Genomic DNA, 56,361 nt, shown 5'->3' on the forward strand with positions numbered 1-56,361 from the left:
CGGGAGATCTGCCTGTCCGGTTCGACGAGCGGGATGTGGAAACGGAGTCACGGCTACACCACTAAGGCACCGCCAGACGAAAGAGGCGGAAACAGATATGTGCAGCCTAAATCCACCGCGCCACATCTCGACTCCACCAAATTAGCAGGTCTCTGACCACTGTGGCTCAGTCCGCCGCTCGTTCAACAGCCGACGTGCTGATCGACGCAGCTGGCGGGCAGCTGACGCGATCGAGCCTCCCGCAGCGGAACCTGCTCGTCAGGCGGGGAAGCACGCCTGTGCGGTGAGCGTGAGCGGACCGATGTTCATGATGTCGGGAAACTGGAACGTATAACTCGCGCTCACCTGATTTCCGCACGCCGGCGTGCTGTAGGTGAACGTTGAGGCCGGCAGGCTCAAGCCATAGGCCTGTTGCGTCGCATAGCCGGTGATGGCGCCGGGATTGTTGCTGGGGCAAAGCGTGGTGTTGATCGTCGCGCATCGGGCCGCCATCTCGGCGCCGTGCTGCAAGCCGATCTGCGTCCAGAACATCAGGCCAAGTTCGATGATACCGAAGAGAAAAAGGAAAAAGACGGGCGCGGTCAGCGCGAATTCCAGCGCGGACGCGCCCTGCTCATCGCGCCATAGTCCGGGACGCTTCACTTCAGCCTCGCCGTCGACTGTGCGGTGAAGTTGTAACTGCTCGGCAGGGCCGGGTAGTTCAGGGTCGTGTTGTACGTCATCTGGGCCGAAACGGTCACATATGTTGCGGCCAGGGCTCCCCCCGGACATGTCGTTCCGCAGGTCGCGCTGGTGATGGAGGAGCCGGTTGCGCACCCGCAAAACTGGACCGGAGCAGGCGATGCACTGATCTCTGAACTGCTGGTCGCGCTGGTCACGGCGCTCACGATCGCGTTGGGATCGAAGCCGTTCCTGATCGCCCACTCCGTGCCGGCCTGTGCGGCGTCCTCGACCTGCATTTTGTGATACACACCCAAACCGAGGTCGATCACGGCAGTCACCATGAGCGCCAGCATCGGGACGGCTATGCCAAATTCGATCGCGGCGGCGCCGCTCGTATCGCCGGCAGTACGAGCGAGAAAGCGGCGAAACCTGCCGCGGGATCGGGCAGCGCGATGTGCGCGAAGGCGAGCCGTTGTCATCTCGGGCGATCCTTTATTCGACGAGCTGAGCGGTCTGAACACCGATCGCGTTGGTGCCAAGCGCAGCGCAGTTGACCTGAACGTTCGAGCTGCCGGTGAAGGTGATCGTGTCAGCGATGATTTGCGTGCACGAGGTCGTCGTGCCGTTGCCGCCAGAGAACTTCAGCGCGGCGTTCTGCAAATCAATCGCGCCGCCGAAATTCTGCGTGCCTCCGCCCTCCAGCGAAAAGGCCGTGCCGACCGGCATGTTGCGGTCGGAATACATTACGATGCCCTGCGTCGTTCCGGAGGTCGGCGCCGTCAGGGTGACGTTCGCATTGCTGCCGATTGTGGCGGAGCCCCAATTGTTGCCGGAGCCGGTAAAGATGAGGGTTACACCGTTGCCGGTGATCGACGCGTTGCCCGCCACCGACAGGTTCGCCCCGTTGAAATAGTAGATGCCGGGATCCAGCGTCAGGGTCGCTCCGGCGTTGACGCTGACGTCACCACAATAGACGCCGGGACTGAGCGTCGTCGTTCCCTTCACCTGGATCTTGTTGTTCGTGTCACACCAGGTGGGCATCGTGGGGACGACGTTCTGGTAGGGATCGGTGACCGCCCGCATGCCGGTCTTGATGCCATTCTGCGCCGTGATGTTGCTCGTGCCGGAGACGGTGCCGACCACTCCGACCTGATTGGCGGACACCGCTGCGCTGCCGCTGACGTTCAGCGAGGGAGCGGCGTTGGAGTCGCTGTAGAGATTGCAGTTGACCAGATTGAGGTTGTTGCTGCCGCTCACCGCGACGGCCGAGCTGGCCGTGGGATCGAGCGCGAGCACGCAGCCTGTTCCGGAATTCGGCACCGCCACGGCGCGCGCCGTGACGAGAACAGTACCGCTGCCGAACAGTGCTGACAGAAGCCGCGGCTGCGGCTGGCTGACGATGACCTCAACCGCCTGCGGCGTGGAGACGTAGTTGCCGGTGGATGGCGGTTGATTGACAGTGACCGCGACGTTGTTCACGCCATTCGCGTAGCCGTAGGACGCGGTGACCGAGTTGGCCTCGACATCCAGATTCGTTCCGGCAGTTGCGGCGCTGACGGCTCCCGAATCGGCGGCACTCTGCATGCTCTTGTGGAGATACAACCACCATGCGACCTCGGTGCCGAGCCCCGCTGTGCCGACCAGGACCGGCATCAACAGGCCGAGGATGATCGCGTAACTGCCCGACTCATCGCGCAGGAAACGCTCGAGCAAGCTCCCACCTTGAGTCCGGATCCCCGGACGAATGCGCGCCACAGCATAGGGTGCCTTCCAAGACCAGATGCGGCGGGCATCCCAACGGTTCATAGCTGCATCCTGCTGCACGAAATTCGGAGAGCAGTTATGTTGCAAACGATGCGTTAAGTGTTCGTGCAATCGGCCTTATAAGTCGCGCGAGCCGCGTAACCCTTTGTATACCCAATTTTCGGATTTCGACCCCAATCCCGGCCGCGTCAAGCATGCGCGAGAGCGGCCCTTCGAAGCGAGCTTCGTTGCCAACCGGGGCTTTTCCGTGCAGCGGCTGCTGGCAGAGGACATCCAGATCAAAAGCAAAAGACCGCCAATTGGGGCGGTCTTTCAGGTTCCCGATTGCGATTGTTGATTATTTGAATCTGTTGCCCGGAGCAAAACCCGATGCGCCGGGACTGCCTCCGATCGTGGTGCGCCCACTGTTGATGTATTGCCGTCCCGGCGCGTAGCCCGACGCTCCGGGGCCGCCGACAGAGCCCGGTGCGCCTGTTTTGAATTCGTGTCCCGGAGCGAAGGGGGAAGCGCCGATCCCCGGCATCCCGCCGAGGCCATGTCCCCCTGCAAATGCCGATGATGATGCGATCAGCAATCCCAGCGCTGCGGTACATGACAAGATTTTGGTCATCAGTGGTGTCTCTCTCCGTTTGTCGGGTGCGCCCAGCTTTCCCGATCAAACCAAAGAGATGTCGAATCTTGTCCTAAGTGGGGACACGCCCGAATGCGCGGTAAACAGTCCAACGATGTTGCAACGAGATCACAATAATCCGTCCGGAACCCGGGATGATCCGCGTATGGAACATCCTCCGGCGCGCGCTTGTTCGCAGTTGGCCGCGTTCGCCGTGCGCAACGCCTCTAGCGCTTCACCGCCCATTGGCCGAAATCGGTGGCCCGCGGATTCAAATAGTCGAAATCAAACCCCGGTTGCTGTTGACGAGAACCAGACGTCCAACTGGAACAAGACGTTGGAAGTTGTTGCACCAGATTCCAACGGTTCTCGCGATTCAAGAATTGTTTGTACTCCGGATCATTCCGCCCTTCCGGGCTAACCCAGAAATAGTCGGCCAGCTTTCCAGCGTCCCCGAGCAGGCACATCGCTCCGGTGCAATACATTCCGACCTTGTAGCCGCTGCCGTGATGTTGCCGGGCGTAGAGCCGAAAGGCGTCGCGTATCGCGGTGAAGTAACGTTGAATCACCGGTTCCATTTTCGCCGGCGTCACTTCATCCAGCTTGTCGAGCTGGAATGCTGCTTTGCCGAAGCGAATAAAGTCGGCGTAGCTCGCGATGAGATGAAATTTTCCTTCCGCCCTCAACGCCGCTTTGCGTTCTTCGGACATCGGGCTTCCGCCGTTCAGTCTGTACTCCTGAATAAGCGGACCGAGATGCCGCTCGGGTCCATCAACCCCGAAGTAGATGGCACTTCCATACGGCTGTCGGATCTCGTCAGCCAATTCCAGAGCGCGGTCGGCGTCCTTTGTCCCGGACGCCGGGTCCAGGAATTTCGCGGGATCGTCGTTGTGATGCTGAAAGACGACCCCGATCTTGAGGCCCGCAGCGATTATCGCGTCCGCTTCAGTTGCCGACAATGTCTTTCCGGGAAGCGTTTCGTCCTTGTGGTCATAGTACCGGAAGACGGTATCTATCCTGAACGCAGGCCTCAGTTGATTGAGAACCGGCTCACCCGCATCCGTGCGCAGGTCGGTGAGTGGGAGTGAGAAATCCGCGACCTTGAAGAGGTTGTTCGCCATGCACTCCGGTCTACCGGTCGGTATTGGAATGTTCCCGGCAGCCGAAGCCCGAAAGCAGAAGAGTATCGCTACCATCCAATATGCGAGCTTCCTGCAAATCATTTTCTCCACCTGAAGACTTGGCAAGTATTTCCTCGTGCTATTCGAAGAACCACACTGCGGTTGCGCCGAAAGTCTCACGCAATTCGCGAATCGGAACCGTTCTGGCTCGATGCGCTATTTGTGCTTCACGTACTGAAGCTGGATCGCAGTGTCGAATATCTCCTTTTTGTATCGATATTCAAAATCGGCGTTTATCGAAAATCGATCATCTCCGTTCTTTTTCGTGTAGCCGGACCTTTCAAAAGAATAGTCATCGAAGACACCGCCAAGCGTATCAAATTCCCAGCCTCCCTGATCATGAATGCATCCATCAATAGCTTCTTTCAGTTTCTCATATTCACCCGATGCAGCATCGTAGTCTGGATTTCCGGGAGTGGTACAAGAAATCCTGTGCGTCTCGGTTCGGCTGCTGCTCGCCTCGCGGACGGTACAGCTCAATCCAAAATAGCGATCCTTGCTTTCCCATGATCGCCCAACTGAGATTGTCTCCCCCCGCGCGCTAAGGAAGGGAGCAGACGATCCAGTATGAAATTGAGACAGCATGCTGCAAACGTCAGTCGATCGAAATGCAACTGAATGGACCAACTGTCCCTCACGATTTCGAGGCGCCGTTGGCGCTATCAGGGCTGCGGAGCGCGGGAGCGGCTGTTCCTGAAACGAGCGATCAGGCTCAACATAGAGGCCAGCATCCCAAATCTGGACCAACTGAGAAAACGGCAGCGTCAACGAGCCAAAGAAAGGGTCATTGATTTCGACAGCCGGAGAGCCGGAACTCCAATTTATCCCGCGGATCACGACAAAGTGGCCCCCGGTCGGTAGTGCCAAGTGTGCGATGACCGGAGCCCCTTGCTTCAAAACAGAATATAGCTGGCTTGGATCTGCAGGTCTGTTCAGTTGAGTGAAGCCGCCTCCAAAATAGCTGATGATACGTTGAACTTGGTAGATCGTGCCCGGGATGGCGCATCGGTTCGGATTCGAGCAGCACGCGCCTGGAGGAGTGTGGTAACCCATCTCCATGATTTGGCATTGATTGGGAGGATCAACGCCCCTGAATCGCAGCACCATTTGTGCCGATGCCACCCAACACCATTCCAGTGTGTCCTGCGCCACCAGTGGTACAGGCAAATCGACCGCTTCTTGAGCCAGGCCTTGTGCGGCAAACGATTGGACCAAGGCTACGCAAAGAGCGCATCGCTTCAAGTATTGCTTGAAGCCCATCAGTTGCACCCGCTGCTTCGCATTTTTTCTTGAAGGTTTGATTTCATTTTGTTGAATTGAGCTTGTGCCTGGGGGAGTGACCACTGGCATTGCAGCCCTTGTTGCTTCAATAAACTCTTGTGGCTTGATACTTCCTGATCGTAAGTCGATTGCAGTTTTGCCATTTGAGTTTCTGATGCGTCGCACTCGCTTGCGTGGTCGAGTAGCATCGAAATGATTTCGGACGAATTGACGCCACACATCTCGTACTGAACTATCGCCTGCGCGGCTGCTCGTACTGCATCGGTGGCCCCTGCCATGTCCCTTACCGACATGTCAGCCCGCGCCGGCAGCACGGGCGCGGCGAGCGCGAACACAATGCACAAGCGAAGATAAGAACCCATGGACATTTTTTCCCCAACCCGGCTTCGATAGCTCCTATCCTGATACAACTCAGGGTTAGCTGCAAGGATATTAGAGGTCGGGGGCGTTTACAGTGAGGTTGAGTTCGCGTGTCGGGTGGATCGCACGACCCAGCCGGGTCAGAGCAGTGAGATCGCTGCAGCCGGCCTTGAACGTGAGCGGCTGCTCGATGGCGCGATACTTCGGCGCTTGACGTCCCGGAAGAAAGCTCCGACGGAATTCACCGCGGCAGGTCCGTCGCCCCCATCAGGAACCGGTCGATCGATTGCGCGCAGAGGCGGCCTTCCCGGATCGCCCAGACCACCAGCGATTGGCCGCGGCGCATGTCGCCGGCGGTGAACACGTTCGGCCGCGAGGTCTGATAGTCGACCATGTTGGCGCGAACGTTGCCGCGCTGGTCGAGATCGACGCCAAGCAGCTTCAGGAGGCCCTCGTGCACGGGATGCACGAAGCCCATGGCGAGCAGCACGAGCTCCGCGTCAAGCTCGAACTCGGTGCCGGGCAGCGGCTTGAACTTCTCGTCGACCTTGACGCAATGGAGTTTTGCGACCTTGCCGTCGGCTCCGGAGAATTTCTGCGTCAGCACGGCGTATTCGCGCGCCGCGCCCTCGGCCTGGCTCGACGAGGTCCGCATCTTCAGGGGCCAGTCCGGCCAGGTCAGGCCCTTGTTCTCGCGCTCGGGCGGCGCCGGCATGATCTCGAGCTGCGTCACCGATTTCGCGCCCTGCCGGAACGAGGTGCCGATGCAGTCAGATCCGGTGTCGCCGCCGCCGATCACGACGACATGTCTGCCGCCGGCCAGGATGTCGGCGGCGCCGTTGAGCGATTCATTGCCGACGCGGCGGTTCTGCTGCGGCAGGAAATCCATCGCGAAATGGATGCCGGCGAGATCGCGGCCGGGGATCGGCAAATCGCGCGGCGCCTCTGCGCCTCCGGTCAGCGCAATCGCATCATAGTCGTTGAGCATCGTGCGCGGGTCGAGCGCGCCGCCTGCTCCGACATGGACGCCATAATGGAAGGTGACGCCCTCGGCCTCCATCTGCTTGACGCGCCGGTCGATGATGTCCTTCTCCATCTTGAAGTCGGGAATGCCGTAGCGCAGGAGGCCGCCGGCCTTGGCGTATTTCTCGAATACGTGCACGTCGTGGCCGGCGCGCGCGAGCTGCTGCGCGCAAGCCAGGCCCGCGGGTCCGGAGCCGATGACTGCAACCTTCTTGCCGGTCTTGTGCGGCGCGATCTCCGGCTTGATCCAGCCGTTCTCCCAGGCGCGGTCGACGATCGCGCATTCGATGGTTTTGATCGTGACCGGGTTGTCGTCGATGTTGAGCGTGCAGGACGCCTCGCACGGCGCGGGGCAGATGCGGCCCGTGAATTCGGGGAAATTATTGGTCGAGTGCAGGTTGCGCGAGGCTTCTTCCCAGTTGCCCTGATAGACCAGATCGTTGAAGTCGGGGATCTGGTTGTTGACCGGGCAGCCCGGCGTGCCCGGCGCGACCGAGCCGGTGCCGTGGCAGTAGGGGATGCCGCAGTTCATGCAGCGCGCGGCCTGGTCGCGCGTCTCTTTCTCCGAGAGCGGGACGACGAATTCGTTGAAATGCTTCACCCTCTCGGCAACCGGCGTGTACTTTCGGTCATGCCGTTCGATTTCCAGAAAACCTGTGACCTTACCCATTAAGCCCGACGTCCCTGCGCTTGTCCTTTGGTCATTCCGGGATGCGCCTCAAGGCGCAGACCCGGAATCTCGATGTAGCCTTTGCGAGATTCCGGGTTCGCGCTGGCGCGCCCCGGAATGACGCGTGACGATGTTACGCCCCGATTGCGATTTTCGGTTCGGCGTCGGCGTTCGCCTGCAATTCGCGCAAAGCGCGCCGATACTCGACTGGCATCACCTTGCGGAATTTCGGCAGCCATTTCTTCCAGTTCGCCAGGATCTCGGCGGCGCGCCTGGAGTCCGTCGCCTTGGCGTGACGCGTGATCAGGACATGGAGCCGCTCGATGTCGGCATCGAGCAGGTTGTTGAACACGTCGACCCGACCATGCGACTCGAGATCGCCGGCGTGATGATAGGTGCCCGCGTTGATCATCTCTTCGGAGAGCAGCGGCTCGAGCTCGACCATCGAGAGGTTGCAGAGCCGGTCGAAGTCGCCGGTCTCGTCCAGCACATAGGCGATGCCGCCGGACATGCCGGCCGCGAAGTTGCGCCCGGTCTTGCCGAGCACGACCACGATGCCGCCGGTCATGTATTCGCAGCAATGGTCGCCCGCGCCCTCGACGACGGCGACCGCACCCGAGTTGCGCACGGCAAAACGCTCGCCGGCGATGCCGCGGAAGTAGCATTCGCCCTCGATCGCGCCGTACATCACGGTGTTGCCGACGATGATGCTCTCCTCCGGCACGATGCCGCCGTTCTTCGGCGGCTTGACGATGAGCTTGCCGCCGGACAGGCCCTTGCCGACATAGTCGTTGGCTTCGCCTTCGAGCTCGAAGGTGACGCCCTTGGCGAGCCAGGCGCCGAACGACTGGCCGGCGGTGCCCTTCAGGCTCACGTGGATCGTGTCGTCGGGTAGCCCCGCATGACCGTAGATATTCGCCACGCTGCCTGACAGCATGGCGCCCGCCGAGCGGTCGGTATTGTGGATCTCGGCTTCGATCCTGACCGGCGCGCCGCGATCGAGCGCGGCCTGCGAGCGCTCGATCAGCTTGCGGTCGAGCACGGCTTCCAGATGATGGTTCTGGGCCTCGGAGTGATAGATCTTCTGGCCCTTCTCCTCCTTCTGCCGCACGAACAGTTTCGAGAAGTCGAGACCCTTGGCCTTCCAGTGCGCGACAAGCCGCGTCTGGTCGAGCATCTGGGTCTGGCCGATCATCTCGTTGAAGGTGCGGAAGCCGAGGCTCGCCATGATCTCCCGCACTTCCTCGGCGACGAAGAAGAAGTAGTTGATGACGTGCTCCGGCTGGCCGGTGAAGCGCTTGCGCAGCACGGGGTCTTGCGTCGCGACGCCGACCGGGCAGGTGTTGAGGTGGCACTTGCGCATCATGATGCAGCCTGCCGCGATCAAAGGCGCGGTGGCGAAGCCGAACTCGTCGGCGCCGAGCAGCGCGCCGATCACGACGTCGCGTCCGGTGCGGAAGCCGCCGTCGACCTGGACCGAGATGCGGCTGCGCAGCCGCTCGCGCACCAGCGTCTGGTGGGTTTCGGCCAAGCCGATTTCCCAGGGCGAGCCCGCATGCTTGATCGAGGTGAGCGGTGAAGCACCAGTGCCGCCCTCGAAGCCCGCGATGGTGACATGGTCCGCGCGCGCTTTCGCAACACCCGCGGCCACGGTGCCGACGCCGACCTCGGAGACCAGCTTCACCGACACCTGGCCCTCGGGATTGACGTTCTTCAGGTCGTAGATGAGCTGGGCGAGATCCTCGATCGAATAGATGTCGTGATGCGGCGGCGGCGAGATCAGGCCGACGCCCGGTGTCGAATGCCGCACTTTGGCGATTGTGGCATCGACCTTGTGGCCGGGCAATTGTCCGCCTTCGCCGGGCTTTGCGCCCTGCGCCATCTTGATCTGCATCATGTCGGAGTTGACGAGATATTCCGTCGTCACCCCGAAGCGGCCGGACGCAACCTGCTTGATCGCCGAGCGCATGGAATCGCCGTTCGGCAGCGGCTTGAAGCGGTCGGATTCCTCGCCGCCTTCGCCGGTGTTGGACTTGCCGCCGATGCGGTTCATCGCGATCGCCAAGGTCGTATGCGCCTCGCGCGAGATCGAGCCAAAGCTCATCGCACCGGTGGCGAAGCGCTTGACGATCTCCTTGGCCGGCTCGACCTGGGCGAGCGGCACGGCCCTGCGCTTGTCGTCCTCGGCGCTCCTGATCCGGAACAGGCCGCGCAGCGTCAACAGCCGCTCGGATTGCTCGTTGAGGATTTTTGCGAAGGCCTGATAGCGCTCCCTGGAATTGCCGCGCACCGCGTGCTGCAGGTTGGAGACCGACTCCGCGGTCCACGCATGGTCCTCGCCGCGGGTGCGGTAGGCATATTCGCCGCCGACGTCGAGCGCGGTCTTGTAGACCAGCGCGTCGCCGAACGCGTCGGTATGGCGGCGGGTGGTCTCTTCCGCGATCTCGGAGAGCCCCACGCCCTCGATCCGGGTGTGCGTGCCGGCAAAATACTTCGCGACGAAATCGGCCTTCAGCCCGACGGCGTCGAAGATCTGCGCGCCGCAATAGGACTGGTAGGTCGAGATGCCCATCTTCGACATCACCTTGAGCAGGCCCTTGCCGATCGACTTGATGTAGCGCTTGACGACCTCATAGTCGTCGAGCGAGCCGGGCAGGCGGTCCTTCAGCGCGATGATGGTCTCGAACGCCAGATACGGGTTGATCGCTTCCGCGCCGTAGCCGGCCAGGCACGCGAAATGATGCACCTCGCGCGGCTCGCCGGATTCGACGACGATGCCGACCGAGGTGCGAAGGCCGGTGCGGATCAGGTGATGATGCACGGCGGCGCAGGCGAGCAGCGAGGGGATCGGAATCCGGTCGGAGCCGACCATGCGGTCGGACAGGATGATGATGTTGACGCCCTCGCGCACCGCGCCTTCGGCGCGCGCGCAAAGCTCATCCAGCACCTGGTCCATGCCGGAGGCGCCGAGCCCCGCATGGAAGGTGGTGTCGAGCGTGCGCGACTTGAAATGGCTTTCGGCGATGTCGCCGATCGAGCGGATCTTCTCCAGGTCCGCATCGGTCAGGATCGGCTGGCGCACCTCGAGCCGCTTGGTGTCGGCAAGGCCCTTGAGGTCGAACAGGTTCGGCCGCGGCCCGATGATCGAGACGAGGCTCATGACCAATTCTTCGCGGATCGGGTCGATCGGCGGGTTGGTCACCTGCGCGAAGTTCTGCTTGAAATAGGTGAAGAGCTGCTTTGGCCGGTCCGACAGCGCCGAGATCGGCGTGTCGTTGCCCATCGATCCCGTGGCTTCCTCGCCGGTCGAGGCCATCGGCGTCATCAGGATGTTAATGTCTTCCTGCGAATAGCCGAAGGCCTGCTGTCGGTCGAGCAGCGGCAGGTTGGAGCGCACGCCCTTGGTCGGTGCATCGGGCAGTTCCTCCAGCACGACCTGGGTGCGGTCGAGCCACCCGCGATAGGGATGGCTCTTGGCGAGCGTAGCCTTGATCTCGTCGTCGGGAATGAGGCGGCCCTGCTCGAGGTCGACGAGCAGCATCTTGCCCGGCTGCAGCCGCCACTTGGTGACGATCTGATCCTCGGGAATCTTGAGCACGCCCATTTCGGACGCCATCACGATGCGGTCGTCGCTGGTGACGAGATAGCGCGCCGGGCGCAAGCCATTGCGGTCGAGCGTGGCGCCGATCTGGCGGCCGTCGGTGAAGGCGATCGCGGCCGGGCCGTCCCACGGCTCCATCAGGGCTGCATGATATTCGTAGAAGGCGCGGCGCTCTTCGCCCATCAGCGGGTTGCCCGCCCAGGCTTCCGGAATCATCATCATCACCGCGTGCGGCAGCGAGTAGCCGCCCTGCACCAGGAATTCGAGCGCGTTGTCGAAACAGGCGGTGTCGCTCTGGCCTTCATAGGAGATCGGCCACAGCCGGTTGATGTCCTTGCCGTAGAGCTCGGACGACACGGAGGCCTGCCGCGCCGCCATCCAGTTGACGTTGCCGCGCAGCGTGTTGATCTCGCCGTTATGGGCGATCATCCGGTAGGGATGCGCCAGCGACCAGGTCGGGAAGGTGTTGGTCGAGAAGCGCTGATGCACCAGCGCGAGCGCGCTCTCGAAATCCGGCTCATGCAGGTCGGCGTAGTACTTGCCGAGCTGGTCGGCGAGGAACATGCCCTTGTAGATCACGGTGCGGCACGACATCGAGCACGGATAATAGCCGGCCATGCCGCGGTCGCGGCGCTGATAGATCGCCTGCGAGATCGACTTGCGCAGGATGTAGAGCTTGCGCTCGAACTCGTCCTCGGTCTTCGCGACGCCGTTGCGGCCGATGAAGACCTGCATGTGATAAGGCTCGGTCGGCTTGACGGAAGGGCCGAGCGAGGCGTTGTCGCTGGGCACATCGCGCCAGCCGAGCAGCAGCATGCCTTCGGCCTTGATCTGATCGGCGATGATGCTCTGGATCACCTTCCGCCACGCCGTGTCCTTTGGCATGAACAGCGCGCCGATCGCGTACTCGCCGGGCTCGGGCAAGAGAAAGCCGATCTCGGCAGCCTTGCGCTTGAAGAAGGCGTGCGGGATCTGCACCAGGATGCCGGCGCCGTCGCCGAAGCGCGGGTCGGCGCCGACGGCGCCGCGGTGCTCGAGATTGCAGAGGATGCTCAGCGCATCGGAAATGATCTGACGCGACTTCTTGCCCTTGATGTTGGCGATGAAGCCGACGCCGCAAGCGTCCTTCTCCAGCGAAGGATCATAGAGACCTTCGGCTGCGGGGCGAAAACTATGCAGCTCGCGATCGGCCGGTTTCGAATCGGCGCGCGCCTGCAGTGCTTCTGCCACGATGTGTTCGCGCTCGATGTCCGACCCGCTCATGTCACGTCTCCCGGTCAAGGGCCTCGTCGTTGTCTTCGGCGCACCTTGGGCGTCCCGCGGCACCCGGAGAGGGTCGCCGCTCGTCCTCAAGCGAGCCGTATTTTCAGAGTTCAGGCTCAGCGTTCAACGTCCCTGGAGAACGGCTTTGCCTGGGTACCTATGCAGCGCTTGGCGCCGAACTTTCGTTGCAAGACCGATGCCGGTTTCGCAACGAAATTTGAGACAGCTTTGCTGTCCTAACTGCCACCATGCCTTATTTTTCTCTATCACACAAGCGGGCGAAAGTCCTCTCGGGCCCAATCCACTGCATTGCTGGTCTCCGGCGCCCCCGATTTGAAGCAAACGTGCCGCGTTCCGGCCCAAGCGGCGCCGAAATCTGCGCCGAGATTTGCCCTCGGGTTTAACGCGGGGCTTGCTGGAGCAACAAAGCGATGACGCGTTTCGTAAGCTGGGCCGTGTCGGCCGGATTGGTGTTCGCGGCGACGGCCGCCAATGCCCAGATGCTGGCGCCCTACCGGGCGGCTTCCGATTTCGACGGGCCGTATGGGGCGCCCTACGGCGCGCCGCCGCCGCCGGCTCCTCCCCCCGTTTACAATTATGGCGGCTACGCCCCGCCGCTGCTGCCGCCCACGGAGGTCTATGCGGTCTTGCGTGACAACGGTTTCTCGCCGCTTGGGATCCCGCACCAGCGTGGCCTCGTCTACACAATCGCCGTGATCGACCGCAACGGCGAGGACGGGCGGCTCGTGATCGACGCCCGCAATGGACGGATCATCCGCTTCGTGCCGGCCTGGGGCGGCAATGGCCCCTATGGGCGGAGTTTCGGGCCTGAGCGGATGGGTTACCAACCCGATGCCGCGCTGCCGCCGCCAACGGTGATCCGCGGCGTGCCGCGGCCGCCGGCGTCGGTGCCGCATGTCGCAAGCCGCGCCGTGCCGCTGCCCGCACCGAGGCGGTCGATCGCCGCCAGGCGGCCGGCGTCAGCACAGCAAACGGCAGCGATCGAGACCAAGCCCGCGACGCCGCCTCCGGCGCCGGCCAGCGCTCCGCCGGCCGCCAACGCGCAGGCGCATCCCGTGCCCCTCCCGTCGGCCCAGGCCAATGCCGCCCCGCCTCCAAACACGATCGGCGAAGCCAAGGCCGCGGCGACGATCCGGCCGACCCAACCAATGCCGCCGGCGGAGGGGCTGGAGTAGTCACTCGTCATTGCGAGGAGCCAACGGGTCCGCGCAAACGCGCGGCCCGATGACAGGCTCCGCGACGAAGCAATCCAGACTGTTTCCGCGGAGACAATATGGATTGCTTCGCTTCGCTCGCAATGACGAAGAAACGCCCCGGTTTCCCGGGGCGTTTCGTTACTCAACGCTACGCGACGATCGGTCCGCTCAGGCGGCGGCCTTCTCGGCCGTGCCGTCGACCACCTGCGGAGCAGGGCTGGTCGTGCCGATCGGGATGTTGCGCGGCTTCTTGGCCTCGGGGATCTCGCGGACGAGGTCGACATGGAGCAGGCCGTTCTCAAGCGAGGCGTTCTTCACGAGCACGAAGTCGGCGAGCTGGAACACCCGCTCGAAGGCGCGCGCGGCAATGCCGCGATAGAGCACTTCGGACGTGTCCTTGCTGTTCTCGTTGGCGACTTTCTCGCCCTTGATCGTCAGCGTGTTTTCCTTCGCGACGATGGACAGCTCTTCCTTGGCAAAGCCCGAGACGGCGACCGAGATGCGATAGGCATTCTCGCCGGTTCGCTCGATGTTGTAGGGGGGATAGCCAGTGCCGCCGTCAGAATTGACCTGGTCGAGCAGGGAGAAAAGACGGTCGAAGCCGACCGTGGAACGATAAAACGGAGTGAGGTCGTAAGTACGCATAGGGTAGTCCTCCATTGAGCGACTGTTTCGATGACCCGCCCGCCATCGGGCCGGGCTTTAGTCCTGTGCAGCCTTCATGTTTCGGTTCCGAAACACTGGTAGCGGCCTGCACGAAGGTGATATGGGAGATGCAAGACGGCGATCAAGAGGGCGGGAGTTTGGCCTTTTTTGAGCCTCCAACCCTTGTTTTTCAGCGCTTTCCTCCTAGCCCACCACGCCTCAATCCCTTGCCATGACGCTCGTCTCGATTCCCGCCAATCCCGTACCTGAAAGCGTCGTCACCGGCACGATCCGTACCCCCGACGGTGCGGAATTGCGTTTTGCGCGTTGGGCGCCGCCCGCGGGACGCAAGGGCACGGTTTGCGTCTTCCAGGGCCGCGGCGAGCAGATCGAAAAATATTTCGAGACCGTGCGGGACCTGCGCGATCGCGGCTTTGCGGTCGCCATGATCGACTTCCGCGGGCAGGGTCATTCCTCGCGGCGCCTGCGCGATCCGCGCAAGGGCTATGTCCGCGACTTCGCCGACTATGAGGTCGACGTCGAAACTTTTGTGCAGCAGGTGGTGCTGCCGGACTGCCCGCCGCCGCATTTCGCGCTGGCCCATTCCATGGGCGGTGCGGTGATGCTGCGCCTGGCGCATGCCGGAAAACGCTGGTTCGACCGCATGGTGCTGTCGGCGCCGATGATCGACCTGCCCGGCCGCACCACCGCGCTGCCGGTGCGGCTGTTGCTGCGCGTGATGCGCTTTTCGGGGCAGGGCGGGCGCTACGTGCCGGGCGGCGACGACGTGCTCACCGGCGCGCGTCCCTTCATCAACAATCCCGTCACTTCCGATCCCGTGCGCTACGCCCGCAACGCCGCGATCCTGGAGGAGGATCCCACGCTCGGCATCGCCTCGCCGACGGTGGCCTGGGCCGACACCGCCTTCCGCGCCATGAACACGTTCCGCCAGACCTATTATCCCTCGCAGATCCGCCAGCCGATCCTGATGTTGGCTGCCTCCAATGACACCGTGGTGTCGACTCCGGCGATCGAGGAGTTCGCCTATCATTTGCGCGCCGGCTCGCATCTCGTCATCGCCGGCTCCAAGCACGAGATCCTGCAGGAGCAGGACCGCTACCGCGCGCAGTTCTGGGCCGCGTTCGACGCCTTCGTGCCCGGCACGCCACTGTTCGGCTAGGGCGTGTACTTTTTAAATGCGGGATATCCGTTTTTGGCGGTGAAGCAGGCTTGCGCGAGCCGCTCCGCCATGCCGTGTTTTGATCCGAACCGGGCAGTGGGCGCGTGCGCGCCGCGATGATATCGTCTTTGATTGTGAACAACGCCATCCAATGAGGTCCCGATGATAGTCCACATCGGCAGACGGACATTCCTCGGCGGGTTGGTCAGCGCAGCTGTCGCATGGCCGGTCGCGGCGCGGTCGCAAGTCGCGGCAACGGGCGCAGGACGGTCGGCTGGCTGTCAGGATCGGCAAGCAAGATGGCCAAATTCTTTGCCGACGATTTCCTGAACGGCATGCGAGCCTTCGGCTACGTCGACGGCCGCGACTTTGATCTGGTACCGCGCTATGCCGAGGGCTTTCCCGACCGCCTGCCGGCGCTCGCGCAGGAACTCGTCGCTCTCAAGCCCGCCGTTATCCTGGCAGCGGCCGTCAATGCGGCGGTTCCGCTACGCGCTGCCACCTCGGTAATCCCGATCGTCTGCCCGGCGCTGGCTGACGCCGTCCATCTCGGCTTGATCGCGAGCGAAGCGCGGCCGGGCGGCAATGTTACGGGGATCGAACGGGCGATGGAGACGCTCGCGACCTCGCAGGTTGACATCGTCATCGTCCTGCAGACCGGGCTATTGTTGAGCGTGGGACCGCAAATTGCCGAATTCGCGGCGGCGAAGCGACTGCCGACGGTCTACGGTTATCGCGAACACGTGCTGGACGGCGGGTTGATCAGCTACGGCGTCGACTTGCGCTGGTGCTATCGCCGCGCCGCCTATTTCGTGGACAAGATTCTGCACGGCACTCCGCCCGGCGAGCTTCCGGTGGAATTTCCGACCAAGATGATGCTGTCAATCAATCTCAAAACGGCAAAGGCGCTCAACATCACGGTTCCGCCAGCGTTGTTGGGCGTCGCCGATGAGGTGATCGAATAGAAAGGCCCCCGGTGCGGGGCCTCATCCTTCGAGACGCGGCATTTGCGCGCCGGCTCGCATCTCGTCATCGCCGGCTCCAAGCACGAGATCCTGCAGGAGCAGGGCCGCTACCGCGCGCAGTTCCGGGCCGCGTTCGACGCGCCGTCATCACCGTTGCTGCGGCAGATTGAACTGGCTCTTTTGCGGGTGATGGCGGGCTTCCCGCCTGATCGAGAAAGCGCGACGATCGCGATGATCGCGGCCGCAAAGCCGGCAGCCGCGCCGACGCCGAGCGCCCAGCGCGGGCCAAGGTGGTCGGCAACCCATCCGACGATCGGTGCGCCGATCGGCGTGCCGCCCAGCGCAACGCCGAGCCGCAGCGCCATCACGCGTCCTCGCATCGCCGGCTCGGTCGAGAGCTGCATCAGCGCGTTCGAGGTGTTGGTGAGGGTCAGTGCGGCGACGCCGATCACGACCAGCGCCGCCGCGAACAGCCAGTAATCCGGCGCCAGCGCGGCCAGCGTGCAGCCGAGGCCAAAGATCGCAGCACCCAGCAGCAGCGAATTGAAGCGCGGCCGCTCGCGGCTTGCGGCCAAGAGCGCCCCCGACATCGTCCCGACCGCCATCATCGAGGACAGCAGGCCAAAGCCGCGCGCATCGGTATGGAAGACGCCAACCGCCATGGTCGAGATGAAGATGGGGAAGTTCAGCCCGAAGGTCCCGATCAGGAACAGCATGATCAGGGTCGCCCTGAGATCAGGGCGGGACCAGACATAGTGAAATCCCTGCAGGACGCTGCCCTTGACGGGATGAGCCCGCGCATTTGGACGAAGCTCGGACCTGCGCAGCAAGGACAGCGACGTCAGCACCGCCATGAACGATGCGCCATTGAACAGGAACGCCCAGCCGGTACCGACGGAGGCGATGACGAGGCCGGCGATCGCGGGTCCGATCATGCGTGCGGCATTGAACGAAGTGGAGTTCAGCGCGATCGCGTTCGACAGATCGGCATCGCCCACCAGCTCGGCCACGAAGGTCTGGCGTACCGGGGCATCGAGCGCCGCGCTGCAGCCGAACAGGAAGGCGAACATATAGACGTGCCAGAGCTGCACCAGGCCGGTGACGGTGAGAAGCCCGAGGCTGAGCGCGAGCGCGCCCATCGTCGCCTGGGTGGCCATCAGAAGCTTGCGCTGGTTGAAATGATCGGCGGCAAAGCCGGACCATGGCATCAGCAGGAGTTGCGGTCCGAACTGCAGCGCCATCACGACGCCGACAGCAGACGCACTATGCTGCGTGAGCTGGGTGAGAACGAGCCAATCCTGGGCGGCGCGCTGCATCCATGTGCCGATGTTGGACACCAGCGCGCCGGCCGCCCAGACCCGATAGTTGAAGTTCCGTAACGATCGAAAAACGCGTCTCATGTTCGCTGCGGTTCGTTGCCGGCATCAATCGTCGACGAGCCGCTTCAACAAACCGACCGCGGCGGTCAGTTCCTGCTGCTCTCGCGGAGACAGCCGCGCCGCGATGGTGCGCGACAGCCAATCCTGCCGCGCGGCCCGGCCGGTGCGCAGCCGCTCGCGGCAGGTGTCGGTGAGGGACATGATGGTTTGCCGGCCGTCGTCGGGATCGGGCGCGCCGCGGACCAAGCCAGCAGACTCCAGCGCCGCGATTGCCGCGCTCATCGACTGCGGTCGCATTCCCTCCGATCGCGCCAGGCTGGACACGGTCGCTGGACCATCCTTTTCGAGGCGAAGCAGGACCGCGACCTGCGAAGGCGGGAGGTCCTGCCCTTGGCCCTGCTCGCGAAGCCGGCGCTTCAGCGTTCCAATCAGCAAACGAAGATCTTCGGCGAGCACTGATGTGCGCGCCGACCCGGTGCCGCCTGGTGACTTGCTCATGCCGGGCTTGAATAGCTTATATGAAGGTAATCTGTAAAGATTATCTTCGCAGCTTACCTGCGGAACGCGCGGTCTAATCCGCGGCGCGCTTGGCGACGAGCGCGATGGTGCCGTAAGGCGCACCGGCCTTCACCAGGCCCTCGCGGTAATCGGCGATGTCATCCGGATTCTTCCAGCGGAAATTCCGCAAATGCCGCTCGACGGTGAAGTCCGGATAATTGTCGAGCAGGATGTCGCGGGCCTTTGCTGCCTCTTCAGGCCTTCCCAGGCGCGCCAACGCTGCCGCCCGCATCGCCAGCACCTGCAAATGATTGGGGTTGAGGTACAAGGCTTCGCGCGCCCAGGAGAGAGCCGCATCGTATTGTCCGAGCAGGTAATGGCTGAACGCGGTCGAGGCCGCCCACTGATAGCGCGGGTCGCTGTTGCCGCGCTGGACCGCCATCGACAACAGCTCGATCGCCTTGCGGTGTTCGCCGACCACGAGATGGCAGATGCCCTGCACGCCGCGTGCGCCCATGTCATACGGGTTCAGCTCGATGGCGCGCCTGATCGCTTCAAGCGCATCCTCGTAGCGCCCCTGCATCACCTGCAGGTAGGCGAGAATCGAAAAGGCAAAGGACGAGCGCGGGTCGAGCCGCACGCTGCTTTCCGCAAGCTCCATCGCCGTCGTCCACAGCTCGCGGCTGGAGGGGATCCATCCATAGTGGACGCCCTGGACCATGATCGTTGCAAGATAGGCGCGCGCGATCGACAGCTTTGGATCGAGCGCAATCGCCTGTTTGAACAAATCGATGGAAGCCTCGAAATCCTCCTTGGTCTCCCGGTAATAATGCGACACGGCTTTCAGGAATCGGTCCCACGCGGTCAAATCGGATTGTCGCGGCCGCGAGACGGCTTCCGCGCGAAAAATCTCGGGCGCGATCGCCGCCGACAGGCTGGTCGTGAGCTCGTCCTGCAGCGCGAACAGGTCGTCCATGTCGCGGTCATAGCGGCCGGTCCAGAGCTGCTCGCCGGTTTCGGGGGCGATCAGTTCGGCGGTGACACGAATTTTCGAGCCCGAGCGTCGCACCGAGCCCTGGATCAGATAGGTGGCGTCGATCTCGCGCGCGATCAGCCGCGTGCTAAGGTTCTTGCCGCGGAATGCAAACGTCGAGCTGCGGCTGAGCACGCGATAGAATGATTGCAGCGACAGCGCGTGGATCAGGTCCTCCGTCAACCCGTCGGCAAAATATTCGTCGGCGCTGCCGGAGAGATTGTCGAAGGGCAGCACGCCGACGATCGCAGTCCGGTATTGCGCGGGCAGGTGAGAGCTGTCTTCGCCGGTCGTCTCGCGCCGCGGCACCGATTCGGGCGTCCAGGTCCAGACATGAATGGGATCGGCGATGTTCTTGAAGCGATGTGATCCTTTGTCCGTGAGTGCGACGCTCAGCCTTTTTCCCGCTTCGGTCGCGGCCTTCCCGGAGACCGCGACCCCACCGGGCGGCGCCACCGTCTGCAGGCGGACCGCGACGTTGACATCGTCGCCGAACACCTCGTCCTCGTCGGCCATCACATCGCCCATGTGGATGCCCATGCGGAAGTGCATCGCTCGGTCGATGGGGAGGTGATTGTTGCGCTCGGCCATCACCGTCTGCATCGCGACGGCAGCCTCGATCGCCCCCACGATGCTCGGAAATTCGAGGAGGAAGCCGTCGCCGGTATTTTTCACCAGCCGGCCGCCATGGTTGAGGATGATCGGATAGATGGCGCTGCGATGGGCCTTGAACGAGGCATGCGTCCCCGCCTCGTCTACCCCCATCATGCGGGAATATCCGGCGATGTCAGCACAGACAATGGCGGCGAGACGTCGTTCCATCGGCCCTTTGCGCGGCAAACCGCTCGCGGCGGCGGTGCCCGACTGTATTTGCACAAGAACTTGCACAAACTATGCCGTATCTGAAGGAAGTGCCGATGCGACGCAATAGCCCAGCGGGCCGGGCCGGTATCCGGTAAGGGATGAACCATGCGGCGTCCGGCCGCAGCACTTTGAGAATGGCTTCGATGCTCGGCATTCACGATCTCTGGCTTTTCGTCATTTCCGGCCTCGTGCTCAACGTCGCGCCCGGCCCGGATACCGCCTATATCGTCGGGCGCAGCGCGCAATTCGGCTGGCGCGGCGGTGCGGCCGCCGCGCTCGGCATCAGCACCGGCTGCCTGGTCCATGTGTTTGGCTGCGCCATCGGGCTTTCGGCTCTGCTCGCGGCCTCGGCAACGGCATTCAGCGTGGTGAAATGGGTCGGCGCGGCCTATCTCTGCTGGATCGGAGTGAGGATGCTGCTGGCGCGCGCCGGCGAGCCCGCGGATGCGTCCGCGCCGCGGAATGACGCGATGCCGCTGTCAAGAGTTTTCTGGCAGGGTGCGCTCACCAATGCGCTCAATCCGAAGGTGGCGCTGTTCTTCCTCGCCTTCCTGCCGCAATTCGTGGACGGCCAGGCGCCGCACAAGGCGCTCGCCTTTCTCGTGCTTGGCACGATCTTCATCTTCAACGGCACGCTCTGGTGTCTGTTCGTCGCCGCGTTATCGGCGCGGACAGCGAAGAGGTTCAGGCAATCGGGCCGGGCGATGCGCTGGATCAATCGCGCGCTGGGCTCGATGTTCGTCTATCTCGGCGCGCGCATGGCGATGCTTCAGGCGAGATAGAGCTCGTAGATCGCCGAACCTGCGAGATAGAGCCCGAGCAGGATCATCGCGATCAGGAACCAGCGGCGAAACCTCTCCGCATCCATGCGCGAGCGCACCGCCTGCCCGACGAACACGCCAGTGAAGGAACAGGCCATGGCGACCGCGCCGGGTACGGCGGTGGCGCTGCTCAACAGGCCTGAGCGGGTCAGCGTGAAGCCGAGCGCCAAAGTCGCGACCGTGAAGAACACGCCGAGCGCCTGGATCAGCTCGTCCTTTTCCATCCCGATCGCCTGCATGAAGGGCATCGAGGGGATCACCTGCACTCCCGTCGCGGCCGAGATCACCCCGGTGGTGAGACCGACGATGCCGCCGACCCATTTCTCATGGCCGGGCGCGACGCTGAAGCGGACCCTGCTCAGGCCCATGACGGCGTAAATCACGAGCAGAATGCCGAGCACGATGACGCCATAGCGCGCGGAGGCGCCGGTCAGCGCGCCGGAGTTGAGCCAGATTCCGATTGCGGTGCCGATCATCAGCGGCCACAGCCGCCGCACGATGTCGCGCAGGTAAGGGCCGACGAAGGTCTGCCAGATATTGGTGATGATGGCCGGCAGGATCACGATCGCCAGCGCCTGGCCCGGCGGCATCGCCACCGCGAGCAGGCTCACCGAGACCGTCGGCAGTCCAAGCCCGATCACGCCCTTGATGAACCCCGCAAGCAGGAAGATGGCGCCGATGATGAGCAGGAACGGGTCGATTGTGTGCATGAGCGCAGCTTGACCGATCGGCCGGACCGGCACAATCTGGAGGTTCCGGAGTTAGCCTTCGGCCAAACCGAAGGCAGAAGGGGGCAATCGCATGCGCTTCGATCTCGTCGACCTGCAGCTCTTCATCGCGGTGGCCGATTCCCGCAGCATCACGCGCGGGGCGGATCGCACGCATCTCGCGCTCGCTTCCGCCAGCGAGCGGATCAAGGGGCTGGAAGAGGCGCTCGGGGTGACGCTTCTGAAGCGCGGCCGACGCGGCGTCGAGCTCACGGCGGCGGGCGAAAGCCTGCTCGATCACGCGCGGCTCGTGATCCACAATGTGGAGGCGATGCGCGGCGACCTTGCGCGGTTCGCAAGCGGCGTACGCGCCAGTGTCCATTTGCTGGCCAACACCGTCGGGCTTGCGGAGCACCTGCCGAAGGCGCTCGCCGCGTTCCTGCGCGACAATCCCGATATCAATATCGACGTTGAGGAGCGCGAGAGTATCGACATCGCTGCGGCGATTGCCGCCGGCGCCGCCGAACTCGGCTTCGCCGCCGAGCACGCGCTGCCGGACAATGTCGAGCGTTTTGTGTTCGGCGAGGATCGGCTGGTGCTGGTGACCGCGCGGCGCGGTCCATTCGCGACCCGGCGGCAGATCGATTTTCAGGAGGTGGCCGGCCACGATTTCGTCGGCCTGACGCAGGCGACCGCGCTGCAGCTTCATATCGCGAAATATGCGGCCCGGCTCGGCATGCGCCTGCATGTGCGGGCGCGGTTGCGAGACTTCGACGCGATCTGCCGGTTGGTCGCGGCCGGTGTCGGCATTGCTGTGGTTCCGGAGGCCGCGGCGCAGCGCTGCCGACGATCGATGCCGATCATGATGGTGCGGATGCGCGACGCTTTCGCCAACCGCAAGCTCGTGATCTGCGCCCGCAGTTTTAAAGCACTGCCGCGGCCGGCGAAGCTGCTTGTCGAGCATTTGCGCGCGGCGGCGTCGTAATCGTTACTTCGTCGTGGGCACGCCGGCGTCCTTGATCACCTTGGCCCACTTCTTTCTCTCGGACGCGATGTAGTCGCGGAACTGGTCCGGCGTCATTGGCACCAGCGTCAGGCCGAGGGCGGCGAGCTTCTGCTTCACGTCGGGATCGGACATTGCCTGCGTCGTGAAGCGATGCAGCTTTTCGATGACGTCCTTTGGTGTCGCGGCCGGCGCCACCATGCCGTACCAGTTCTCGGCGAGCACGTCGGGCATGCCGACCTCCGCCGTGGTCGGCACGTCGGGCGCCAGCGGCGAGCGCGTCTTGGCGCCGAGCGCGATCGGGCGGAGCGTGCCGGCCTTGATCTGCGGCAGCAGCACCGGAAGATCGAGGAACGTCATCTGCACCTGATGGGCGAGCAGGTCGTTGATTGCAGGCGCCGCTCCCCGATAGGGCACGTGCACAATGTCGATCTTGGCCGTGAGCTTGAACAATTCACCGGCGAGATGCGGCAGGCCGCCGACGCCGGCGGAGGCGAAATTGAGCTTGCCCGGCTGCGCCTTGGCGAGCGCGACGAGTTCGGCCATGTTCTTGGCCGGTACGTCGCTGGTCACGACCAGCATTTCCGGCACCTGCGCCACCAGCGTCACCGGCGCCAGGTCCTTTTGCGGATCGTAGGCGATCTTCTCCATGCTCGGGGTGATCGCAAGCGCGCTCGCGCTGGTGATGGCGACAGTGTAGCCGTCGGGCGCGGCCTTCGCCACGGCATCGGTGCCGGCGACGCCGGCCTGGCCGCTGCGGTTGTCGATGATGACCGGCTGGTTGATGATCTGAGACATGCGCTGGCCGACGGCGCGGGCGATGATGTCGTTCGGGCCGCCGGCCGGGAACGGCACGATCAGCCGGATCGCTCGGGATGGAAAATCCTCCGCCGCGGCAAGCGACGGCGACAGCAACGAAAAAGCCAGCAAGATCCGGCAAAGGATCTTCATGAACGCCTCCCTTTGATCGGCTAGCTGGTTTTTTTGTCGCTAGCCTTTGAGCAGTTTGAGCGCGGCCTCGTGCACGCGCGGATCGCCGGCCGCGACGATGCGGCCGCCGTTCTGGGCCGGCCCGCCCTCCCAATTGGTGACGACGCCGCCGGCGCCGTTGATGATCGGGATCAGCGCCGTGATGTCATAAGGCTTGAGCTCGGTTTCGACCACGAGATCGAGATGGCCGGCCGCCAACATGCAGTAGGAATAGCAGTCGCCGCCATAGCGCGACAGCCTGACCTCGCTCTCGATCCGCGCGAAGGTCGCCCGGTCGGCGGCGTTCATCAGCAGCGGGCTGGTGGTGTAGGAGGTGGCCTCCTCCAGCGAGGCGCAGCGCCGCGTCTGCAGCCTCCGCTCGCCTGACGGCCCCTGGTAATGGGCGCTGGCATTGTCGCCGGAAAAGCGCTCGCCGATGAAGGGCTGGTGCATCATGCCGAACACCGGCGTGCCCTGGTGCAGCAGCGCGATCAGCGTGCCCCAGATCGGAAAGCCGGCAATGAAGGATTTGGTGCCGTCGATTGGATCGAGCACCCAGACATATTCGGCGTCCTCGCGCTCATTGCCGAACTCCTCGCCGATGATGCCGTGCTGGGGGAAGTGATATTTGATCAGCCGGCGCATCACCGCTTCCGCGGCGCGGTCGGCTTCGGTGACGGGATCGAAATCCTTGTTGTGGCTCTTGTTGTCGATCGAGAGCGAGGTGCGGAAGAACGGCAGGATGGTTTCGCCTGACGACGTGGCGAGGCGCCCGATGAAGGCGGTGAAGTCGATGACCGTCACGTCTGTTCCTTAAAAGAGCGAGGGGCGGAGGCGAGGGTCCGCGGAGAATCCTTGAGCGTCTTGCCTACCCTAATCCTGCCTCATCCGCACGCGGATGGGCAGCGCGCGGCTGGCATTTTGAATGCCGAATCGCAGGCGGCTCGCTGGTATAATTTCAGATAACGCAAGCGATCACGAAATAGCGAGATTGCGCAAATGGCTCGCCAATTTCGCCCTGGTCGCTGAGGCGCATCTCGTAAACCTTTGAAAAATATTGCAAATATTTGACATCTTGAAAGTGTTGCACGCCTGCATGCCTTGCGAATTTTGCATGGGAAAATCAGTAAAAGCCCTTGCGTTTTGTGCAGCGCGGTCGCATATTGTTGCGGTGCGGTAGCGCCTCGCGCTATCGCTGCCCTCCTTGGGCGTTTCCTCCCTAGACTTGGGCCGCTTGCTCATCGCAAGCGGCCCTTTTTTCTTAAGTCAGAGACTTAAAGGTTGCCGGTCCCGGCCCGGGAGAGCGACAGGCGGACCGGACTCCGGCAATGATGTAGAGCGGGATGGCTCCGACTTTATTCCGCGGCCGCCTGGAAGGGGCCGAGGTCGCCAAGCGGAACGGTGGCGAGGGCATCGGCCAGTGCTGCAAAATCGGCGGCAACCTGGGTAAAGCGCGGGCCCTTTTCGCGCCGCCGCTCGTCCATATAGATCGCCCGGTTGAGCTCGAGCTGGATGGCATGCAGTCCGCTCGCCGGGTTGCCGTAGTGCTCGGTGATGAAGCCGCCGGCATAGGGCTTGTTGCGGCCGACCGAATAGCCGAGCCGGCTCATGGTCTCCTCGACCCGGTCGGGCAAGAGCGGCGCGCAGCTCGTGCCGTAGCGATCGCCGATCACCACATCCGGCCGTCTCGGCTCGTCGCGGGAGACGCCGATCGAGGGCATCGAATGGCAATCAACCACGACGACGGCGCCGAAGCTCTGATGCGCGCGGTTGATCAGCCGACGCAGCGCCCGGTGATAGGGCTTGTAGAGCGTCTCGATCCGCGTCAGCGCATCGTCGACGGACAGCCGCTCGCGATAGATCTCCTGCCCGTCGCCGACCACGCGCGGAATGGTGCCGAGCCCGCCCGCGACCCGCATCGAGCGCGTATTGGCGAAGCTCGGCAGTCGCCCGGAGAACATCCGGGGGTCCAGTTCATAGGGCTCCCGGTTCACGTCGACATAGGAGCGGGGAAAGTTGACCCGCACCACCGGAAAGCCGCGCTCCGACAGCTCGGCGACCAATTCGTCCATGAACGAATCCTCCGAGCGCCGCAGCGTCGGCAGGTCGATCCGCGAGACGTTAAGGAATCCTTCCGGATAGACCGATCCGGAATGCGGGGAATTGAAGATGATCGGCGCCCGCCACTCGGCCGGCTCCAGGATCTCGAACGGAGGCGGCAGTTCGCCATCAATCGGCATCATCGGGGGGCGCCATCCCTTGAAAATCCGCTGCGCTGGATCGGTCGTCAGGCCCAGGCAACTCGCTTTCCGTGAAGGCGCATTGTCGGCAATCGCAGCCGTTCTGCCAAGCGAAAAGTCTTTGAAGCCGCCTGGAACGCTGACGCAATCAAATGCCGGTCTTTGTTGCATCAAGCCGCATTCCGGTCCAGAAATGATCTCGCCAGGGCGGCTTCAAGCGTCCGCCTTTCACCCGATATTTACCGTCTGTCGGGCTTAGTGAATGCATTGATCCGCCGTGAATTGGGATTGATCTCCTCGCCATGCACAAGATCCTCCTCGCCGAAGACGACAACGACATGCGCCGTTTCCTGGTCAAGGCGCTCGAAAATGCGGGTTTTCAGGTCTCGCCCCATGATAACGGCATGTCGGCCTATCAGCGGCTGCGCGAGGAGCCCTTCGAGATGCTCTTGACCGACATCGTGATGCCCGAGATGGACGGCATCGAGCTCGCGCGTCGCGCGAGCGAGCTCGACCCCGACATCAAGATCATGTTCATCACCGGCTTTGCGGCGGTCGCGCTCAATTCGGACTCGGAAGCGCCGAAAAACGCCAAGGTGCTGTCGAAACCCGTTCACCTGCGCGAATTGGTCAGCGAAGTGAACAAGATGCTGGCGGCCTGATTCGCAAGGCCGATTCGGTTCCTCTCCGCGTCTCTTTGGCTTGCCTGCCCGGCTGGGAGCCGATATAGGGACCCGACCCCCTTTAAAGGACTAGGGCACGTAGCTCAGCGGGAGAGCACTACCTTGACATGGTAGGGGTCACAGGTTCGATCCCTGTCGTGCCCACCAGCCTTCGCTCGCTTCGCGAGCTACGGCTCGGCAAGCCAGCCTCAAATCTATCGTAGCGAAGCGAGCGAAGGCTGTCGCGCCGAAGCCCAAAGGGCGAAGGCGGACTGGTTGCCCGGTACGCGAGCTTCAGCCCGGCAAGGCGTCTAAAATCAATCTATCCTGGCAAGACACCCCGATGCCACGGCGCCGGAGCCTCTTGGCGCGGGCTGCGAAACGGCTTTCAAATAAGCGAGTCCAGGGAGATCGCAGATGGTGCCACGTCTCAGCCTCTTCGAGGACATCTACAAGGACGCCGCGGTGGCGAAGCTGCCTGCGGGCATCCGCATGATCTTCATCGTGCACGGCGCAGTCGACATCGACGGGCGCGAGTTTCGAACCGGCTCGGTGTGGTTCGGCGAAGATGCGATGGTCTGCACCGGCGGTGCGGAGGGCGCAACCGTCTGGCGCTGGGAGCTTTCGCACGGCGAGCCCAATTCCTTCGAGGCGGCGGATGTCTCAACGAGGACCAAGCTCTCCGCGACGTTGACGACGATCCCGGACGGCGAATTGCTGTTTCGCGGTGACAGCGTCGCGTTCCCGCCGGGTGGGACGGCATTCACGCACCGGCATCAGGGGCCAGGCATCCGCTGCATGGTCGAGGGCGCGATCAGGGTCGATACGCATGGTCGCTCGACTTCCTACGGACCTGGCGGCGCCTGGTTCGAGACCGGTCCCGACGAGGTGTTCGCGCAAGCGGACCTCACGCGCCCGAGCCGCTTCATCAGGGTCATGGTGTTGCCGCGCGCGCTGCTCGGACAAAGCTCGATCCGCTATGTGCGCGAAGAGGACAAGAACAAACCGAAGTCCCAGAAATACGAAGTGTTCGTCGATCGGCCGATTTCTTTCGTCGCCAGGTCGCAATGAACAATGCCAACGACAGCTCCGCCAGCGCGTTCACGTCAGCCCTTCGCGATCTCCGCCATCGCCATCTCGCGCAAGCGCCCGCGCTGCACCTTCACGCCGTTGGCGCTTTCGGTGACGGGGAAGGCGTCGACGAAGAAGATGTGCGCCGGGACCTTGTAGCCCGCGAGCCGCTTGCGTAAGTGCGCGAGCAGCGGCTCATCCTTCACGACCGCGTTGCCCTCGGCAATGACAAAGGCGACGCAGCGGGCCTGACCGTTGAGGTCGATCTCGACCACCTGCGCGTCTCCGACGCCGGCGCAGGATTTCAGCTCGTCCTCGATCTCGCCGGGCGCGACCAGGAATCCGCCGAGCCGCATCGCATCTCCAGCCCGCGTCTCATAGATGAACGTGCCGTCGCCGCGCAGCCGGCCGAGATCGCCGGTGCGAAAGAAGCCGTCCGCGGTCATCGCGTCTGCTGTGGCCTGCGGATTGCGAAAGTAACTCAGGAAGCGCGAGGGTGCGCTGATCTCGAGCTCGCCGAGCACGCCGGGCTTTGCGAGCTCGCCGGTTTCGTGATCGCGCACGCGCACGATCGCGTCCGGTGACATCGGGGCTCCGCCGCATTCGATGCGTTCAGTGAACGCAGCATCGCGACGCCCGATCGAAAACAGCGCCTGGACTTCGCTCGATCCATAAAGGCCATAGAGCGGCAGGCTGCGGGCTTCGGCCGTCGCGGCAAAATCGCGCCAGCCCGGCTGAAACGCCGCAAAGCCGAAGACCTGCGCATGCGGGAATGGGCGTGGCGCCTCGGTCAGCGCAAGCATACGGCGGAACATCTCGTCGGAGCCGAAGGTGTGGGTGATCCTCTCGCGCTGCAGCGCGCGGAACGCGGCTCCCGTATCGAAGGCATCGAGCACGTGAATGGCGACGCCTGCGGCGAGGAAGCCGAGCAGGGCGCTCATCCCGAACGTTCCGCAAAACGGCAGCATGACGAGCAGCGAATGCCGATCGGCCGATAATCCCAGCGCCGTGCTGACCGAGAGCGCGTGGCGGGCGAGAGTCGTTTGCGAATGCGCGACCAGCTTCGGCCCCCGCGTCGTGCCGGATGTGGTGAAAAGCAGCACTGGCGCATCGAAATCCTCCTGCGCCGCCGGCGCGGGCGGATAACGCGTATCGAACGCGTCGAATCGGATACAGGGCCATGGCGCCGCCACGTCGCCCGCGCCGACCACGGCCACGCGCTCCAGCGCGGGAACGGCGGCCTTGTCGATGCCGGCGAGAATGGCCGGAAAATCGATGGAGCGGAACTGCGCCTCGACCACCAGCATTTTTGCTCCTGAGAGGCGGAGCAGATGCTCGACCTCGGCGCTGCGGTAGCGCGTACTGACGGCGGCAACGATCGCGCCAAGCCGCGCCGCGGCGAACAACAGCACCACCCACTCCAGGCGATTGACCAGCCACACCGCGATCACATCGCCCCGCGAGATGCCATGCGCGGCAAGCCAGCCCGCCGCCTCATCGATCCTGCCGCAGAACTGCGCGCGGGTGACCTGCGTGCCGTCGAAGACGAAGGCGGTCGCCGAGGGCGCATCGCTCTTGATGAGCGAGGCCAGAGAATTATGTCTAGGTCTCATGTTTGTGCGCGAGTATTGCGCGCGGCAGATGCGCGTGCAACGCCTGCGTTGACGCGATCGTCGCAGGAACCGCGCCTCGCGCTTATCGTTTTGACCGCAGCAATTTCATTCGGACACGAGCCATGGCGAAAACCTTCAAGGCGGGCGATCATGTGAGCTGGAATTCGGAAGCCGGCCGGGTGCGCGGCCGCATTCTGCGGGTGCACAACAAGGACGTCAATTACAAGGGCTACGTCCATCATGCGAGCCCGGACGATCCGCAATATGAGATCAAGAGCGACAAGACCGAGCATGTCGCCCTGCACAAGGGACGCGCGTTGCGGCGTCTTGCGCGTTGAGAGGCACAGGTGATGGCGCAGCCATTCTACACCATCGGCCATGGCACGCGGCCCCTCGGCGAGCTGGTCGACCTGCTGCGCAGCGTCGACGTGACGTGGCTCGCGGACGTGCGCACCGTGCCGCGCTCGCGCACCAACCCGCAATATAACCGCGATGTGCTGCCGCAGTCGCTCGAGCCGTTCGGGATCGGCTATGAGCACATGGCCGCGCTTGGCGGCCTGCGCAGCCGGGCGCGCGAGGTGCCGCCGGAGGCCAATGCGTTCTGGGAGAACGACAGCTTTCACAACTATGCCGACTACGCCATGGGCGAACGCTTCCACGCCGGCCTCAAGCATCTGCGCGAGCTCGGCGAAACGCGGCGCTGCGCCGTCATGTGCGCCGAAACCGTGTGGTGGCGATGCCACCGGCGCATCATCACCGACTACCTGCTTGCGGCAGGCGAGAGCGTCTTTCACATCCTCTCGCCGGAGAAGATCGAACCCGCCACCATCAATGAAGCGGCGCGGCCGCAACCATCGGGCGCACTCGCCTATCCGGCGCCCACGGCGGCGCAGCGCGACCTGTTCCATCGGTAGCGCATGATCCGGAAAAGTATGCAGCGATTTTTCCTCGCGACAACCGGTGTTAGCGCGAAGATCATGCGCAAACAAGAATCTGGAGCGCGATGGCGATTCATCCCAATCCCATCGCGCTCCAGTCGAGGGCGGACAGGGCCGAGGGCAGGTGTTTCGCCCTAAGGCAATCCACGCGCGTCGATCTGGCCGATGAGCTGCCGCAGGCGCTCGTGCAGGTCGGGGCTTTCGCCATCGAGGTCGAAAACGGAAACCGGGCTCGTCGGCTTGGTGAGCACGGAAGTGCGCGGGCAGTGTCCGGCGTCGCAGAGCATCTCCTTCAGCTTCTCGCCCTGCGCGATGAAGCGCGGCGCGTCGGCCTGCGACCAGGCGAGCACGATCGGCTCCTCGATTTCTGTCAGGCCCGGAATCGCCGACCGGCTGTCATAGGTCGAACTGTCCGCGCCGAAATAGGCGCGGTCGCCTTCGCCGGCGTCGGAAGCCGGGCGATAGACCCCCGACACCAGCACGGCGCCTGCGACATAGTCGTCCTTCTCCTGGAATTCCTTGTGCGCGAGAAAACTCGCGACATGGAAGGCGCCGGTGCCGTAACCGATCGGGATGATCTCCTGGGCGTTGCCGCCGAACAGGTCGGCGTTTTCATAGATCCAGGAAATCGCCGCACCGACGTCCTGCGCGCCTGCCGGCCAGGTCGCGGCCGGTGCGACTCGGTAGGAGACGTGGAAGGCCACCAGTCCCTTGTTGGCGGCAAAGCACATGGCTTGCTCGACCAGCGGCTTCATCGCGGCTTCATCGCCGTCGCCGGCAAAACTGTCACCGGCCACGAACACCACCACCGGACGCCTGGCGTCCGGCCTCGTCTGCGCGGTCGCGGCGTCGAGGACGTTCAGATTGTCTGCGCCATATTTCACGTTCCGGGTGAAGGTAACGCCAGCACAGGAAGCGGCGGCGGGAGCGGGCGACGCGTCGGCCTTTGGCAACGTGTCCGGCGAAGGAGTTGCGGCAGGTGCTGGCGCTGCCGGAGCGGCAGGATTCTCGGCGGGAGCAGGCGATGCGCTCGGCGCGGGCGCCGCTGCCGGCTCATCCAACAATCCAGCCTGAATCAGATCGCCCGCGAGGGTGGAGCGTGGCGCAGGCAGACAGGCGGCCATCGCTACCAGCGAAACAATTGCAAGGCATTTTATCATTTTTGAACCGCACTTTGCCCTGCCCTAGCCGTCACATGATCGGTCCACCTTTGGGCAATTTGACGGCATTTGCCATTCGGCGATTTCGCCGGCAAGCGCTGAAAACGGTCCCGCCTACGCGCCCACACCGGCCAGATGTTTGCCTGCGATATAGCCGAAAGTGAGCGCAGGTCCGAGCGTGATGCCGGCGCCGGGGTAGTTGCCGCCCATGATGCTCGCCATGTCGTTGCCGGCGGCATAAAGGCCTTCGATGACGCGGCCACTGGCATCGAGCGCACGGGCGTGCGCATCGGTCTTGATGCCGGCATAGGTTCCGAGATCGCCGATCACGAGCTTGATCGCATAGAACGGCCCATGCTCCAGCGGTGCGATGCAGGGATTGGGCCCGTGCAGCGCGTCGCCTTGATAGCGGTTATAGGCGCGCGAGCCCTTGCCGAAGGCGGGGTCGCGTCCCTCGCGCGCATATCTGTTGTATTCCTCGACCGTCGCCGCGAGCGTCTTGGCATCGATGCCGGCCTGCGCGGCGAGCTCCGCCAGCGTCGCGCCGCGCTTGAGATAGCCGTTTCTGAGATAGTGCCCGATCGGCATCGGAAACGGCGGCACGCAGCCGAGCCCATATTTGCGCAAGGTGCGATGGTCGCAGACGAGGAACGCCGTGATCTCATCGCCGGGCTTGGCGGCTTTCACCATGTCCTGCACGAAGTCGTGGTAGGAATTGCCTTCATTGGCAAAGCGAACGCCTTGGCGCGTCACCGCGATCACCCCCGGCTTGGCGCGGTCGATGAAATGCGGCATCACGCCTTTGCGGCCGTCCTTGCGCGTGGTGATCGAGACCGGCACCCAGGCCGCCGCATTGGGCAAGGTGTCTTCGATGCGGCCGCCGGCTCCTTCCGCAAGCCGCAAGCCGTCGCCGGTGTTGCCGGGTGGGCCCGGCGAATAATGCTCCTGACCGGTGGGCGCATGCGGAAACATCTTCTGCCGCCGCGCGATGTCATGCGGAAAGCCGCCGCAGGCGAGCACAACGCCGCGCTTTGCGATGACGCGCACAGGCTTCCCGTCGCGCACGACGATCGCGCCGCGCACCGCGCCGTCCTCCACGATCAATTCGCGCACCGGCGAGGACAGCCACAGCGGAATATTCAGATCGAATGCGGATTTCGCAAGCCGGCCCGCGAGCGCATTGCCGTTGGTCAGCGTCATGCCGCGGCCGTGCCGCATCACGTCCATCGCATGCTTCGACAGGCGTTTCACCACATAGACCGCTGAGGTCAGTGATTTGGTCGCGCGCATGAAATGCACGATGTCCTTGCCAGACCCCAGCATGATGCCGAACACGGTGAGCTCGGGCAGGGGACCGCCGAGGTCTTGTACGTGCGCACCGAGCTCGCGCCCGTCGAACGGCCGCGTCACCATCGAGCGGCCGCCCTGCGCGCCGCCCGGCGCCTCGGCGTGATAGTCGGGGAAGGTGAGCGGCATATCGAAGCGCACCGCGGTCTTCGTGGTGAAGAAATCAACTGCCTCGGGGCCGCTCTCGAGGAATGCATCGACGCGTGCAGCATCAAAGCTGTTGCCGGCCTCATGGCGCAGATAGGTGCGCGCCTGCTCCCTGTCCTCGACGATACCCCAAGCCTTCGCCAGCGAGGTTCCGGGAATCCAGAGCCAGCCGCCGGAGCGTGCGGTCGTGCCGCCAAAGTGCTGTTCCTTTTCGACGATCAGGACCTTGAGCCTATGATGGCCCGCGGTGACCGCAGCCGAAAGTCCGGCGCAGCCGGAGCCGACCACCAGCACATCGCACTCGTAGTTTTGATGATTGTTGTTCGTCACGCGATCGTCCTGTCGTTCCCTCAAGGACCCCATTTGGATTTGCAGAGCGGTCATGAGTCAAGCAGCGACCTGCTTGCGCCGCAAAGGCGGCAAGGGCACTCTCGGCAGCGCGGCCGGAAACGGCCGCCAGAAAAATCCGGGGGGAACGATGCAGTTCGGCATCTTCGACCAGAACGACCACGGGCGCTATCCGCTCACCGAGCAATATGACCGGCGGCTCGAGCTGATCGCGCATTACGACGCCAGCGGCTTCCGCACCTACCATATGAGCGAGCATCATTCGACGCCGCTCAACCTGACGCCGTCGCCGAGCGTATTTCTCGCTGCGGTCGCGCAGCGTACCAACGGGCTCCGCTTCGGCGCGCTGGTCTATGTGCTGCCGGCGCATCATCCGCTCAAGCTTGCCGAAGAGATCTGCATGCTCGATCATCTGAGCCACGGCCGGCTCGAGGTCGGCATCGGCCGCGGCGCCTCGCCGCATGAACTGAATTATTTCGGCGTCGATGCCGATGTGGCGCCGGCGATGTATGTCGAGGCCTATCAGGTCATCATGCAGGCGCTGACGCGCGACGAGGTGAATTTCGAGGGCAAGCACTATCAATTCAGGAATGTGCCGATCGACCTGAAGCCGGCGCAATTGCCGCATCCGCCGCTGTGGTACGCCGTGCCCGTGCCGGAGGGCGCGGCCTGGCCGGCGCAGAACAAGATCAATATCGTCTGCGGCGGACCGATCGCCCGCGTGCGCGAGATCACCGACCGCTATCGCGCCGAATGGGTCGCCGCTGGACATTCGCTTAGCGCGCTGCCTTTGATGGGCATCAACCGCTTCGTCGTCGTAGCCGACAGCGACCGCGAAGCGATGGCGCTCGGCCGGCGCGCCTGGCCCTCGTTCCACAAGAGCTTCATGAAGCTCTGGAAGCTGCACGGCACTCAGCCGCGTTTTGCCCGGCTGCCGGAGGATTTCGACACGCTGGTCGAGAACGGCGGTGGGATTGCAGGCTCGCCGGCGACGGTGCGCGAGCGCGTCCGTGCCATGACGGAGGAAGCCGGCGCGAACTACTTCATCAGCCAGTTCTCGTTTGGCGATCTCGCGCATGAAGAGGTGATGCATTCGGCCTCGCTGTTCGCGCGCGAGGTGATGCCGATGGCGCAGGCCCGCCTCGCGCAGGCGGCGGGGAGCTGAGTCATGATCATCCGCCTGATCGCCATGAGTCGTTCGATCGGGATCGACGACCCCAGGAATTTCAAGGCATTCTCGGTACGCATCGAAGGTGCGCTTGATGACGCCGCGCAAGCGGAGCTGCTCGGCCGCATCGCGGTGAGGCACGATCGCGAGCATGCCTGGATTTCGGAAGTTGCGCTGCGCGATTGGCCGGCGCTGAAATCCGAGGCGTGGTGGCAGGATGGCCTGACCGGCATGATCGCGGCCGTGCAGAAATTCGGCTGGATCGACAATGAGAGCCGGTCGATCCGGGCGCATATCGAGCACGCGCCGTGAGCGGCGCGAGGGGGATTGAAGCTTTTTCTTCACCTCCCCTTAAAAAGGGGAGGTCGCTTTGCTGCATCAGTAGCAAAGCGGGTGGGGATCTTCTCTCCACAGCCGCCGTCGCCCGCGGCTGATCCGATCGAGTCAAATCCCGCCATCAGCGCACCGGCTCGGGTTCCATCCATGACCTGGCAAGAGCTGTCAGCAACAACGCAATCGCGACACACTTGTCACTCTCGCCGGTCGATCCAGATCACTAGCTATTCTGGCGAAACGCAAACGGCGCGACGAGCGCCCCGGGGGCAGACCACGCAGACGTGACGAACGAGCAGGAAAAGGAGAGACACATGGATAAGAACAAGACGGAAGGCACGCAGCACCACCAGGGAGAACTTGGATTCAAGACGCCCCCGGTCGTGTCGCCGGAAGCGTGGGAGGCCGCGCGCAAGGCAATGCTCGTGAAGGAGAAGGCCTTCGTGAAGGCCCGCGACACGCTTGCCGCCGAGCGCCGGCGGATGCCGTGGACGGCCGTCGAAAAGGCCTATGTCTTCGAGGGACCGAAAGGCAAGGTCAGCCTGCTCGACCTGTTCGAGGGCCGCCGGCAATTGATCGTCTATCGCGCCTTCTTCGAGCCCGGCGTGTTTGGTTGGCCAGAGCATGCCTGCCGCGGCTGCTCGCTCGGCGCCGATCAGGTTTCCCATCTTTCCCATCTGAATCAGCGCGACACCACGCTCGTCTATGTCTCACGCGCGCCGCAGGCGGACATCGCACGGCTGAAGGCGCGGATGGGCTGGACGATGCCCTGGTACACCCTCACCGACAACTTCGATAAGGACTTCGGCGTCGACGAATGGCACGGCCACAACGTGTTCGTCCGCGACGGTGAGCGCATCTTCCGCACCTACTTCATCAACGAGCGCGGCGATGAGGCGATGGGCAGCGTGTGGAGCTATCTCGACATCACGGCGCTCGGCCGCCAGGAGGTCTGGGAAGATTCGCCTGCGGGCTATCCCCAGACCCCGCCGTACAAATGGTGGAACTGGCACGACAACTACGACGCCGAGGCCTCGCCCAACGCGAAATGGGTCGAGGTGTCCAGCGCCAAGGAAGCCACCTGGCGCGACGCCGAGGCGAAGACGTGACCGAGGTTCATCCCGCCCGTGCGACCGGCGGCCCGAGCCGCGACAACGAGGGCGCCACGGCGGCGCTCGGCCTCTCCGAATGGCTGGGCTTTGCCGCCGCGCCCACCTTCGCGGTCATGGCGCTGCTGACGGCGCTGGGCGGGAGCCCGATGGACGGGCTCTGTTCATCGGCCGCCGGCGCACCCGTGAGCGGAATGATGCTCATGTATCTGCTGATGAGCGCATTCCACACGCCGCCCTGGCTGAGATCGATCTTTGGCCAGCGAGGTGGCAGCCGCTGAACGTCGGCCTATGTCGCTTCGACAACCTGCTGCTCGACGAGGCTTAAACGGCCGGCAAGCGTGCCGGACTGGCAGTCCCTTTGCGCTGCGATCGCGCAAGCAGGTTCAATGCCTGGATGCTGTGCTATCCTCGCAGGACATCCCAAGGAGCCTGAACCATGTACATCGCAGGATTCGTGATTCCCGTGCCGGCGGAAAAGATGGAGGCTTATCGCAAATGGGCTGAGAACGGGGCGGCCATCTTCAGGGAATATGGATGCGTCGAGATCGTCGAGTCCTGGGAGGACAACGTCCCGAGCGGCAAATACACCGACTTTCGCCGCGCCGTCGATGCGAAGGACGGCGAGAAGATTGTCTTCACCTGGCAGGTATGGCCCGACAAGGCGACCCTCGAAGCCGCTGAAGCAAGAATGCACGAGGACAAGCGCCTGGAGGTGTCGGGCGAGATTCCGTTCGACCCCAAGCGCCTCATCCTTGGCTGCTTCAAGCCGGTCTACACGATGGGGCGCGTGTGACGTCCCTCATCCTGCGATCGCGGGACATCGCGTGTTCGCCTTCAAAGTCCCTCGAACCCTTTTGATTTCATGACGGCCTGGGCCTGAGGCGAGGTGAGGAACGCAAGAAAAGCCTTGGCACCGTCACGCTCCTTGCCCGCCGCAACCAAGCCACCTGCATAGTTGGTATAGTTCTGAAGCGCGGAAGGAAGCGACCCCAAGGACTCGATCTTTGGATTGATGACGATATTGCTCATCTGATCAAATCCAATATCGGCATCGCCTTTGACAACTGTCTCGCCTTTCGCACCAGCGGCGACAAGTTTCGTTTTGGGCTTCATCTCGGTGGCAATACCCAGACGCTCAAGTATCGCTTCCGTTGCAACCCCGCTGGAGTCACCCAATTTCGGATCGCCATAGACGATTGATTTCGAGGCGAGCAGTGTGTTTCTGAGTTCATCAACTGAATTAGTTGCCGGTTTCAGTTCGCCTTTGCGCACAAAGACACCGAGGCCAACCTTGGCGATGACCGCTTGGCCCAGGGCAGAGATCAGGCCCTGTTTTGTCAAATCCGGAAGCTGCTTGTCGGTGACGACTGCCACATCGATTGCATCGCCTGCTTTCAGGCGAGCGATAATCGCTCCCACCGTCCCATATCCGATGTTGATCTTGCGTCCTGAGCTCCTCTCGAATTGAGGAATAAGCTCGGTCATTACATGCTTCATTGCTGCAGGAAACATTGCTTTGATTTCGGCTGCTGGTAGGTCAGTCGCGGAGAACAGCAGCAAAGCAAACGTTGCAACGATCGTGCGCTTCATGATGGTCCTCCACCAGACGCTGCAGGCAATTCCCCACCGCTGATGCTGCTAGCGCCGGCCGATGAAAGATTGGGGCCTGTGAGTTGATCCCACGGCAGCTCTGGGTCAAACGGTTATATTATGGAATTGGCGGCGCATCTCTCCTTTACGTCCGGAAGCGGACACCGCGCACCGTGAAGTTACGGCCTACTTCGCCGCCTCATAGGTGCACTCCGCGCCTCCGCCGGCCTTGTCCTTCAGCGCCTTCGGGTCGAGCGTGCAATTCAGTTTCGAGACGCTCTCGAAATTCGATCCGGCCGCGCCGTCGGGCGGAATGCCCGCCATCGCTTCGGTGGCATAGAGCTCGTTGGCGTCGCGGCCCTTCAGCGATCGGGTCGCCGTCTTGAAGGTCAGTTCGCAGGAGCGCGCGGTGAGGTCGACGTTGCTGGTCCGGCAGACGATCTTTTCCGCGGCGACGGTGATCTTGGCCGTAAAGGGGAAGTGGGTGTCACCCTTGAACAGCGCGGCGACCGCCTTCTTGTTCGCCGCCGGCAGCGGCGCATAGAGCGAGACGACACCCGCGAGCGCCAGTGCGGCCTGGCCGGTGATCGAGGCGGCCGACGCGGTGGCTGTGGTGCCGAGCAGGAGCGAAACCACTAACGCCATCAGTTCGGTCGTCCTCTTCATCGGAAGCCTCTCTTGGCCGGCACGGGGAAAGCGTTGGTCGGAAATAGCGCGATTATGCCTCAACAATTGTGAACGGGCAGGCGAGTCGAATGATTTCGATGCCAAATTCCGCCGTGCGCAAGGAATGGCTGAACGTCTGATTTGGCAGGCCTGCCGGCCGCTATTTCCTTGCGCTCGCGGTCGGGCGGCGGCACATTTGTGATGTGGCGCGATGCACCGCCAATAGAAGACCAGAGGAAACCCGAGGGAGACGTTATGCCGACCGCTACGCGGATCGACTGCGACATCCATCCCGCCGTAGGTGGAACGCGCACGACGCTGCTGCCCTATCTCGACGATCACTGGAAGGAGCAGGTGGTGAGCCGCGCGATCGACGGCCTCGATCTGACGAGCTATCCGCCGAACATGCCGCTTTGCGGTCGGCCTGACTGGCGACCCGCGAGCGGCAAGCCGGGCAGTGACTTGACGATGGTTCAGCGCGGCGCGTTCGATCAGCTTGGCGCGAGCCACGCGATCTGCAACGTGCTGTATGGCGCCTCCGCCGTCTACGATCCCTATATGGCGTCCGCCTTCTGCAAGGCGATCAACGACTGGATCGCGGCCGAGTGGCTGTCGCGGGATCCACGCTTGCGCGCCTCCATCGTGGTGCCGATGCAGGCGCCGGATCTGGCGATCGAGGAGATCCAGCGCCGCGCGAACGACCACCGCTTTGTTTCCATCCTCGTGCTGGCGCAGGGCGAGACGCTGCTTGGCCGCCGGCATTTCTGGCCGGTGTACAAGATCGCGGAGAAACACAAGCTGCCGCTCGCGATCCATGCCGGCAGCGCCTACCGGCAGGCGCCGAGCTCGGTCGGCTGGCCGTCGCACCGCTATGAATATTATTTCGTCGAGGCGCAGGCCTTCCAGGCGCAAATCCTGAGCCTGATCTATGAGGGCGTGTTCGGCAAATTCCCGGACCTGAAGGTCGTGCTGATGGAATCCGGGGTCACCTGGCTGCCGGCCTTCATGTGGCGCGCCAACAAGACCTGGCGCGGGGTGCGGGTCGAGGTGCCCTGGGTCGAGCGCGAGCCGGCCTCGATCATCCGCGACCACGTCCGCGTCACCATGCAGCCGTTCGACGGCCCGCCGGACGCGACCGCCGTCGCCGACGTCATCGACCAGATCGGCTCGGACAGGATGTTCCTGTTCGCGTCCGATTATCCGCATTGGCAGTTCGACGGCGACGATCCGATGCCGCCGCATCTGCCGCAAAGCATCGTGTCGCGCATGTGCGCCGACAACCCGCTGGAGACGTTTCCGCGGCTGAAATTGAATTGACGACGGATGTTGAGAATGAAGTTCGCGCCGCATCGGAACTCCCAAACCTCTCCCGAGGGGAGAGGTCGGATCGCATCGCAAGATGCGATCCGGGTGAGGGGTTACGCTCTCTCGTGGGTACTGCGGCCCCTCACCCGGCACTCTTCGCGTGCCGACCTCTCCCCGCCGGGGAGAGGTGAACAGCTACGACCGTTTAGAATAAGGAGGATCGCATGAGTGATGTCATCGACCGCCCGATGCTCGAAAAGGAAGCGACTGCCGCGACGCGGCTACGCCTGATCGATTGCGACATCCATCCGAGCCTGCGCTCGCGTGCCGATCTCAATGAGTTCCTGCCGAAGCGCTGGCAGGACCACTTGAAGACCTACGGCGACCATTTGCGCACGCCCTACATAGGCACCACGCCCTATCCGCGCTCAGCGCCCCTGATCTGCCGCCGTGACGCCTGGCCGCCGACGGGCGGGGTGCCGGGCTCCGATCTCGCCTTCATGCAGAGCCAGCACCTCGATCCCTACGATGTCGAGTTCGGCATCCTGCAGGTGCTCGACCTCTTCATCTTCTCGCAGCAGAATCTCGAATGCGGCGCGGCGATCCAGCGCGCCATCAACGAATGGCAGCTCGCGCACTGGGCGCACCGTGATCCGCGCCTGAAGGCCTCGATCGTGGTCAGCCAGGACGACACCGTTGCCGCGCTGGCAGAGATCGACCGCTGCGCGAAGGTAGGTGAATACATCCAGATCAACATCTCGCCGCGCGCCAACGAGCCACTCGGCCGCCGCCGCTACTGGCCGATCTACGAACGCGCGCAGGAATTGGGCCTGCCGCTGGGCATCCATACCGGCGGTTATGGCGGGCACGCGCCGACCGGCGGTGGCTGGCCGTCCTACTATTGCGAGGAGCACCATTCGAACGCTCACACCATGGCCGCGATGCTCGCGAGCATGGTGATCGAAGGCGTGCCGGAGCGGTTCCCGAAACTGAAGATCGTTTTCATCGAGGGCGGTTTCGGCTGGATCGCGTCCGCGGTGTGGCGGATGGACCAGCATTTCGAGCGGTTCCGCAGCGAGGTTCCGCATCTGAAATGCAAGCCAAGCGAATATGTGCGGGAACATTTCTGGTTCACGACCCAGCCGGTCGACGAGCCGGATGAGGCGAAACATCTGCGCCAGCTCATCGAGTGGATCGGCGTCGATCGTCTGCTGTTCTCGTCTGACTATCCGCATTGGGATTACGACGACGCGCGCTTCGCTTTCAAAACACCCTTGACTGAGACCGAGCGGAAAAAGATATTCAATACGAACGCGCGCGCAGTCTACAAACTGTAGCGGTGCATGATCCGGAAAAGTGGGAACCGGTTTTCCGAAAAGATCATGCGTCACGATAGGGTACAAGTCGGCTTAAGGCGGATCGGAAACATCCCGCTTCCCTACCAAGGAGCGGGATGTTTTTTGCATGATAACATATACGTGTGATATATGTTTAGGCGCGTACGGTCCAGAGTCCCGCTTGGTCACGAACATCAGGACTGCACGCGAAACCGCGGAGCTTCAGATGCGCCTCACTCATTTCTCGGATTATGCCTTGCGCCTGATGATGTACTCGGCCGTCCGCAAGGATGAGCTGGTCACCATCGAAGAGACCGCGGCGCTCTATGGGCTGTCGCGGGCGCATCTGATGAAGGTCGCAAACCAACTCACACGCGCCGGGTTCCTGAAAGCCACGCGCGGCCGGAACGGTGGCCTGTCGCTCGCCAAAAGGCCCGACAAGATCAGGCTCGGCGATGTCGTGCGTTCCACGGAGCCCGATTTCGCGCTGGTCGAATGTTTCGAGAGCGGCAATCAATGCCTGATTACCCCGCGCTGTCGGCTGCGCGGCGTTCTGCAGGAGGCCATGACTGCCTTCATGCGCACGCTCGACCGCTACACGCTGGCGGATCTGATGCTGTCGCCCCAGGATTTCGGCATCAAGCCGGCGGCGTGAAGGCCATTTGGTCCCTTGCGTTCGCACTCGAAAAGATATAGATGAAATATATCTTATAGACGAGGAGCTCGCATGACTTTTGCAGACGATCCCGAAGGTGCCGCAGAGCGCCGCGCCCGTATCACGCGCGATCTCATGGAGAAGACCGGGATCGACGACGCCATGATCGAGCGGCTGGTCCGCGCCTTCTACGCCCGCGTCCAGGCCGATCCCCTGATCGGCCCTATCTTCGCGACCCGCGTTCATGACTGGGACGCCCATATTACAAAGCTCTGCGCCTTCTGGTCGTCGGTCGCGCTGATGACCGGGCGCTATCACGGCCAGCCCATGCACGCCCACATCAAGCTTCCCGTCAGGAGTGAGCATTTCGACCGCTGGATCGCGCTGTTCGAGGACACCGCGAACGCGCTTTGCCCGCCGGTAGCCGCGGCGCATTTCATCGAGCGCGTGCGGCGGATCGCCGACAGCCTCGAGCTCGGAATTGCGAGCTCGCAGGGGAGAATCCAGAGCCCGCGCTTCTCGACCGTCGCGCGTCAATCGGTCCGTCCTGCGCCCGCCACAGAACAGGTCTCCTGCGGCTGATTTGCATCATCTGACGTCATCGCGTTAGAGTTCTCCCTGCACGCTGCTGCTGGCGGCACCGGATGGAACCATACGCATGACTCGTCACATCGTCGCGCGCACCTCGGAAATCCCGCCCGGCGGCAACAAGGTGGTCGGCATCGAGGGCCGCGACATCGTCGTCTTCCACGTCAATGGCGAGTTCTTCGCGTTGCTCAATCGCTGCCCGCACGAGGGCGCCCCGCTCGACAAGGCGGCCTGCGTGGCGCGCCTGACCTCGCCGGAGCCCGGCATCTACCTGCGCTCGCGCGTCGGCGAATTGCTGCGCTGTCCCTGGCACGGCTGGGAGTTCGACATGCGCAACGGCCAGTCCTGGTTCGATCCCAAGCGCTTCAAGGTGCGCACCTATCCTGTCGCAGTGGAAAGCGGCGCGGAGCTGGCTGAAGGCATGGCCAAGGGGCCCTACGTCGCCGAGACCTTTCCGGTCGTGGTCGAGGATTCCTACGTTATCGTCGAAATGTGATCAGCCATCGCAAGCGCCGAGCCCGAGGCTCGGCTCCGATCAGCGCAGCCGTTGTGCCGGCGCCGCCGCACGCGGCAACGGTGCCGCGGCTGACGGCGTCGGCACCGGCGTCGGTGCCGAAAGTACCGGCGACGGCCCTAGAGGCAGCGGTGTGAGGGTGATCGTCGGCATCGGGGTCGGTAGCGCGAGTTGCGCCATGGCCGACCGCGCTTGCGCCACGGCGGCCAACGCCGCAAGTGCGATCAGGAACTTGCTTCGATACGACATTATCGACCCCCTATCTGTGACTGAACTGCCTCGCCGATGCGCAGAGAGCGCTTCTTTTGATACCCCACCTGGCCGAGGTTGCAATACAATTGGCGCGCACGTTATTTGCCCAGAGAAGTTTTCGTGGGGGCGCGGTGATCTTGACGCGCGCGTTGGCCGCTACAGCTTTGTTGCTTTGCCTGCCGGGGCGTGTCAGTGAGCTTCTGTGCCGGGAACTCGAGACGTGCCGCGGCCGCGATCGTCGAGACTTGATTTGTGCGTCACGCAAGCTTGTCATGTGTCTGCGATAATCACATAAAACCCCATCAGACGGACAGTACTGGATGTCGAAGCAATCGATGCGCGAAGAGGCCGAGCGGCTGATCCGCGAGACCATGGCCAAGCGCAACCTGGTCATCAAGCAGGGCAACACCAGGATCGAGGCCGTGTGCGGCAAATGCGGCGCGCCGAACCGCTTGTCAGCCGAGCGCGGCGCGGGCCGCGTGAAATTCACCTGCAAGAACTGCGGCCACAAGCAGGAGACGCTGTAGTAGTGTCGCGGATTCGTAATTCGTAGGGTGGGCAAAGGCGCTCTTGCGCCGTGCCCACCACTTCGAGTCCCGTTCGGGATGGTGGGCACGCTTCGCTTTGCCCACCCTACGAATCTAACCCACCCTTCGCTCGCAATGACGGCGCTTATCCCTTCTTCACGAACGCCGCGAACGCCTCCGCATAGTCCGGATGCCAGCGCGACAACGCGGGCCGGTTCTCGACGATGTCGCCGGCCGCCCACAAGATGCGCCGCTCGTCGAGCTTTCGCGGCACGTCATTGTCGGGACAGAGGATGTAGAAGTCGCCGGCTTCAAGCCGCTCGACCATGAAGTCGACGGTCTGTTCCGGGGTCCAGGCGCCGGGCGGCTTCTCGGTGCGGCCGCGCGCCGTCAGCCCGGTGAAGACGAAGCCCGGGATCAAGAGATGCGCGGTGATCCGCCTTCCCATGCTGCGCAGCTCGTGCGCGAGCGCCTCCGTGAAGGCCTTCACGCCGGCCTTCGAGACGTTATAGGCGGGATCGCCGGGCGGGGTGGTGATGCCCTGCTTGGAGCCGGTGTTGATGATGAGGCCGGGCCGCCCGCGCTCGATCATGGCGGCTGCGAACACCTGCGTGCCGTTTATGATGCCCCAGAGATTGACGTTAAGGATGCGCTGCCAGCTCTCGGCAGGGCCGAAGATCTGGCTGCCCGGCTGGATGCCGGCATTGTTCATCAGGATGTCGGTGCCGCCGAAGCGCTTCTGTACCGCGTGTTGAAGCTCCTGCAATTGCTCGACCCGGCTGACATCGACGGTCGCGGTCATGACGTCGGCGGCGTTGCCTGCAGCGGATGACAGCTTGAGCTCGGCCTCCCTCAGCCGCTCCGCGCCGATATCGGCGATGCAAACCTTCATCCCGGCTTGCGCAAACCGTAGGGCGGCAGCAAGCCCGATGCCGGAGGCGCCGCCGGTGACGACGGCAACATGGTTCGGCGACATCGCTTCAAGAGGCATGGTTATTCTCCGGCTCGATCGGGACCTGCATTTCAATGGCAGCCAATGGCGGCAGTGCGATGACGGCCCGTGCCGAGCCGCATGGGAGGTCTTCGCGCCGTGCGCGGTGGATTGCCACCGCTGCCGTTTCCGAACAAGATGCGCCGCTTTTCAAAGCAGCATCACAATCGGGGCAGCAATGAACTTTCCGCATTTGTTTTCACCGCTCAAGATCGGCCCTTACCAGCTGAAGCATCGCCTTGCGCTCGCGCCGTTGACGCGGATGCGCGCGTCAAAACCGTCGCTCGCGCCGCGGCCGCTGAACGCCGAATATTACGCGCAACGCGCCACCGCGGGTGGCCCGCTCATCGCCGAAGCCTCGCCCGTCCTGGCAACCGGGTTCGGCAATCCCGGCGTGCCCGGCATCTATACCGATGCGCAAGTCGAAGGCTGGCGCCAGGTGGTCGATGCCGTGCATGCCAAGGGCGCCTTCATCTTCCTGCAGCTTTGGCATGTCGGGCGCGTCTCGCACTCCTCGTTCCAGCCCGGCGGCGCGCTGCCGATCGCACCGTCTGCGGTCGCGATCCCCGCCGAGTTCAAGGCCATGACCGCTGACGGCAAGGTCGTGCCCTACGAGACGCCGCGCGCGCTCGAAACCGAGGAGGTGCCGGTCATCGTCGAGGCCTACAGGCAGGCCGCACGCAACGCGCTTGCCGCCGGCTTCGACGGCGTCGAAATCCACGGCGCCAATGGCTATCTGGTCGAGCAATTCCTGCAATCGCGCAGCAATCTGCGTACCGATCGTTACGGTGGATCGATTGAAAACCGCGTCCGCTTTCTTCTGGAGGTGACACAGGCCGCGATCGACGTCTGGGGCGCGAGCCGCGTCGGCGTGCGGCTCTCGCCCTACGGCATCGCCAATGGTAGCGGTGAAGCGGACCCGATGCCGCTCTACACGCACGCGATCGAGCAGCTCAATCCGCTGGGGCTCGCGTATCTGCATTTCATCGAGCCGCGCTCGAGCGGCTCGGGCCGCGCCGAGGTCAACTGGCAGGGCGTGCCGTCGGCGATGGTGCTGTGCCGTCCGATCTGGAAAGGCGTCCTGATCACGGCAGGCGGCTTCACGGGCGAAGCGGCGGAAGCCGCGATCGCGGAGGGGCATGCGGATGCGATTGCGTTTGGCCGCATCTTCATCTCCAACCCCGACCTGCCACGTCGCCTGCAGCACGGTTTTCCGCTGACGCCCTACGATCGCAAGACCTTCTATGGCGGCGACGTTGCTGGCTACACCGATTATCCCGTCTACGACGCGATGGCGGCGGCGTGACGAGCAAGGTCCCCGTCATTGCGCGGACCCGTTGGCTCGCAATAACGACGAAGGACGATTGAAAATGGCCAAGCCAGCACCCGCAGCAGGAATAGCCCCTGGGCAATGCTTGTGCGGCAAGGTCGCCTTCGAGATCGACGTGCCGGCGCGCTGGGCCTTTCATGACCATGGCGCGGCGAGCCGGCGCGCACATGGCGCGGCCTACGCCACCTATGTCGGAAGCTGGCGCAAGCGCTTTCGCATCACCAAGGGCAAGACCGCGATCACGCGCCATGAAGACGCGGCCACCAAAACCACGCGCAGCTTCTGCTCCACCTGCGGCACGCCCTTGTTCTACGAGCGCGCCCGCTCGCCGCATATGGTCAACGTCTCGCGCGCCCTGTTCTCGGGCCGCACCGGTCGCCAGCCGCTCTATCACCTCGCGATCGAGGAATTGCAGGAGTGGACTTATACCGGCGAGCCGCTGGTGCCGCTGAAGGGCTATCCGGGCGTGGTCTGGCAGCGCTCGAAGAAGAAGCGCCGCGCCGCGGGTGAGGATCCGTTCGAGCTCGCGCGCGAAGACGATTGAACGCACGCGCACGCCGGCGCAACGCAGCCATGAGCCTGCTCCATTGCTCTCGCGCGCGGGATCAGCATGATGCCTGACGCCGACCGGCAACGCCCGAGAGGTATGGAGGAAACATGAAGAACCGCATTACCGGGCGTTCGGCCTTTCTGGCGCTGCTCAAGGACGAGGGCATCACCCATCTGTTCGGCAATCCCGGCACCACCGAATTGCCGATCATGCATGCGCTGAAGGACCATCCCGACCTCACTTATGTGATGGCGATGCAGGAGAGCCTGGTGGTCGCGATCGCCGACGGGTTCTCGCGCGCCTCCGGCAAGCTCGTCGCCTGCAACGTTCATGTCGCGCCGGGCTTGGGCAATGCGCTGGGCTCGCTGTTCAACGCGAAATTCACCGGCACGCCGATGATTCTCACCGCCGGCCAGCAGGAACAGGGCCATGGGCTGATGGAGCCCGTGCTTTACGGCCCGCTGGTGCAGATGGCCGAGCCCTTGGTGAAATGGGCGGTCGAAGTGACGCGTCTGGAAGACCTGCCACGCATCGTGCGGCGCGCCGCCAAGATCGCGACCACGCCGCCGACCGGACCCGTCTTCATCTCGCTTCCCGGCGACATCCTCAATTCCGAAGCCGGCATCGAGCTCGGCCGCGCCACCCGCGTCGATACGCGCGTGAAACCATCGGACGAATCCCTGCAGGCGCTAGTCGCGCGCATCCTCAAAGCACAGCGGCCCGTGATCATCGCGGGCGACGAGATCGTCAAGAGCGATGCACTCAAGGAGGCCGCCGCGCTCGCCGAAACGCTGGGTGCACCGGCCTATCAATGTTCGACGCCCTATGGCGCGCATTTCCTGTCCGAAAGCCCATGCTTCATGGGCGCGCTGTCGCGGCTGCAGAAGCAGGTGCGCGAGGTGCTCTCGCCCTACGACCTCATGATCGTGCTCGGCGCCGATCCCTTGCGCATGTCGGTTTATAGCGAGGTCGATCCGATGCCGGATGGCCTGTCGATGGTGCAGATCGGCCTGGTCGACTGGGACCTTGCCAAGAATTATGGCGCGGAGATTGCGCTGAAGGCCGATGTGAAGGAGACGCTGCGCGCGCTTATTCCCGCGCTGAAGGCCGCCGGCGGTGCGGCGCTGGAAAGCCGTGCGAAACAGGGCCTCGCCGAGCTTGCCACCAGGAACTGGAGCGCACGGCGCAAGCCGTTGATCGAGCAGATCAACAAGGCCGCGGTCAGATCGCCGATCGATCCGGATTATCTCACGCTGCAGCTTGTCGAAGCGATGCCGGACAATGCGATCATGGTGGACGAGGGCCTGACCTCGGGGCGGCAACTGCTGTCGCTGCGCCCGCATCGCGACCGTTACGGTTATCACGCGCTGGCCTCGGGCGGCATCGGCTGGGGCGTGCCGGCGTCCGTCGGCGTCAGCCTCGCCAACCCGCAGCGCCCCGTGGTGTGCTACTCCGGCGACGGCAGCGCGATGTATTCGATCCAGGCGCTGTGGACCGCCGCGCACCACAAGCTGCCGCTCAACGTCGTGATCTGCAACAACGGCGGCTACCGCATCATCAAGCAGCGCCTGCTCGCCTTTCACGGCGATGATCACTATGTCGGCATGGATTTTGTCGATCCGCCCGTGGACTTTGCCGGCATGGCGAAGTCGCTGGGGCTGGAGGCGATGCGGATCGCCGATCCCGCCGAGCTGAAGCCGAAGCTCACGGACGCCTTTAAGCGGCCGGGCGCCAAGCTGATCGAGGTGATGCTGAGCAACGCGGTTAACTGACCGTATGCTGTAGGGTGGGCAAAGCGAAGCGTGCCCACCATTATTGATCACGATGCGAGACGGTGGGCACGGCGCATGCGCGCCTTTCCCCACCCTACGGCGCCTGCAATTGGTGAGGCATTCGATGAAAATCACCTCCGTTCGCACCCACATCCTCGAAGCATCCCTCTCGCAGCCCTTCGCCTATTCGCGCGCCTGGTACGACACCCGCACCGCGATGGTGGTCGAGATCGAGACCGACGATGGCGTGATCGGCTGGGGCGAATGCTATGGCCCGGCGCGGATCACGGCGGCCGTGGTCAACAGCGTCGCGCCGTGGCTCATCGGCGAGGACCCGCTGCGCACCGATCACCTCTGGCAGATGATCTATGCGCGGCTCCGCGACCACGGCCAGAAGGGCGTGGTGATCCAGGGGCTCTCCGGCATCGACATCGCGCTGTGGGACATCAAGGGCAAGCACTTTGGCGTGCCCTGCTACCAGTTGCTCGGCGGTGCGCTCCGCACCGAGGTGAAGGCCTATGCCACCGGCCTCTATCGGCGCAAGTCGGGCGATCCAAGGAAATACCTCGCACAGGAAGCGGCGGATTACGCAGACAGCGGCTTTTCCGCGGTGAAGCTGAAGGTCGGCTTCGGCGTCGACGAAGACGCCGCAATGACGCATGCGGTGCGCGACGCCATCGGTGATCACGTCGCGCTGATGGTCGATGCCAATGATGCCTATGATGCGGTCGCGGCGATCCGGCTCGGCCGCATGATCGAGCGGCATGATATTAGCTGGTTCGAGGAGCCGGTGCCGCCGGAGGATATTTCCGGCTATCGCGCGGTGAAGGCGGCGATTCCGATTCCTATCGCGGGCGGAGAATGCGAGTTTACGCGCTATGGCTTCCGCGATCTCCTCACCTCGCGCGCGATCGACATCATCCAGCCCGACACCTGCGCCGCCGGCGGGCTCACCGAGTGCAAGAAGATCGCCGACATGGCGGAGGCGTTTGGCGTGCGCTATAACCCGCATGTCTGGGGCACCGGCATCGCGATTGCCGCCTCGCTGCAGCTTCTCGCCGTGCTGCCGACGCATACGCCGACATCGCTCAGCCCGCTCGAGCCGATGCTGGAGTTCGACCGCACGGAACATCCGATCCGACAAGCGCTCCTGACGCAGCCGATCGAGCACGTCCGCGGCATCGTGCAGGTGGCCGACGGTCCCGGGCTCGGCATCGAGATCGACCGGACGGCGCTCAAGCGCTTTTCGGTCGCGTGACGCCGGGCGTGTTATTTTCGGCACGACGGGCAATTTGCACATGTCCATCATGCGCAAATTGCCCGTCGTGTTACTTTGTCGCACCATTTCGATATTGCGGAAATCGGCAAATCAGAAATATGTTTTGCTCCAGCCCGCCGCGCCACGAGGGACGTTCGGCCAATCGTCGCCAGACGTGCGGCGGGTTGCGATGGACGCAAGCCAGCGCGCTAATGACGAGGCGCGCAGGATGCGTTCGACGAAGCCGTGTGGTCCCGACACCCCGATGCTGGTGTGGACCCCTAGGGATCATGATCCCGGGGGACGGTGACTAGAAAAGCCCGGTACGCCGAGGAGAGCACGGAATAAGTCGGAAAACATCGCGCAGGGAATGCCGGAGTGTGTTCGGTTGTACCTGTGGATTTCTCGTGTGCGTTCCTAGCGCATTTGCTGCACACGTGGCTGCGGGTGCAACGGCACCCGGCATTCCCTGCGCCCTCTGAATTCTCTGGGGGCGATCGCTGCAGCAAGACTCGGGCATGTCATGCCGCGGGAATGCTCCGTTACGCCTTCTGCTGTTTGACAACTGAATCCAAAGCCAACCAAGTTCGTCATGGCCGGGCTTGTCCCGGCCATCCACGTCTTACTTCGTGATCGTGCGGACGAGATCGTTCGTCACACCGAAATACAAGATGCCGTTGGCGCGATTGGTCAGAATCGTAGGGTGGGCAAAGCGAAGCGTGCCCACCATAGCGGGCGCACCCGCTGGCAAATGGTGGGCACGGCGCTGCGCGCCTTTGCCCACCCTACGGCTCCTATCTTGAGGAGCGACGCGTCTTAGGCGTAGCCGCTCTCGTCGCCCCAGATGTTAAATCGCAGCGCTCGCTCAGTGAGAGCCAGATGATGTCCCGCGTGGTCGTCATAAGCCACACGAGTCCCGTTGTGCAGGAGCAGGGTTTGCCGCCGTCGCAGCCAACGTCGCCAGTAGTATCGCTGGTGAAGCAAATACCTTACGCGCTCGACCGGGCCGTGAAATTTACGCATGTACAGAACTCCAGATGTGAGTCGTGTCCCTATATCAAAGAACGCGCTCAACCGCCACCTGAGGCGACGGCAGAGCATAAATCCGGCGCGTGTTACTCAGCCGCCTTCTGCCTCACCTGCGGCCTGTACTGCACCGCCGGATGCGGCGCGGAGAGTCTCGCACGTCCCGCGCCGAACAGTTTTTCGCGCAACGTGCCCGGCGCATAGTCCTTCTTGTAGCGCCCACGCCGCGTCAGCTCCGGTACCAGCATGTCGGAAATATCCTCGAAATCGCCGGGCGACACCGCAAATGGCATGTTGAGACCGTCGACGTCGGTCGACTCGAACCACGCCTCGATCTCGTCGGCAACTTTTTCCGGCGTGCCGACGATCACCGGCCCGATGCCGCCGATACCGACATGCTGGGCGACTTCGCGCACCGTCCAGACGCGGTCGGGATCGGCGCGGGTGATGTTATCCATCGCGCTGCGGCCGGCATCGTTGGTGACGTGACGCACTTCCTGGTCGAGCGCAAGCTGCGAGAAATCGACGCCGGTCCAGCCGGACATCAAGGTCAGAGCGCCCTCGGGGCTGATGTGGTTGCGATAATCCTCGTATTTCGCCTTCGCCCCCGCCTCGGTCTCCCCGAGGATCACGGTGAACATGCTGAACATCAGGATTTCGCGCGGATCACGTCCGACTTTCGCCGCCTGCTCGCGGATCGCGGCAACGCGCGGCCCGATCACCTTCGCCGAAGGCCCCGACATGAACACGCATTCGGCATGTTGCGCGGCGAACTGCCGTCCACGCGGCGAGGTGCCGGCCTGGTACAGCACGGGCGTCCGCTGCGGCGACGGCTCGGCGAGATGGATGGCGTTGAGCTTGTAGTTCCTGCCCTCATGCGTGACGCGATGCACCTTGGACGGGTCAGTGAAGATACCGCGCGCGCGATCGCGGATCGCGGCATCGTCTTCCCAGCTTCCTTCCCAGAGCTTGTAGACAACTTCCATATATTCGTCGGCGATGTCGTAGCGGTCGTCATGCGCGGTCTGCTTGTCCTTGCCGGCGCCGCGCGCGGCGCTGTCGAGATAGCCCGTCACGACGTTCCAGCCGATCCGGCCCTCGGTCAGATGATCGAGCGTCGACATCCGCCGCGCAAAGGGATAGGGCGGCTCAAAGGACAGATTGGAGGTGACGCCGAAGCCGAGATGCTTTGTCACGGCGGCCATCGCCGAGATCAACAGCAGCGGCTCGTTCGCCGGCGTCTGCGTAGCGTACGTCAGCGCGGCATCGGGGCTGTTGCCATAGACGTCGTAGACGCCGAGCACGTCAGCGAGGAACAGGCCGTCGAAGCGGCCGCGCTCCAGCGCCCTCGCAAGGTCAAGCCAATAGGGCAGGCGGTTATATTCGGCCGTGCGGTCGCGCGGATGCGTCCACAGCCCCGGCGATTGATGCGCCACGCAGTTCATGGCGAAGGCGTTGAGCCGGATTTCCTTGGTCATGGTGGCCGTCAGTTCCTTCCCTTAGGCGGCTTTACCGCCAGTCGTTTGCGGGGAAATTGGTCCATTCTCGGAGGCCTTAGCAAGACAAATTCGGTGGGCAACAGCCCTTCCGGCCGCGCCCGTCACCCGATACGCTGATCGGACACGAAAGATTTTCCGCGACGCAAAAGGACGCCAAAAAGAAACGCCATGACAAGAAAAGACGCCATCGCCAACGCCCATCGCCAGATCGACTCGGGCGAGTTCCTTAAGAACCTCGACCGCCGCGTCGGCTTCAAGACCGAGAGCCAGAATGCCGGCCGGGCCGAGGAGCTCCGCGCCTATCTGGAGAAGGAGATGCAGCCCGCCCTTGCCGCGCTCGACTTCGACAGTCGCCTTGTGGAATCGCCGAGCGGCAAGTCGCCGTTCCTGCTTGCCGAGCATCGCGAGGGCGCCCGGCTACCGACCGTCTTGATCTATGGCCATGGCGATGTCGTCGATGGCATGGTCGGTGAATGGCGCGGCAACCTCGATCCCTGGCGTACGACGAGGATCGACAACCGCGTCTATGGCCGCGGCACCGCCGACAACAAGGGTCAGCACTCGATCAACCTCGCCGCGCTTCAGGCCGTGCGCGAGGCCCGCGGCGGCAAGCTCGGCTTCAATGCCAAATTCCTGGTCGAGATGGGAGAGGAGATCGGCTCGCCCGACCTGAACAAGGTATGCGCCTCGCTGCGTGATGAGCTGAAGGCGGATCTGTTGCTCGCCTCCGACGGGCCGCGGCTCGCCGCCGACCGGCCGACCATCTTCCTCGGCTGCCGTGGCGGCATCCGAATCCAGCTCGACGTCAACTTGCGCGAGGGCGGACATCACTCGGGCAATTGGGGTGGCGTGCTCGCCAACCCCGCCACGATCCTAGCGAACGCGATCGCGAGCCTGGTCGATCATCATGGGCGGATGAAGCTCGACGCGCTGAAACCGCCGCGGCTGAGCAACCAGATTCGCAGCCTTCTGGCCGACGTCGAAGTCATGCCGACGGCGGATGAACCGGCGCTGTCGGAAGATTGGGGCGAGGAGGGGCTTTCGGCGGCCGAACGGCTTTATGCCTGGAACACGCTGGAAGTGCTGGCGATGTCCTCGGGCAATATCGAGAAGCCCGCCAACGCCATTCCCGGCCACGCGCGCGCCGTGCTGCAGCTTCGCTTCGTGGTCGGCACCAGGCACGAGCAGGTCGTCGACGCCGTCCGCAGCCATCTTCACGCCCGTGGTTTCACGATGGTGGAGGTTACCGCGACGCAAAGCTTCATCGCCTCGCGCACCGATTTCGACAGCCCCTGGATCAAATGGGCCGCGGATTCGATCCGGCAGACTACCGGCAAGCCGCCTGCGGTGCTGCCGAACTTCGGCGGCTCGCTGCCGAACGACGTGTTCTCGGAGACGCTCGGCATGCCGACGATCTGGGTGCCGCATTCCTATCCCGGCTGCTCGCAGCATGCGCCCGACGAGCACATTCTGCTTTCCGTGACCGAAGAGGCGCTCGGCATCATGGCGGGGCTGTTTTGGGATCTCGGCGAGCGGGCGAGCCAGGCGTAACTTCAGCCTCTGGCGCTGATCACCATTCAGGTGACGGCTGCGGGCAAAACCTTCACGCCGGACCCGACTAAAGTGTAGCCTTGCGAGCGCCTGATGTTTTCGTCATCATGGTTCCGTTGCCAACGCCGGCATCGCAGGACACTGCCGAAACCTTGATGACGCAAGCTCCGGAGGAAGCCGCTTTGATCAAGTCGTTTTCAGCGATTCCCGCGCTGCTCGAGGCTGCGCCCGCACTTGTTTCGCGCGGCCGTTTCCTCGATTGCGATTGCCGGCTTGGCCTGATCGACCAGCCGCATTTCGTGTCGATCCGGTCGGGGCGGATCGTCGAATTCACCGCGCAGCCCGCGCTGATGCGCTCCTGGCGCTTTTCCTATCGCGCGACTCCTTTGGCGTGGACGGAGTACTGGAAGCCGATGCCGCGTCCGGGTTGGCACGATCTGCTCGCGCTGACCAAGCGCGGCGAGGCAGTGCTCGAAGGTGACCTGCATCCCTTCATGACCCATCTGCAGTATTTCAAGGACCTGCTGGCGCTGCCCCGGCTCCGTGCATCGAAGGCTGCGGCATGAACGGGCGGATCGAACCGATGATCGGCCGCTACGTCCATGTCGACATCGGCGGCGAGATGCATCGTATCTATTTCGAGGAGAATGGCGCTGGCATTCCACTGGTATGCCTGCACACCGCGGGCGCCGATGGGCGGCAATGGCGGCATTTGCTGGCCGATGGGGAGCTTACAAGGAACTTCCGCATCATCGCTTTCGACATGCCCTGGCACGGCAAGTCCAATCCGCCCGCGAGCTGGACCGGCGAGGAATACCAGCTCACCACCGCGCGCTACACGGAGACCATCTGCGCGTTCTGCAAGGCGCTGAAACTCGACAAGCCGGTCGTGATGGGCTGCTCGATCGGTGGTCGCATCGTGCTCAATCTCGCGATCGATCACGCGCATCAATTCCGCGCGCTGATCGGGCTCGAGGCGGCTGACTTTCAAGAGCCTTGGTATGACACCACCTGGCTCAATCGCCCCGACGTTCATGGCGGCGAAGTTTGCGCCGCACTGGTCTCCGGCCTGATCGCGCCGCAGGGCCCGAGAGCGTCGCGCGAGGAGACGCTGTGGGCCTACAAGCAAAGCGGACCCGGCGTGTTCAAGGGCGATCTTTATTTCTATCGCGTCGATGGCGATCTGCGCGGCAGGGTGCAGAGGATCGATACCAGCGTCTGCCCGCTTTACCTTCTGACCGGCGAATATGATTTTTCCTGCACGCCGGAGGACACGAAGCGCACCACCGCTTCGATCAAGGGCGCCCGCGTCACCATCATGGAGCGCCTCGGGCATTTCCCGATGAGCGAAAACCCTGAACAATTCCGGCGCTACATCGCGCCGGTCCTGAACGAAATCGTCAAAGCAACTGTAGCATCCAAGCAGGGAGTACACGCATGAACCGCAAGATCCTATTTGGCCTCGCGCTCGCCGCCGCATTTGGCGCAAGCCAGGCCGGTGCCGAAGAGCTGACTGGCACGTTGAAGAACATCAAGGACACCGGCACGATCACGCTGGGCTATCGGGATTCCTCGATCCCCTTCTCCTATCTCGATGATAACCAGAAGCCGGTCGGCTTCGCGATGGACATATGCTACAAGGTCGTCGACGCGATCAAGAAGCAGCTCAAGCTCACCAAGCTCGACGTCAAGCTCGTTCCGGTGACGTCGGCGACCCGTATTCCGCTGATGGCCAACGGCACCATCGACCTTGAATGCGGCTCGACCACCAACAACGCCGAGCGCGAGAAGCAGGTCTCCTTCAGCAATACCTATTTCCTCACGGCGAGCCGTTACGTCACCAAGAAATCCAACAAGATCAATTCGATCGATGACTTGAAGGGCAAGACGGTGGTCTCGACCGCCGGCACCACCAACATCAAGCAACTCACCGAGGCCAACGCCGCGCGCAAGCTCAACATCAACGTCGTTCCGGCAAAGGACCATGCCGAAGCGTTCCTGATGGTGGAGACCGACCGCGCCGCGGCCTTCGTGATGGACGATGTGCTGCTCGCGAGCCTGATCGCCGGATCGAAGGACCCGAGCCTCTATGTGATCTCCAAGGACGAGTTCTCCAAACCCGAGCCCTACGCCGTCATGCTGCGCAAGGACGACCCGGCCTTCAAGAAGGCGGTCGATGCGGCGACCGCAGCGCTCTACAAGAGCCCCGAGGGCACGAAAATCTACCACAAGTGGTTTCAGGAGAAGATTCCGCCGAAGGGCCTGAACCTCAACACGCCGATGGCGCCTGAGCTGAAGGCGGCGTTTGCCAAGCCGTCGGATTCGCCGGACCCGGCGTCCTACAAGGCGAAGTGAGTCCGCCGGCTGCTCATGCAATGGCCCAGCCATTGCATGAGCTGGCGCGACACCCTGTCTACGGAAGGCGCCCGTGAACTATCATTGGAACTGGCATATCTTCCTCGACCCGAACCCGATGGGCACCGGCACCTATCTGGACATGCTGCTGTCGGGCCTCGTGGTCACCATCAAGACCTCGCTGCTTGCCTGGATCATCGCGCTGATCTCAGGCTCGATCATCGGCGTGATGCGGACGCTGCCGTCGCGAGCCGCATCCTGGATCGGATTCGCTTATGTCGAATTCTTCCGCAACATCCCGCTGCTGGTGCAGATCTTCCTGTGGTTCTTCGTGCTGCCGGAGCTATTGCCGCGCGCCGCCGGCCTATGGCTGAAGCAGTTGCCCGACGCGCCGTTCTGGACGGCCTCGGTCGGCGTCGGGCTCTTCATGTCGGCGCGCGTGGCCGTGCAGTTGCAGGCCGGCATCTCCTCGCTGCCGCGTGGGCAACGGCAGGCCGCCACCGCGCTCGGGCTCACCACGGTGCAGACCTACCGCTATGTGCTGTTGCCGATGGCGTTCCGCATCATCCTGCCGCCGCTGACCTCGGAGTTCCTCAACACCATCAAGAACTCGGCGGTGGCGATCACCATCGGCCTGCTCGAGCTCACCGGCGAAGCGCGCTCGATGGAGGAGTTCTCGTTCCAGGTGTTCGAGGCGTTCACCGCCGCGACGCTGCTTTACCTCCTGCTCAACGTCGTCGTCGTCACCGCCATGCGCCT

Annotated in this window: 53 protein-coding genes, 1 tRNA gene and 1 pseudogene (1 of these 55 only partly in view); 31 read left to right on the forward strand and 24 right to left on the reverse strand. The window is 63.4% G+C overall.

Annotated features, from left to right (window positions below; genetic code table 11):
* Nucleotides 1–258: 258 nt before the first annotated feature.
* From VKR55_RS09125 to gltB, 8 genes are all read right to left on the reverse strand, one after another.
* On the reverse strand, nt 259–642 hold the full coding sequence (locus tag VKR55_RS09125; protein ID WP_324402023.1) for a TadE/TadG family type IV pilus assembly protein: 384 nt from the start codon (nt 640–642) through the stop codon (nt 259–261).
* Nucleotides 639–1,142, reverse strand: a complete 504-nt coding sequence (locus VKR55_RS09130; protein ID WP_324402025.1) for a TadE/TadG family type IV pilus assembly protein — start codon at nt 1,140–1,142, stop codon at nt 639–641. The genes VKR55_RS09125 and VKR55_RS09130 overlap by 4 nt, the downstream gene beginning before the upstream one ends.
* 13 nt (nt 1,143–1,155) lie before the next feature.
* The gene (locus VKR55_RS09135; protein ID WP_324402027.1) at nt 1,156–2,487 is read right to left on the reverse strand and encodes a TadE/TadG family type IV pilus assembly protein; all 1,332 of its coding nucleotides are present in this window, start codon (nt 2,485–2,487) and stop codon (nt 1,156–1,158) included.
* Between the two features lie 777 nt (nt 2,488–3,264).
* Nucleotides 3,265–4,158 (reverse strand): glycoside hydrolase domain-containing protein, encoded by an 894-nt coding sequence (locus VKR55_RS09140; RefSeq protein WP_324402029.1) that lies wholly within the window; start codon nt 4,156–4,158, stop codon nt 3,265–3,267.
* A gap of 216 nt (nt 4,159–4,374) precedes the next feature.
* Nucleotides 4,375–5,568 (reverse strand): C39 family peptidase, encoded by a 1,194-nt coding sequence (locus tag VKR55_RS09145; protein WP_324402031.1) that lies wholly within the window; start codon nt 5,566–5,568, stop codon nt 4,375–4,377.
* Nucleotides 5,478–5,861 (reverse strand): hypothetical protein, encoded by a 384-nt coding sequence (locus VKR55_RS09150; RefSeq protein ID WP_324402033.1) that lies wholly within the window; start codon nt 5,859–5,861, stop codon nt 5,478–5,480. Before VKR55_RS09150 ends, VKR55_RS09145 begins: the two co-directional genes overlap by 91 nt.
* A 239-nt stretch (nt 5,862–6,100) precedes the next feature.
* A complete protein-coding gene (locus VKR55_RS09155; protein WP_324402034.1) occupies nt 6,101–7,552 on the reverse strand; it encodes a glutamate synthase subunit beta in 1,452 nt (483 codons plus the stop codon).
* Between the two features lie 133 nt (nt 7,553–7,685).
* Entirely contained in the window at nt 7,686–12,416 is a 4,731-nt protein-coding gene (gene gltB / locus VKR55_RS09160; protein ID WP_324402036.1) for a glutamate synthase large subunit, read from the reverse strand.
* 431 nt (nt 12,417–12,847) lie between these two features.
* Here gltB and VKR55_RS09165 point away from each other — a divergent pair, with 431 nt between their 5' ends.
* Nucleotides 12,848–13,612 carry a hypothetical protein gene (locus tag VKR55_RS09165; RefSeq protein ID WP_324402038.1) on the forward strand — a complete coding sequence of 255 codons (765 nt, stop codon included), beginning with the start codon at nt 12,848–12,850 and terminating at the stop codon, nt 13,610–13,612.
* 189 nt (nt 13,613–13,801) lie between these two features.
* On the opposite strand, the gene VKR55_RS09170 is transcribed toward VKR55_RS09165, so the two are convergent.
* The gene (locus VKR55_RS09170) at nt 13,802–14,278 is read right to left on the reverse strand and encodes an Hsp20 family protein (protein ID WP_324402040.1); all 477 of its coding nucleotides are present in this window, start codon (nt 14,276–14,278) and stop codon (nt 13,802–13,804) included.
* Between the two features lie 232 nt (nt 14,279–14,510).
* Between VKR55_RS09170 and VKR55_RS09175 the strand changes: the two genes are divergently transcribed.
* From VKR55_RS09175 to VKR55_RS09185, 3 genes and pseudogenes are all read left to right on the forward strand, one after another.
* Complete coding sequence (locus tag VKR55_RS09175; RefSeq protein ID WP_324402042.1) at nt 14,511–15,458, forward strand: alpha/beta hydrolase; 948 nt, start codon at nt 14,511–14,513, stop codon at nt 15,456–15,458.
* A 221-nt stretch (nt 15,459–15,679) separates the two neighbouring features.
* Nucleotides 15,680–16,423 (forward strand): ABC transporter substrate-binding protein, encoded by a 744-nt coding sequence (locus VKR55_RS09180; protein ID WP_324402044.1) that lies wholly within the window; start codon nt 15,680–15,682, stop codon nt 16,421–16,423.
* A 39-nt stretch (nt 16,424–16,462) separates the two neighbouring features.
* Nucleotides 16,463–16,579: pseudogene (locus VKR55_RS09185) on the forward strand (alpha/beta hydrolase); the annotation flags it as partial.
* Here VKR55_RS09185 and VKR55_RS09190 read toward each other — a convergent pair.
* The 3 genes from VKR55_RS09190 to VKR55_RS09200 form a co-directional block, all read right to left on the reverse strand.
* A complete protein-coding gene (locus VKR55_RS09190; protein WP_324402046.1) occupies nt 16,531–17,823 on the reverse strand; it encodes an MFS transporter in 1,293 nt (430 codons plus the stop codon). The pseudogene VKR55_RS09185 and the gene VKR55_RS09190 overlap by 49 nt on opposite strands.
* Before the next feature lie 24 nt (nt 17,824–17,847).
* Nucleotides 17,848–18,300: a MarR family winged helix-turn-helix transcriptional regulator gene (locus VKR55_RS09195; RefSeq protein ID WP_324402048.1), complete on the reverse strand. Its 453-nt coding sequence runs from the start codon at nt 18,298–18,300 to the stop codon at nt 17,848–17,850.
* A gap of 73 nt (nt 18,301–18,373) precedes the next feature.
* Nucleotides 18,374–20,155: an adenylate/guanylate cyclase domain-containing protein gene (locus VKR55_RS09200; protein ID WP_324402050.1), complete on the reverse strand. Its 1,782-nt coding sequence runs from the start codon at nt 20,153–20,155 to the stop codon at nt 18,374–18,376.
* A gap of 185 nt (nt 20,156–20,340) precedes the next feature.
* On the opposite strand from VKR55_RS09200, the gene VKR55_RS09205 reads away from it, so the two are divergent.
* Nucleotides 20,341–20,979, forward strand: coding sequence for a LysE family translocator (locus VKR55_RS09205; RefSeq protein ID WP_324402222.1), 639 nt, complete (start codon nt 20,341–20,343; stop codon nt 20,977–20,979).
* On the opposite strand, the gene VKR55_RS09210 is transcribed toward VKR55_RS09205, so the two are convergent.
* Nucleotides 20,967–21,728, reverse strand: coding sequence for a sulfite exporter TauE/SafE family protein (locus tag VKR55_RS09210; protein ID WP_324402052.1), 762 nt, complete (start codon nt 21,726–21,728; stop codon nt 20,967–20,969). The genes VKR55_RS09205 and VKR55_RS09210 overlap by 13 nt on opposite strands.
* 91 nt (nt 21,729–21,819) lie before the next feature.
* Between VKR55_RS09210 and VKR55_RS09215 the strand changes: the two genes are divergently transcribed.
* Entirely contained in the window at nt 21,820–22,710 is an 891-nt protein-coding gene (locus VKR55_RS09215) for a LysR substrate-binding domain-containing protein (protein ID WP_324402054.1), read from the forward strand.
* A gap of 3 nt (nt 22,711–22,713) precedes the next feature.
* Here the strand turns inward: VKR55_RS09215 and VKR55_RS09220 are convergent, their stop codons facing one another.
* The 3 genes from VKR55_RS09220 to VKR55_RS09230 all read right to left on the reverse strand — a co-directional run bounded on the left by VKR55_RS09220 (nt 22,714) and on the right by VKR55_RS09230 (nt 25,940).
* Nucleotides 22,714–23,679 (reverse strand): Bug family tripartite tricarboxylate transporter substrate binding protein, encoded by a 966-nt coding sequence (locus tag VKR55_RS09220; RefSeq protein ID WP_324402056.1) that lies wholly within the window; start codon nt 23,677–23,679, stop codon nt 22,714–22,716.
* Between the two features lie 39 nt (nt 23,680–23,718).
* Nucleotides 23,719–24,501, reverse strand: coding sequence for a histidinol-phosphatase (gene hisN, locus VKR55_RS09225; RefSeq protein WP_324402058.1), 783 nt, complete (start codon nt 24,499–24,501; stop codon nt 23,719–23,721).
* Between the two features lie 551 nt (nt 24,502–25,052).
* Nucleotides 25,053–25,940 carry an N-formylglutamate amidohydrolase gene (locus VKR55_RS09230; RefSeq protein WP_324402061.1) on the reverse strand — a complete coding sequence of 296 codons (888 nt, stop codon included), beginning with the start codon at nt 25,938–25,940 and terminating at the stop codon, nt 25,053–25,055.
* Nucleotides 25,941–26,239: 299 nt separating this feature from the next.
* Here VKR55_RS09230 and cpdR point away from each other — a divergent pair, with 299 nt between their 5' ends.
* The 3 genes from cpdR to VKR55_RS09245 all read left to right on the forward strand — a co-directional run bounded on the left by cpdR (nt 26,240) and on the right by VKR55_RS09245 (nt 27,670).
* Nucleotides 26,240–26,599, forward strand: a complete 360-nt coding sequence (cpdR, locus tag VKR55_RS09235) for a cell cycle two-component system response regulator CpdR (RefSeq protein ID WP_006610087.1) — start codon at nt 26,240–26,242, stop codon at nt 26,597–26,599.
* Nucleotides 26,600–26,692: 93 nt separating this feature from the next.
* Nucleotides 26,693–26,767 (forward strand) — tRNA-Val (locus VKR55_RS09240).
* A gap of 249 nt (nt 26,768–27,016) precedes the next feature.
* Nucleotides 27,017–27,670 carry a cupin domain-containing protein gene (locus tag VKR55_RS09245; RefSeq protein ID WP_324402081.1) on the forward strand — a complete coding sequence of 218 codons (654 nt, stop codon included), beginning with the start codon at nt 27,017–27,019 and terminating at the stop codon, nt 27,668–27,670.
* A gap of 35 nt (nt 27,671–27,705) precedes the next feature.
* Here VKR55_RS09245 and VKR55_RS09250 read toward each other — a convergent pair whose 3' ends face one another.
* Nucleotides 27,706–29,283 carry an AMP-binding protein gene (locus VKR55_RS09250; RefSeq protein WP_324402083.1) on the reverse strand — a complete coding sequence of 526 codons (1,578 nt, stop codon included), beginning with the start codon at nt 29,281–29,283 and terminating at the stop codon, nt 27,706–27,708.
* A 122-nt stretch (nt 29,284–29,405) separates the two neighbouring features.
* On the opposite strand from VKR55_RS09250, the gene VKR55_RS09255 reads away from it, so the two are divergent.
* Both VKR55_RS09255 and VKR55_RS09260 read left to right on the forward strand, forming a co-directional pair.
* Nucleotides 29,406–29,621, forward strand: coding sequence for a hypervirulence associated TUDOR domain-containing protein (locus VKR55_RS09255; protein WP_324402086.1), 216 nt, complete (start codon nt 29,406–29,408; stop codon nt 29,619–29,621).
* A 12-nt stretch (nt 29,622–29,633) separates the two neighbouring features.
* Complete coding sequence (locus VKR55_RS09260) at nt 29,634–30,197, forward strand: DUF488 domain-containing protein (RefSeq protein WP_324402088.1); 564 nt, start codon at nt 29,634–29,636, stop codon at nt 30,195–30,197.
* 158 nt (nt 30,198–30,355) lie between these two features.
* Here VKR55_RS09260 and VKR55_RS09265 read toward each other — a convergent pair whose 3' ends face one another.
* On the reverse strand, nt 30,356–31,105 hold the full coding sequence (locus VKR55_RS09265) for an alpha/beta hydrolase (protein WP_324402090.1): 750 nt from the start codon (nt 31,103–31,105) through the stop codon (nt 30,356–30,358).
* 390 nt (nt 31,106–31,495) lie between these two features.
* Nucleotides 31,496–33,205 carry an FAD-dependent oxidoreductase gene (locus VKR55_RS09270; RefSeq protein WP_324402092.1) on the reverse strand — a complete coding sequence of 570 codons (1,710 nt, stop codon included), beginning with the start codon at nt 33,203–33,205 and terminating at the stop codon, nt 31,496–31,498.
* A 52-nt stretch (nt 33,206–33,257) separates the two neighbouring features.
* On the opposite strand from VKR55_RS09270, the gene VKR55_RS09275 reads away from it, so the two are divergent.
* From VKR55_RS09275 to VKR55_RS09295, 5 genes are all read left to right on the forward strand, one after another.
* Nucleotides 33,258–34,388, forward strand: a complete 1,131-nt coding sequence (locus VKR55_RS09275) for an LLM class flavin-dependent oxidoreductase (protein WP_324402094.1) — start codon at nt 33,258–33,260, stop codon at nt 34,386–34,388.
* A gap of 3 nt (nt 34,389–34,391) precedes the next feature.
* Nucleotides 34,392–34,703 (forward strand): hypothetical protein, encoded by a 312-nt coding sequence (locus VKR55_RS09280; protein ID WP_324402096.1) that lies wholly within the window; start codon nt 34,392–34,394, stop codon nt 34,701–34,703.
* Between the two features lie 335 nt (nt 34,704–35,038).
* Complete coding sequence (locus VKR55_RS09285) at nt 35,039–35,833, forward strand: DUF899 domain-containing protein (RefSeq protein ID WP_324402098.1); 795 nt, start codon at nt 35,039–35,041, stop codon at nt 35,831–35,833.
* Nucleotides 35,830–36,114 (forward strand): hypothetical protein, encoded by a 285-nt coding sequence (locus VKR55_RS09290; protein ID WP_324402100.1) that lies wholly within the window; start codon nt 35,830–35,832, stop codon nt 36,112–36,114. Before VKR55_RS09285 ends, VKR55_RS09290 begins: the two co-directional genes overlap by 4 nt.
* Before the next feature lie 158 nt (nt 36,115–36,272).
* Complete coding sequence (locus VKR55_RS09295) at nt 36,273–36,629, forward strand: DUF1428 domain-containing protein (protein ID WP_324402102.1); 357 nt, start codon at nt 36,273–36,275, stop codon at nt 36,627–36,629.
* A 41-nt stretch (nt 36,630–36,670) separates the two neighbouring features.
* On the opposite strand, the gene modA is transcribed toward VKR55_RS09295, so the two are convergent.
* Nucleotides 36,671–37,426, reverse strand: a complete 756-nt coding sequence (modA, locus tag VKR55_RS09300) for a molybdate ABC transporter substrate-binding protein (protein ID WP_324402104.1) — start codon at nt 37,424–37,426, stop codon at nt 36,671–36,673.
* A 186-nt stretch (nt 37,427–37,612) separates the two neighbouring features.
* Entirely contained in the window at nt 37,613–38,092 is a 480-nt protein-coding gene (locus VKR55_RS09305; RefSeq protein WP_324402106.1) for a hypothetical protein, read from the reverse strand.
* Nucleotides 38,093–38,347: 255 nt separating this feature from the next.
* Between VKR55_RS09305 and VKR55_RS09310 the strand changes: the two genes are divergently transcribed.
* The 5 genes from VKR55_RS09310 (at nt 38,348) to VKR55_RS09330 (ending at nt 42,473) form a co-directional block, all read left to right on the forward strand.
* Nucleotides 38,348–39,409 carry an amidohydrolase family protein gene (locus tag VKR55_RS09310; RefSeq protein ID WP_324402108.1) on the forward strand — a complete coding sequence of 354 codons (1,062 nt, stop codon included), beginning with the start codon at nt 38,348–38,350 and terminating at the stop codon, nt 39,407–39,409.
* Between the two features lie 212 nt (nt 39,410–39,621).
* Nucleotides 39,622–40,734, forward strand: coding sequence for an amidohydrolase family protein (locus tag VKR55_RS09315; protein ID WP_324402110.1), 1,113 nt, complete (start codon nt 39,622–39,624; stop codon nt 40,732–40,734).
* 226 nt (nt 40,735–40,960) lie between these two features.
* A complete protein-coding gene (locus tag VKR55_RS09320) occupies nt 40,961–41,389 on the forward strand; it encodes an RrF2 family transcriptional regulator (protein WP_324402112.1) in 429 nt (142 codons plus the stop codon).
* Between the two features lie 72 nt (nt 41,390–41,461).
* A complete protein-coding gene (locus VKR55_RS09325; protein ID WP_324402114.1) occupies nt 41,462–41,971 on the forward strand; it encodes a group III truncated hemoglobin in 510 nt (169 codons plus the stop codon).
* A 76-nt stretch (nt 41,972–42,047) separates the two neighbouring features.
* The gene (locus VKR55_RS09330; RefSeq protein ID WP_324402116.1) at nt 42,048–42,473 is read left to right on the forward strand and encodes a Rieske (2Fe-2S) protein; all 426 of its coding nucleotides are present in this window, start codon (nt 42,048–42,050) and stop codon (nt 42,471–42,473) included.
* A gap of 39 nt (nt 42,474–42,512) precedes the next feature.
* Here the strand turns inward: VKR55_RS09330 and VKR55_RS09335 are convergent, their stop codons facing one another.
* A complete protein-coding gene (locus tag VKR55_RS09335) occupies nt 42,513–42,740 on the reverse strand; it encodes a hypothetical protein (RefSeq protein ID WP_324402118.1) in 228 nt (75 codons plus the stop codon).
* A 323-nt stretch (nt 42,741–43,063) separates the two neighbouring features.
* Between VKR55_RS09335 and VKR55_RS09340 the strand changes: the two genes are divergently transcribed.
* Nucleotides 43,064–43,270: a hypothetical protein gene (locus VKR55_RS09340; RefSeq protein ID WP_324402120.1), complete on the forward strand. Its 207-nt coding sequence runs from the start codon at nt 43,064–43,066 to the stop codon at nt 43,268–43,270.
* A gap of 145 nt (nt 43,271–43,415) precedes the next feature.
* On the opposite strand, the gene VKR55_RS09345 is transcribed toward VKR55_RS09340, so the two are convergent.
* Complete coding sequence (locus VKR55_RS09345) at nt 43,416–44,261, reverse strand: SDR family NAD(P)-dependent oxidoreductase (RefSeq protein ID WP_324402122.1); 846 nt, start codon at nt 44,259–44,261, stop codon at nt 43,416–43,418.
* A 178-nt stretch (nt 44,262–44,439) separates the two neighbouring features.
* Between VKR55_RS09345 and VKR55_RS09350 the strand changes: the two genes are divergently transcribed.
* The 4 genes from VKR55_RS09350 to VKR55_RS09365 all read left to right on the forward strand — a co-directional run bounded on the left by VKR55_RS09350 (nt 44,440) and on the right by VKR55_RS09365 (nt 49,171).
* Nucleotides 44,440–45,567, forward strand: a complete 1,128-nt coding sequence (locus VKR55_RS09350; protein ID WP_324402124.1) for an alkene reductase — start codon at nt 44,440–44,442, stop codon at nt 45,565–45,567.
* Nucleotides 45,568–45,631: 64 nt separating this feature from the next.
* Nucleotides 45,632–46,135: a GFA family protein gene (locus VKR55_RS09355; protein WP_324402126.1), complete on the forward strand. Its 504-nt coding sequence runs from the start codon at nt 45,632–45,634 to the stop codon at nt 46,133–46,135.
* Nucleotides 46,136–46,248: 113 nt separating this feature from the next.
* Nucleotides 46,249–47,913, forward strand: a complete 1,665-nt coding sequence (locus VKR55_RS09360; RefSeq protein ID WP_324402128.1) for a thiamine pyrophosphate-binding protein — start codon at nt 46,249–46,251, stop codon at nt 47,911–47,913.
* A gap of 124 nt (nt 47,914–48,037) precedes the next feature.
* Nucleotides 48,038–49,171: a mandelate racemase/muconate lactonizing enzyme family protein gene (locus tag VKR55_RS09365; protein WP_324402130.1), complete on the forward strand. Its 1,134-nt coding sequence runs from the start codon at nt 48,038–48,040 to the stop codon at nt 49,169–49,171.
* 1,115 nt (nt 49,172–50,286) lie between these two features.
* On the opposite strand, the gene VKR55_RS09370 is transcribed toward VKR55_RS09365, so the two are convergent.
* Nucleotides 50,287–51,675 (reverse strand): LLM class flavin-dependent oxidoreductase, encoded by a 1,389-nt coding sequence (locus VKR55_RS09370; RefSeq protein WP_324402132.1) that lies wholly within the window; start codon nt 51,673–51,675, stop codon nt 50,287–50,289.
* 189 nt (nt 51,676–51,864) lie between these two features.
* Between VKR55_RS09370 and VKR55_RS09375 the strand changes: the two genes are divergently transcribed.
* The 5 genes from VKR55_RS09375 to VKR55_RS09395 form a co-directional block, all read left to right on the forward strand.
* On the forward strand, nt 51,865–53,247 hold the full coding sequence (locus VKR55_RS09375; RefSeq protein WP_324402134.1) for a M20 family metallopeptidase: 1,383 nt from the start codon (nt 51,865–51,867) through the stop codon (nt 53,245–53,247).
* Between the two features lie 155 nt (nt 53,248–53,402).
* Nucleotides 53,403–53,813 (forward strand): hypothetical protein, encoded by a 411-nt coding sequence (locus VKR55_RS09380; RefSeq protein WP_324402136.1) that lies wholly within the window; start codon nt 53,403–53,405, stop codon nt 53,811–53,813.
* A complete protein-coding gene (locus VKR55_RS09385) occupies nt 53,810–54,688 on the forward strand; it encodes an alpha/beta fold hydrolase (protein WP_324402138.1) in 879 nt (292 codons plus the stop codon). Before VKR55_RS09380 ends, VKR55_RS09385 begins: the two co-directional genes overlap by 4 nt.
* The gene (locus VKR55_RS09390; protein ID WP_324402140.1) at nt 54,685–55,602 is read left to right on the forward strand and encodes an amino acid ABC transporter substrate-binding protein; all 918 of its coding nucleotides are present in this window, start codon (nt 54,685–54,687) and stop codon (nt 55,600–55,602) included. The genes VKR55_RS09385 and VKR55_RS09390 overlap by 4 nt, the downstream gene beginning before the upstream one ends.
* A gap of 73 nt (nt 55,603–55,675) precedes the next feature.
* On the forward strand, nt 55,676–56,361 hold the 5' portion of the coding sequence (locus tag VKR55_RS09395) for an amino acid ABC transporter permease (protein ID WP_324402142.1). The gene runs 46 nt beyond the window's last position; 686 of the gene's 732 nt are visible here — the first part of the coding sequence; its start codon is at nt 55,676–55,678; its stop codon lies off the right edge, out of view.

The organism is Bradyrhizobium sp. (genome assembly GCF_035309285.1).
In the GTDB taxonomy this organism is placed as follows: Bacteria; Pseudomonadota; Alphaproteobacteria; order Rhizobiales; family Xanthobacteraceae; genus Bradyrhizobium.

Coding starts and splice junctions, on each gene's coding strand:
- VKR55_RS09295 (WP_324402102.1), top strand. CDS start 36,273: ATGTACATCGCAGGATTCGTGATTCCCGTGCCGGCGGAAAAGATGGAG.
- VKR55_RS09180 (WP_324402044.1), top strand. CDS start 15,680: ATGGCCGGTCGCGGCGCGGTCGCAAGTCGCGGCAACGGGCGCAGGACG.
- modA (WP_324402104.1), bottom strand. CDS start 37,426: ATGAAGCGCACGATCGTTGCAACGTTTGCTTTGCTGCTGTTCTCCGCG.
- VKR55_RS09150 (WP_324402033.1), bottom strand. CDS start 5,861: ATGGGTTCTTATCTTCGCTTGTGCATTGTGTTCGCGCTCGCCGCGCCC.
- VKR55_RS09360 (WP_324402128.1), top strand. CDS start 46,249: ATGAAGAACCGCATTACCGGGCGTTCGGCCTTTCTGGCGCTGCTCAAG.
- VKR55_RS09380 (WP_324402136.1), top strand. CDS start 53,403: ATGACGCAAGCTCCGGAGGAAGCCGCTTTGATCAAGTCGTTTTCAGCG.
- VKR55_RS09370 (WP_324402132.1), bottom strand. CDS start 51,675: ATGACCAAGGAAATCCGGCTCAACGCCTTCGCCATGAACTGCGTGGCG.
- VKR55_RS09325 (WP_324402114.1), top strand. CDS start 41,462: ATGACTTTTGCAGACGATCCCGAAGGTGCCGCAGAGCGCCGCGCCCGT.
- VKR55_RS09335 (WP_324402118.1), bottom strand. CDS start 42,740: ATGTCGTATCGAAGCAAGTTCCTGATCGCACTTGCGGCGTTGGCCGCC.
- VKR55_RS09250 (WP_324402083.1), bottom strand. CDS start 29,283: ATGAGACCTAGACATAATTCTCTGGCCTCGCTCATCAAGAGCGATGCG.
- VKR55_RS09305 (WP_324402106.1), bottom strand. CDS start 38,092: ATGAAGAGGACGACCGAACTGATGGCGTTAGTGGTTTCGCTCCTGCTC.
- VKR55_RS09205 (WP_324402222.1), top strand. CDS start 20,341: ATGCTCGGCATTCACGATCTCTGGCTTTTCGTCATTTCCGGCCTCGTG.
- VKR55_RS09260 (WP_324402088.1), top strand. CDS start 29,634: ATGGCGCAGCCATTCTACACCATCGGCCATGGCACGCGGCCCCTCGGC.
- VKR55_RS09390 (WP_324402140.1), top strand. CDS start 54,685: ATGAACCGCAAGATCCTATTTGGCCTCGCGCTCGCCGCCGCATTTGGC.
- VKR55_RS09195 (WP_324402048.1), bottom strand. CDS start 18,300: ATGAGCAAGTCACCAGGCGGCACCGGGTCGGCGCGCACATCAGTGCTC.
- VKR55_RS09365 (WP_324402130.1), top strand. CDS start 48,038: ATGAAAATCACCTCCGTTCGCACCCACATCCTCGAAGCATCCCTCTCG.
- VKR55_RS09315 (WP_324402110.1), top strand. CDS start 39,622: ATGAGTGATGTCATCGACCGCCCGATGCTCGAAAAGGAAGCGACTGCC.
- VKR55_RS09280 (WP_324402096.1), top strand. CDS start 34,392: ATGATCATCCGCCTGATCGCCATGAGTCGTTCGATCGGGATCGACGAC.
- cpdR (WP_006610087.1), top strand. CDS start 26,240: ATGCACAAGATCCTCCTCGCCGAAGACGACAACGACATGCGCCGTTTC.
- VKR55_RS09245 (WP_324402081.1), top strand. CDS start 27,017: ATGGTGCCACGTCTCAGCCTCTTCGAGGACATCTACAAGGACGCCGCG.
- VKR55_RS09320 (WP_324402112.1), top strand. CDS start 40,961: ATGCGCCTCACTCATTTCTCGGATTATGCCTTGCGCCTGATGATGTAC.
- VKR55_RS09200 (WP_324402050.1), bottom strand. CDS start 20,155: ATGGAACGACGTCTCGCCGCCATTGTCTGTGCTGACATCGCCGGATAT.
- VKR55_RS09340 (WP_324402120.1), top strand. CDS start 43,064: ATGTCGAAGCAATCGATGCGCGAAGAGGCCGAGCGGCTGATCCGCGAG.
- VKR55_RS09355 (WP_324402126.1), top strand. CDS start 45,632: ATGGCCAAGCCAGCACCCGCAGCAGGAATAGCCCCTGGGCAATGCTTG.
- VKR55_RS09210 (WP_324402052.1), bottom strand. CDS start 21,728: ATGCACACAATCGACCCGTTCCTGCTCATCATCGGCGCCATCTTCCTG.
- VKR55_RS09345 (WP_324402122.1), bottom strand. CDS start 44,261: ATGCCTCTTGAAGCGATGTCGCCGAACCATGTTGCCGTCGTCACCGGC.
- VKR55_RS09275 (WP_324402094.1), top strand. CDS start 33,258: ATGAGTCAAGCAGCGACCTGCTTGCGCCGCAAAGGCGGCAAGGGCACT.
- VKR55_RS09155 (WP_324402034.1), bottom strand. CDS start 7,552: ATGGGTAAGGTCACAGGTTTTCTGGAAATCGAACGGCATGACCGAAAG.
- VKR55_RS09130 (WP_324402025.1), bottom strand. CDS start 1,142: ATGACAACGGCTCGCCTTCGCGCACATCGCGCTGCCCGATCCCGCGGC.
- VKR55_RS09165 (WP_324402038.1), top strand. CDS start 12,848: ATGACGCGTTTCGTAAGCTGGGCCGTGTCGGCCGGATTGGTGTTCGCG.
- VKR55_RS09330 (WP_324402116.1), top strand. CDS start 42,048: ATGACTCGTCACATCGTCGCGCGCACCTCGGAAATCCCGCCCGGCGGC.
- VKR55_RS09285 (WP_324402098.1), top strand. CDS start 35,039: ATGGATAAGAACAAGACGGAAGGCACGCAGCACCACCAGGGAGAACTT.
- VKR55_RS09170 (WP_324402040.1), bottom strand. CDS start 14,278: ATGCGTACTTACGACCTCACTCCGTTTTATCGTTCCACGGTCGGCTTC.
- VKR55_RS09375 (WP_324402134.1), top strand. CDS start 51,865: ATGACAAGAAAAGACGCCATCGCCAACGCCCATCGCCAGATCGACTCG.
- VKR55_RS09255 (WP_324402086.1), top strand. CDS start 29,406: ATGGCGAAAACCTTCAAGGCGGGCGATCATGTGAGCTGGAATTCGGAA.
- VKR55_RS09385 (WP_324402138.1), top strand. CDS start 53,810: ATGAACGGGCGGATCGAACCGATGATCGGCCGCTACGTCCATGTCGAC.
- VKR55_RS09175 (WP_324402042.1), top strand. CDS start 14,511: ATGACGCTCGTCTCGATTCCCGCCAATCCCGTACCTGAAAGCGTCGTC.
- VKR55_RS09220 (WP_324402056.1), bottom strand. CDS start 23,679: ATGAAGATCCTTTGCCGGATCTTGCTGGCTTTTTCGTTGCTGTCGCCG.
- VKR55_RS09190 (WP_324402046.1), bottom strand. CDS start 17,823: ATGAGACGCGTTTTTCGATCGTTACGGAACTTCAACTATCGGGTCTGG.
- VKR55_RS09310 (WP_324402108.1), top strand. CDS start 38,348: ATGCCGACCGCTACGCGGATCGACTGCGACATCCATCCCGCCGTAGGT.
- gltB (WP_324402036.1), bottom strand. CDS start 12,416: ATGAGCGGGTCGGACATCGAGCGCGAACACATCGTGGCAGAAGCACTG.
- VKR55_RS09350 (WP_324402124.1), top strand. CDS start 44,440: ATGAACTTTCCGCATTTGTTTTCACCGCTCAAGATCGGCCCTTACCAG.
- VKR55_RS09230 (WP_324402061.1), bottom strand. CDS start 25,940: ATGATGCCGATTGATGGCGAACTGCCGCCTCCGTTCGAGATCCTGGAG.
- VKR55_RS09215 (WP_324402054.1), top strand. CDS start 21,820: ATGCGCTTCGATCTCGTCGACCTGCAGCTCTTCATCGCGGTGGCCGAT.
- VKR55_RS09145 (WP_324402031.1), bottom strand. CDS start 5,568: ATGCCAGTGGTCACTCCCCCAGGCACAAGCTCAATTCAACAAAATGAA.
- VKR55_RS09140 (WP_324402029.1), bottom strand. CDS start 4,158: ATGGCGAACAACCTCTTCAAGGTCGCGGATTTCTCACTCCCACTCACC.